A 57,671-nucleotide genomic window follows, 5' to 3' on the forward strand; every position below is an offset into this window, starting at 1 on the left:
TCCGGGGCGGCGAAGGCAGAGAGCCGGTCCGGCGCGTCGGTCTCCACCACGGCAATGACCTTGTTCATGTCAACGTCCAGGTAGGCCTGGCCAATTCGGTCTTCCGGTGCCACGAGCGCGATGGGCTTACGATGCGGCGGCAGCGCAGTGCCGTAGTAGATGTCGTGCATGCCTTCCAGCTGCGCGGATTGCTGCGCGTTGACCTCAAGAATCACGGCGTCGGCCATGTCCAGCCAAGTCTTGTTGTTGCCCACCGAGGTGGAGGGAATCAGCGATCCGTCCTCGCGAATGCCCACCACTTCAACGATCGCAATGTTGATGCCGCCGTAGAAACCGAACCAGGTGTGCTGGGCAACGTGGCTGAGATGGATGTCCATGTAGTCGAGGTCGCCGTCGTTAATACGCTTGCGCAGAGCTGGATCTGACATGTACGGCAGGCGCAGTTCCATGCCGCCCACTTTGGCCAAGACACCGTCCAGTTCAGGGGCGGTGGAGGCGCCGGTGAGGACCTTGATCTTGAAATCAGTTCCGGCGGCGTGCGCGGTTTCCATCTGTGCAGCGAGCGCCTGCGGCACTGCTTTAGGGTAGCCCGCACCGGTAAAGCCACTCATGGCGACGGTCATTCCGGGCTTGATCAGCGCAGCTGCCGCCTCGGCCGACATACGCTTTTCCAACAATCCGGCATGGCGAATACGATCGTGCACAGTGGCCCTCTTTCAAGATTTTTTGCGGGACATCCGTCCAATGTCACCCAGACCACTATAGACGGTGATGCAGAATACACCCAGCCGGGCGGTGCGTCCACAGATTTCATAGAATTGATGTACCACGGCGCTCGTTGGGCGCAGGCTGCGGGTGGCACTTAACGCTGGCCTGTCAATTGTGAACGGGGAGTCTCAGCACAGTCTCAGCTTCACGGAGAGGAAAGCCTTGTTGGTACTTCACGGACACGAAGCGAACGCAAGTTCCGTCGCCAATACTGGTAGAACTAGAACATGACTGAGAACTCCCACCTTGAACCCACGCCAACCGAGCGCGTAAAACAAGAACGCTCCCAGCTCACCGGCACCCTCGTGGCGCTCATCGGCTGGGCTGTGGTGGTGGTGCCGATCATTTTGATGGCGGTCTTCATCCTTGCCGCCGTCCTGGAGCCTTCGCAGAGCATGGCATCGCCAGCCCGCTTGGCCCTGATTTTTGGCGGCGCAGTCCTACTGTTCTGCATGATTGCCGCTCCTCACCTGCTGGGCCAGGCGGTGCGGTTTAAGGAGCGGGCCATGTGGCGGGCAGCACTGATCACCGGAATTCCCACCGTGTGCGTCATTTTGTACTTCGTGTTCCGCTGGCTGAGCAATCTGGGCTGATGGCCTACCTCAGCAACTCCAACCACGCCCCTGAGCCAACCTCTGCTAAGGAGATCCCGGCGCTCAAAGCGAGGGGTAACTTGGGTGGGGCCGTCGCCATCACGGTCATCCGGTGGCTAGTATTTTCTCCGGCTTACCTGGTCTTTGCTGGTTTTTCCCTCATGGCTGCATTGATGAGCTCCGGCAACGGGGATTCTAATAATTCCAATTTCTATGGGCAGTCTTTTTTCGTCGGCGCTTCTGCAGTAGCTTCCCCTTTACTACTCGGGATGGCACTTTACCGGCGCAGCACGGGCTTGTTGATTTTTGGCGCCTTAGCCACCATCCCTGCCATTCTTGGCCTCATTCACGTAGCTACTGGATGACTCTAAGTGAATACAGTCCACACTCAGCACGGCATGCCAAAATAAGCCCATGCCCCGTCCTCACCGCGAGATCCCGTCCCAGCGCCTAGCCACATCACGCGCTGAGCCAGCCACTGCAGCTAGGCCCCAGCGCGGACTCTGGCTGGCCATTGTCATCACCGTTGCCGGCTGGGCGTTGCTGGTTTACCCCGCGTTGTTGCTGGCACTGCTCTCTATCATCGTCATGACGGGAACTCTGGACACAGCGGTCACGGGCCCCGGTATTGCCTTGGGCGTTGTGGGATTTCTGGCCACCTTGGCCATGCTGGCTTTTCCGCTGATGCTGGGCCTTGCGGTGAAAGCACCACGCCGCTCACTCTGGATTGCGGCGTGCTTCACCGGAGTGATTACCATTGCAGCCTGCATTTACGTTGCGGTGGAGTGGCTGGTCCCCTTCGGCTGAGGGTTACTTGGCGCTCTCGTGCTTAATAAAGGTGACCTGCTCCGGGTCCAGGCGTGTGCGCATAACTTCAATGGCTTCGGGGTTTTGATCCACCATGACAAAGCGGCGGCCCAGCTCCAAAGCGGCGGCCCCGGTGGTGCCACTGCCACCAAAGAAATCCAGTACCCAGTCCCCCGGCTCGGTGCTGGCTTGGATAATGCGGCGAAGGACCCCGAGGGGCTTCTGGGTGGGGTACCCAGTTTTTTCGCGGCCCATCGGGGAAACAATGGTGTGCCACCAAGTATCGGTGGGCAGCTTACCCAGTTCCCGCTTTTCGGGTGTGACCAGCCCGGGCGCCATGTAGGGCTCGCGGTCTACTTCGGTGCTGTTGAAGTAATAGGTTTTGGGGTTTTTGACGTAGACAAGGATGTTGTCGTGTTTGGCGGGCCAACGCTTTTTGGAGCGGGCGCCGTAGTCATAGGCCCAGATGATTTCGTTGAGAAAGCACTCGCGGCCAAAGAGGGCATCTAGCAGTACCTTGGCATAGTGGACCTCGCGGTAGTCCAGATGCAAGTAGAGAGTGCCATCATCTTTGAGGAGACGCCAGGCTTCTTCTAGCCGGGGCTCCAAAAATTCCCAGTAGTCGCCGAAGGAATCGTTGTAGCTTAGCGTCAAGCCCTTGATGGTTTCATAGCTGCGGCCTTGAAAACCTACGCGGGAGCCTGTTTCGCTGCGGACGTTGGTCATGTTTTGGCGCGCTTGAACCTTGCCGGTGTTAAAGGGCGGGTCAATGTAGATCAGGCGGAAACTTTCATCCGGCAGTGTGCCTAAAAAGCTGAGGTTGTCCCCTTCTGCAACGAGGTTCCCACTCTCCGAATGCCAAGCTGCTGCCGGCTTTTTAGCCGGGGTAGCACTCAGGGTGGAATCACTCGCGTCGATTGTCATGCTTCAAGGCTAGCCGGGCGGTGGTAGGCCGCGAAATGCAGGGAGTAGGTACAGGCATTGGGCACTAGGACAGCGCCTAGGCAAAATTCACGTTAGGGTCGATAAATGGGATCGTCTCTAAGTACAGCTCTGACCACCACCAGCCCTGAGCACTCAGGATTTGTCCAAGTCCGCGGTGCCCGCGAGAACAATCTGAAAAACGTGGACGTGGATGTCCCCCGCGACTCCATTGTCGCCTTCACCGGCATCTCAGGGAGCGGTAAGTCCTCGCTGGCCTTTGGCACTATTTTCGCTGAAGCCCAACGCCGCTATTTTGAATCCGTGGCTCCCTACGCGCGCCGTCTCATTCAGCAAGGAAACACGCCCCGGGTGGAGTCCATTTCGGGACTTCCACCGGCAGTGGCCATGCAACAGCGCCGCGGAACGCCCAGCACCCGCTCTTCAGTGGGGACAGTAACAACTCTTTCAAACTCAGTACGGATGTTGTTTTCTCGGGCAGGTGATTACCCTAAGGGCGCTGAGATCTTGTACTCGGATTCCTTCTCACCTAACACGGTGGCGGGTGCCTGCCCGGTGTGCCACGGCTTGGGAACAGCCCACACCGTGACCGAAGAATTACTGGTACCGGACCCACACCTCACCATTCGGGAAGGGGCGGTTGCGGCGTGGCCCAGCGCTTGGCAAGGTAAAAACCTCCGCGACATTCTCAGCCATCTGGGCTACAACGTTGACGTTCCGTGGAAGAAGCTGCCTAAAAAAGAACGTGATTGGATCCTCTTTACCGAAGAGCAACCTGTTGTTGAGGTGACCCCACAAAGGGACCGGGTGGCCAAACCCTACAAGGGAAGGTTCTGGAGCGCCCGCAGCCATGTTTTGCACACTCTGGCCAACACCAAGAGTGCACCTATGCGTGAGAACGCCCTGAGATTCATGCATTCAGGGCCCTGCCCAGAATGTGGTGGGAGCGGGCTGAAAGTTGCGGCCATGGCGGTGACGGTGGAGGGTAAAGACATTTCCGCCATGAATGCCCTGCCGCTGACGGAACTCGCTGAGGTACTGCAGAAGATCATGACCGGCCCTGCTGGCGAGGATGGGAGCCGTGAGGCCGTTGCAGGCGCCATTGCCCATGATCTGCACCAGCGCATAACAGTGCTGCTGGATCTGGGATTAGGGTATCTGAGCCTGGGCCGCAGCACGCCCACCCTCTCCCCCGGAGAGATGCAGCGCTTACGCATTGCCACCCAGCTCCGTTCTGGACTTTTCGGGGTCATCTACGTTCTGGATGAACCGTCAGCGGGGCTGCATCCGGCCGACGCCGAGCCTCTGCTGGAGGTCCTCCAACAGCTCAAACGTTCCGGAAATAGCGTCTTCATTGTTGAACACAACATGGACATGGTCCGGCGTGCCGACTGGCTCGTTGATGTAGGTCCCCAGGCAGGTGAAGCCGGTGGCCGGATTGTTTACAGCGGCCCAGTTCCGGGGATTGCCCATGTTCAAGAGTCAGTCACGCGGCCCTTCCTATTGGAAGGGGCTTCCCCGTCTGCGCCCATAGCGCAGGATGCTGAAAGGGCTACCGGCACCTCCGCAGTGCGCAGAGATCCCCAAGGCTGGTTGGAATTGGTAGGTATCAGCTCCCACAATCTTGAGAACGTTGATGCGCAGATCCCTAGGAACGTTCTGACAGCCATTACTGGGGTATCCGGTTCTGGGAAGTCCACGTTATTGCAGGTGCTGAACAGTACTGCTGGCGGCCAGCGCGAAGGCGATGACTGCGCCCCGGAGGACATTGCGGGAACAAGAGGGTTCGGCGGCGTAGACCGTGTGGTTCCCGTGGACCAGCGCCCCATTGGACGGACACCGCGCTCCAACCTGGCTACGTACACAGGAATGTTCGACGCCGTCCGGCGTGAGTTCGCTGCCACACCCGAGGCCCGGGCGAAGGGATTTACCGCGGCCCGGTTTTCTTTCAACGTTGCGGGTGGGCGCTGTGAAACATGCTTGGGTGAAGGCGCCGTGGCGGTGGAACTACTGTTCCTTCCGGGTAGTTACGGCCCCTGCCCCGTCTGCCACGGTTCCCGGTTCAATGATGAGACCTTGGCAGTGCTGTACAAGGGAAAATCAATTGCCGATGTTCTGGCGCTGACGGTGGATGCGGCAGCGCAGGTGCTCGCAGGCATTCCTGCTGCGGCAAGAAGCTTAGCAACCCTGCGTGAAGTGGGGCTGGGCTACCTCCGGCTGGGTCAGCCTGCCACGGAACTCTCAGGTGGTGAAGCGCAGCGGATCAAACTTGCCACCGAATTGCAGCGCCCGCGGCGCGGCCACACCTTGTATCTCCTGGATGAACCCACCACAGGGCTGCACCCTGCTGATGTTCAGTTGTTGATGCATCAGCTCAACCGGTTGGTGGACGCCAACAACACTGTTGTGGTTGTGGAGCACGAGATGGACGTGGTGGCCGCCGCCGATTGGGTCATTGATTTAGGACCCTCGGGAGGATCCGCCGGTGGCCGCATCATGGCAACCGGGTTACCCGAGAACGTAGCCACTGCTGAGGAAAGCCGCACCGCACCTTATTTGGCGGCCGCGTTGGCCAGACGATAGTTGGGAGAGCCCACAGGCAACAGCGCCTTAGCCGCGCAGCACGTCTTTGGTGGCGTGGTTGTAGTGGAAAGTGACCGGTCCACCGGCGTGGGAAAATTCGTGGTTTGCGCCATCTAGCAGACCGAATGCGCCGTAGTTTTCATCCCAGCTTCCGTTGACCACAGCCTTGTAGTTGTACTGTCCGGCGGGGAGGTCGGCTGTCAACTGCCAGAGCCCACCAATGCTATCTAGCGTCATCTGCACGGCGGCATGGCTGGGATCCCAGTTCTTCTCCGCACCCAAGGTGGTGCCGAAATCTCCCACCAAAGCCACTGAAGCTGGCTGCTCCCCCAGTACGACGCCGGAGTCCCCCGCCTGCTCTTTCGCGGCCGCGGGGGCTGTGGCTGCCTTGACGGACGGCTGCTTGGCTGGTGCGGTCTTTGCTGCTGGTGTGCCGGCAGGTTTTTCTGGCAGTTCAGTACCGGCAGGAATGAGTGTGCCGTTGCTGAGTGCATCGCTGAGCTTCTCAACAGTGTTGAAGGCCACGGTGGCGCGAAGCCCGTTGTCCGTGATGGCCCAGCCACCACGGCCCTTGGTCATCCATCCGGCCTTGACCAGATCTGCCGTGGCCTTAGTGAGGTTCTTGTGACCGCGAGGGATGCCGCCGCTGAGGAGTTCGGACTCTTCCTTGGTGAACGGAATCCGTGCCACCGCTTCGGCCAGGACTTCACCGCCGTTGGGCTTGTCATCCTGCCACGATCCGGCGGCCATGATGTCAAGGACTTCTTTGAGCCTGCGGTTGGTGTTGTCTCGAACGCTCATGGTGGTCCTCCTATAGCAATGGGTATCGTTCCACTGTTGCACGAAGAATAGATACTGCGCAGTAGGTGACGATTGATTCCGGATTCAACGCGATCCAGCCCATCACGCCCGGGTTATGGGTTCATTGCGCCACTGCAGCAGCATCTGCAAATACATCCGCCGGCATGGCACGCTGCAGCTTCCAGGTGATGGCGGTGGGCTTCTCACCCTTGTGCTGGACATAGTCAACTTGGCCAAGGCATGTGTAAGGCATGGTCAATCCAGTCTCATCCTCCGCAGCTTCCCGGGTGAACAGCACAATCTTGGAGCCGTGGGACTTACGATCCAGATATCGCTTTCCTGTGGGGCTTGTGGGCGAGGTTGCATTCTGCGATTCCCAATGGAAGAGCTCTGGACTGATGGCGTAGTCCTTGTACATGGTGGTAGCTGAGTGGTTTGCTTCATCTTTATTGAGTGTCACGAAGAAGGCGTCCGTCTTTGTTTCAGGGCACCAGGCCACACCCTCCCTATGGCTAACATTTTTGCCCTTGGCGAGTGAACCAAACTCCAAGGCCGCAAGGATTTCTTCACGCCTGTACGTGGCATGCGAAAGCAACGGCACGCCAGCGAGCTCCATACCTAAACTTTTGCCGGCTCGCTTGGAAGCCCCTGCTCCCAAAGCTACGAGTTGGTGAATTTCCTGACACACATAGGGGTAACTTCGCAGATATTGGAATCCTGCATCATAGGAGGCAAATCCCCCGGCATCGTCCCACAAGGTGTAAAAGAGCATTCGGGCGAAGACCTGCTCACGTGTGGTTAAATCCGCGTAAGGAGGTGCATTTTCGGAAACGAGCATCGAGTAGGCTTCGGCACGTTCCCTGTCATCGATGTGAATGAGGGCGGCCATTCTGGATAACAGTTTGCCCTCCGCCGCATGAGAAAGTTCTTCAAGTTTTCCCTGAATCGCGGCTTCAGCCGGTGAGAATCCTTGAATAAGATTGGCTTTTCTCAGGTAGCCGGTCCAGGAGTCTTTGGTGCTGCGGTAAATGGTTTTCAGGTCGTGGCCGGACTTGTCCAAATATTTCGCCAGAAATAGTTCTGCATACGATCTGATGTCCTTGACCAGATTCGGCCGGTTCAGGTTCAGCTGTGCCTTGATGCTGCCTAGCACAACGTCCTTGGCAACTCTGTCCAGCACTATCTGTGATCCTGACGGCAGGAACGGGAAGTCCTCTTCCACGGCTTTGCTCAGCTGCTTGCGGCCATATCCGGTCAATGCCCGGAAGCGCACATCAAACCGGAATTCGCGGTGTTGCTGGCCGATGAAATCCAGAACAGTGAGCACTGCCTTGTCTGGGGCCCGCCTGAGTCCGCGCCCCAGCTGCTGAATAAATATTGTGGAACTTTGAGTCGGTCGAAGCAGCAGAATTGTATCTACTTGTGGCAGGTCCAAACCCTCATTGAATAGGTCAACGGCGAATATGCAATTGATTTCGCGTTCACGCAGGCGCCGCAGCGCAAGGGCGCGTTCGCCGTCGTCCGTTTGCCCCGACACCGCAACAGAGGTGATCCCGGCCCGGTTGAAGACCTCTGCCATGAAAATTGCATGCTGCACGGAGACGCAAAAGCCGATGGCGCGCATGTCCGCCGTGCTGGTGACCTTGTCCCGCAGCTCGCGAATGACCTTCGCCGCACGCGCATCATTGCCTGTGTAGAGCGTGCTCAGCTGTTGCACATCATAGGAACCGCGTTTCCATTCCAGATGGCTCAGATCCACGTCATCCGAGACGCCGAAATAGTGGAACGGCACCAACAGGTCAGCATCGAGAGCATCCCACAGCCGCAGTTCGCTGGCCGTGCGCCCCTCAAAGAACTCATCTGCAACGTGGATACCGTCACCGCGTTCAGGCGTCGCTGTCAGCCCCAGCAGTTCCTGCGGCTTGAGGTGCCCAATCACTTCCCTGTAGGTGGGTGCCGCTGAATGATGGAACTCATCAATGACAACCACGTCGAAACGGTCCGCAGCTAATTGCGCAACTCCCATGGCTGAGAGCGACTGGACGCTGGCAAATACCTGCTTCCACTGTCTCGGTTTGTGCTCTCCAACGTAGAGCTCACCGAACGCGCCATCTTGCACGACGTTGCGGTATGTGGTCAGGGACTGCTGCAGAATTTCCCCGCGGTGAGCTATGAACAATAGCGAGAGCCTTCGCCCAGCGGCTTCGCAAAGACGCTGGTAGTCAAGGGCGGCAATGACAGTTTTGCCTGTTCCCGTAGCTGCGACGAGTAAATTGCGGTGGAAACCCTTGGCACGTTCCGCTTCGAGGTCTTCGAGCATCTCCTCTTGGTGAAGATACGGCTGAACTTCAAGACCTGTCAGTCCGCTGGGCGCCGCCGTGAACTTTCCACCGTTGCGGGCCAGCGCGGCATCGAGTTTGTCGGCGTCGTTATCAGGGTCATAGCTTTGGAAGGCACGTTGCTCCCAATAGCTGTCAAAAGTGATGGCAAACTTCTGCAGCAGAGCCGGAGTTCCGACGTTTGAGAGCTTGACGTTCCATTCAAGTCCGTCCACCATGGCCGCCTGGCTCAGGTTTGAACTTCCAACATAGGCGGTGTCGAATCCGGTATTGCGGCGGAACATCCACGCCTTGGCATGGAGCCTGGTGGAGTGGGTTTCGTAACTTATCTTGACTTCTGCACCGTACTCATTGACCAAGTGGTCAATTGCCCGGCGTTCCGTTGCACCCATGTAGGTGGTGGTGATGACGCGTAGTTTTCCGCCCCGTTCCTTCAATTCAAGAAGGGCACTATCCAGAAGCCGGATGCCAGTCCATCGGATGAAGGCACACAGTAGATCCACTGAATCTGCCGACTCAATTTCAGCTCTGATTTCAGCGGCAAGGTTCGGATCGTCCTTGCCATTGGTCAGGAGCGCACTGTCGCTGAGTTGCGTTGACGGGCGGCGCAGCTGGCGACGCTTCAAGGCGTCAGGGCGATGAAGAGACTGTAGCTGTCGCGGCCCCGTACTGACACGGTTCCCAGGGTCAATGACGCTCAGGATCTGGTTAGTTTTGGCAACACGGTCCTCGGCTTTGGTTCCGGTGAGCAATTCGCGGACAGCATCACCAACGTGGCGGGCGAGGACTTCCGGAGACAGTTCTGTCTGGACTTGAACCAGCTCTGGCTGAAAATCAGGGACCAATTGCAGCCGCTGCCCCAAATTGTCCGTATGCAGCAGCTCGTACAGTCCCTCGGCCAGCAAATTAGCTGACTCTCCCCCATCAAAAGTGTTCACTTCGCCAGGGTATTTGATGGGTGCGACAAAAACGAAAAAAGAACGCTAACGACAACGCTCCTCAGATGTAGCAAAACAGTTGAAACTCACAGTTCGTCGTACTACTAGGTACTATCTGGAACATGGCAAACCTGAGCGGCATCACATACGAAGCATTTAAACTCGCGATTGATGAAGCGAGTTCGATGACTCGAACAGAATTTCGCACAAAATATGGTTTCGGAAAATCAAAAAACTACACTGCAACCATTGGCGACGTAGAAGCCGACCCGAAGGCGTTGCTTGCTTCGGCACACCACCATCAATATCCGAACGATCCTCTGCTTACGCCTAAATCATTTGTAAGTTCCACCACGAACCGCTCAATATTGGAAAAATTTGGCTGCACCATCAAAGGCACCAAAGAATCATCAAGTGTGACTCCCGCAGTACCCACTCATCAGGTCAGCCAACTTCCGCTAGCAGTCCCAACTGCGATTTGGTGGGCAAACCAGTCAGAAAATTTTGATCTTGTTTTTGAACGTGGCACGCTCTGGGTTCCTCTCACCGATGCACGCGGGTCAGTTCCTGGCCATTGGGGCGTTATCCATAGATTTTCGCCGGGAGATTTGGTTCTCCACCGGCATGGCGGACGCATCCGTGGAATAAGTACCGTCATCTCTTCCCCGTCGATTCAGCCCATGCCTTTTGGTTACACGAGCGACGGAGCAGGCACCGGCTACCTGCTGCATCTAAACCCGATCAGGTACTTGGATCTGCCCGAGAGTCTGTTGCTGAATAAAGTTGTCCCCGGGACTGGCCCATTGAATACACGGGGGAAATTGGCCCGAAAGTACCTCGCCCCCCTGCCAATCGAACCCACCATTCAGCTTCTGAAGGACGCAGGCTTAATTTTTGGCGAAAACGCGGATTCCCTAAACCTCGATTCTAATATTTCTGGGTTATTCCAGAATCTCGGACCAACGGATCGACTCACCCTTGCACAATCCCGCGTTGAACAACAGTATCTTCGGGCACAGCTGCTGGCTACTGATGGAACCGCATGCGCGGTTTGCGGGATCCACCTGCCACAAGAATTGTTGGTCGCGGGTCACATAAAGAAACGTTCTGCCATGTCTGAAGGGGAGAGGCTGCATTTCGGCCACAACGCGATGCTGGTGTGCGTTTTGGGCTGCGATTCTCTGTACGAAAAGGGGTACATTTCTGTGGATGACCAAGGATTTGTTCGAACGTCTGCCAAAGCCTTGGGCCCGCTGAGTGACATCATCAAGAAGTTTGAGGGCCTGTCGTGTACGAAATTCAGCACTCAATCAGCTGGCTATTTCGATTGGCATTGGCAGAACATGTTCCAACCTGCGAATTGATTTTCGCCCCACCCCTCCACCTCAACTGCCCACCTAACCTCGTTGAAAGGAACTTCAATGCGTTGCATACCTCCGGATCCCCACTTCACTGACGGCCAGTCCGCCGAGAAGGTTATTTGGAACCAGCTCAAAGCCACATTGCCCGACAACGTGGTGGTGGCGCATTCAGTTCAGGTGCGGCATGGGAGGGCTGAGCACGAGATTGACATACTTGTCCTGTGGCCCGGCGTTGGACTTGCCGCAATTGAGGTCAAGGGCGGGCAAATCAGCAATGAGCAAGGCCAATGGTTTCAGTCCGGCGGCAAAGATGGCAAGCACAAACTGCAGGATCCTTTGGCGCAATCGCAGGGCGCTGCGCATGCCTTCAAAAACTGGCTGGCTGATCAGATTGGATCCCAGCTGGCCAGCCGGTTTGTCTATATGGCTGCCTTTCCGTACTCAGTAGTGTCTCCTGAGTGGGTGAAGTCCGGCAATCCGCGGGCACTCTTCCTAGACCAGAATGACCTCAAGAGTCCGGCCGAGGCCATCAGACGAGCGATCGAGACTGAAGGTGGCGGCACCGTGCCGCTTGCTACGCGCTTCTTGGAGAGAATTCTCCCCCGCCTTGAGGGAAGCTTTGACCAGCCCGAAACCAGTGCAGCCGGTTATGAAGAAGACGAAGACAGGCAGGACCATTTGACCGAACGTCAGGCCGTTCTGCTGACTGCCACCCGCTCCCTGCCGCGCATCAGATTCACCGGCGGTGCCGGCAGCGGCAAAACCTGGCTCGCAGTGGAGAAGGCCCGTGAACTCTGCCGTTCGGGCAAGCGGGTGGGCTTATTTTGTTACAACAAGGGCCTTGGCATGTACCTGACGGATCAGGTCGGGAGGTGGAAATCTGCCAAGCCGGCCTTTACCGGCGAGTTTCACGAGTATGTTCGTTCATTGGGTGTGCCGCACGGCGAGGGACAAGACTACTTCGACGTTGAGATGCCCACCTTGCTCCTAGTGAGTGCTCATGGCCTACCTGAGCATGAAAAGTTCGACGCCGTCATCGTTGACGAAGCGCAGGACTTTGCCCCGTTGTGGTGGGAGGGGTTGCGGGCGTGCTTGAAAGACCCTGAGACCTCGGAAATGTATGCGTTCATGGATGACGGCCAAGACGTCTACAAACGCTGGGACAGCGCCGCAGCCATATCGGATTTACTGCCCATCCATGTCGACGACAATCTGCGCAATACCAAAAAGATCGCCGAAACCTTCAAGAGCTTTGCCGGGGCAAACTTCACTCCACGCGGTAGCACCGGACTGGCAGTGCGCCGCGTGGAGTGCACCGAGGACGAGGCGCTCGATGTTGCCAGTAATTGCATCGACACACTCATTGAGGACGGCTGGGCCAATAACCAGATTGCCTTGTTGACCACCAAATCCCGCCACCCCATTCACCAAGACTATTTTTCTACAGACACCATCCCCGCATACTGGCGTGAATTCCACGCCAACGAGAGCGAGTTCTACGGCCACGTCCTGGGATTCAAGGGGCTTGAGCGGTCAGTGGTGATTCTGTGCGTTAACGGCTTCAAGGATATGGAACGGGCAGCTGAGCTGTTGTACGTTGGGTTGTCCCGGGCACGGACCTTGTTGGTTGTGGTGGGAGATACTGAACAACTGCGCGAAGCCGGCGGCAACCAGCTGGATCTGGCCTTGTCCCGGGCACAAAAGTGGAGTCCTGCCGCTTCTTGAGACGGATCAACTCACAGAACGTTCGCGACTCAACGGCGTCTGTAGAATCGCAGAAAGCACTCCTTCAGGCATAGTGCACAGTAGCAATCAAGATCTCGCGGGCACTCAGACCCTGACACCAGCTGCTATTGCCGGGTCCCAAAGGGGACCTTCTTGGGCGCCAGCACAGCGCTCAACTGATAGCTCAACAACAACCGTGGTGACACTCAGCCGACGGGCAAACCGGCCCACGCCGTCGAAGTTTGGTTGGCGTGAATCGGGCTGGATCGACGTAGCGTTACCCATCACATGCGAAATGGCACCGCCACTCAAAAGCTTGCCAAGAGGTGCTCGCTATGCGCCAGAGCTCGCCAGACCAGCAGAATTACGAATTTCTTTGGTTTCGCCAGTGATCGGTCCTGTTGCCCATCATCTCGTCTCCATCGATCAACAATGGCCGCTGATTAACTATTGGGGAGCCTTCCTGCTGAGCTCGTTGCTCCACTTTTCCTTGGACACGCTCCACAGTCGATTCCGTTTGACTCGGATTCAATTCACCTGACCCAACTTCGTGCTGTAACGCCTGGGCTCGGAACCACGGACCATACGGTGTATCTCCACGCCACCGCGGGTCTTGCCATTTGGTGTACATAATAGCTGTTGACCTAACACTTTCGTATCGCATGCCTATAAACGGCCTATGCCCTGCATTCTGCTTACGATTCAAATCGTCAAACTCACGGATCCAAACGATTCGGGCAACGCGTTTGTCCTGTTCGGTAAGCCAGCTTTCACATTTCAGCCAGTGCGCCCACGAGTAGAGAAGTTCTACAAGAGCCTCTCCCGATACGTTTGATTCGAGGCCGTAGGCTCTGTCGAACGCTTCAAGGAAAGCAACATAACAAATCAGCTCATTTGGAAATCTTGGTGCGCGAAGTCCCCATAACGCTAGGTCACAGTTAGTACCATTGATCTCTCACACGGCCCCGCCACGTTCGTGCAGGCTGCTATCTGGCTGACGAAATATTGGTCACTGTATACGCAGGGAGAGACCCGGATTCGACATCGACCCCACGTGGTTCACGTTTCTAGAATGGGTCAAGGACTGCAGCTAAACGCAGAGTCAGGATTACTTCAGCTCGGATTTCCTAGTAAATGACTGGAGTGCTTCCCAGAAAACCACAGGCCGGTAACTCTGGACTTACGAAATTCCCCGATATACCCGTAGTCCTTGGAAGTGACGTCAAGGCTTAACGCGGATTGCTCGCGTACTGCCCAACGCCCGTCCCAATGCCGCGTTCATGGACGTGCTGCAGGGAACTGCCTAGCGCTCAGGCGCAGCATCACACCATCTGAACTTCCAGCTCAACATCAGCGGCACCTTGGGACTTCTTCGTTGCGGCTAGCTGCTTTCCATGCATCCACAGGACAACATCCATGATGCGCAGTGCAGATGCGTCAGGGGCTACACCGGACAGTTCATGAATAGCCTTCAAACGCTCCGGTAGCCCGGTCCCATCGGCCAGCACGCCATGCCACGTCATCCACTGGGTATCTGAATTCTTCAAACCCATCAGCGGTGCCACCACAGAGTCATAGATGGGGATCAACAGCGGGCGCTTCCGTGCCATGATCTTGCTCGCAATTGTTTGCCCCACTCCCCAACGCTGAGCGTTGGACTGACGCAAGATTTTCCAGAGCTTGACGGCCGCGCTGTCCGCACCCAGAATCGCCGCGAATTCTTCGGTAGAGACATTGGCGAGTTCCAGATTGGCGGGAATCTGCTCAAGAAGGGTAGAAATCTCCTCCCTATGTGTTTCCAGAATCCCTATGGCAGCGGGTCCTGGGACATCAACGGACAGGAAGGTCACGGCAATCAAGTCATCTGCCGTGATCGCGTTGGCATAGCCAGGGTCATCGCCACCGCCAGCCCACGTTTCAAAGCGGGCACCTGTCCTTATTTCGTTGCGTTTGTTCGTGTGGGTGTAATAGCGCTTCACCAGCTCAAGGGCTTGGTGGACCTGGTCAGAATCAAGGACCTCGGGTAGCTTCATGCTCCCAATGAATCACAGGGGTCCAACATCGCACGATTGTTACGGCACTGGGCCCACCGCCCAGTATTCAGCTAACAATGCCGGTGTTTACGTTTAGGCTCACACTTGATATCCACATCAACCACTCAAGGAGTGTCAGCGGGACATCAGCAGTGCATCGGGGCGCTGCATCTGGGTTGTTGTGCGGTCCCAGGACCGGACGTTGTGGACATCCGCATCAGCTCTAAGTTGGTGCTCAAACGCAAGGATCAAGGAGGTGCACAGTTCGTGAAAGTTTTGTCCTCATCGAGTCGCTCCAGCCGAGCACAGACGTCTCTGTGTATACGAGCACGTAGAGCGATTCATTAGAAGCAGTTGGCGCCCCTATCCGCCTATTATTCCTGCCGGCCTCAGCCACTGCTGGCCTTAGTAAGGCAATTTCTGAACACATCGAATCGTGGCTCACCAATCTTGTCAGCGCCACTGATGCGCCCGGAAGAACCGTTGATGACAGCACGCTGACAGGTGACCTCACCAGCGCCTGGCAGCCTTAGCTCAGCTTCCCGCCCAGGCGTTGACGCATCTTGGCACTGGCCTCATTCAGACCCACAATTTCCACGTCTTTACCCAGCCGCTGGTACTTATCCGTAATAGCGTCCAATGCCGCAATGGTGGAGGCATCCCACAGATGGGACGCGTGCATGTCAATAACCACATGAGCTGGATCCAGTACGTAGCTGAACTGGGTGTACAGGTCATTGGAGGAGGCAAAGAACAGTTCCCCATTGACTACATACGTGACGCTTTCCTCCCCTGTGGCCATGATCCGTTGCACGGTGACAAAGTGGGCCACGCGCCGGGCGAACATCACCATGGCCGTGACAGTGCCTACACCCACCCCAATGGCCAGGTTTTCCGTGGCAACAGTGGCCACCACGGTCACCACCATGACGAACGTTTCGCTCTTGGGCATGGTCCGCAAGGTACTCAGCCGGATGCTGTGCCAATCAAAGGTGGCCCAACAAACAAAAATCATGACAGCCACCAGTGCTGCCATGGGAATAATTGACACAACATCGCCCAGAACCACCACCAGCAATAGCAAGAACACTCCTGCGAAGAAGGTGGAGATGCGGGTGCGGGCGCCCGAGGCTTTGACGTTGATCATGGTCTGGCCGATCATCGCGCAACCACCCATCCCACCAAAACATCCGGTAACAATGTTGGCCACGCCCTGCCCCCACGCCTCACGGGTCTTACTGGAACGAGTATCTGTGATGTCATCCACCAGCTTTGCGGTCAGTAGGGATTCCAACAGCCCCACAAAGGCCATGGCCAGTGCGAACGGGAAAATAACCTGCAAGGTCTCCCACGTGAAAGGCACCTGCGGCAGGTGCAAGAACGGGACGGAATCAGGCAGCTCGCCCTTATCTCCCACTGTAGGAACCACTAGGGTGGCAACCACCGCGATCACCGTCACCACCACAATGGCCACCAACGGGGCAGGCACGGCCTGCGTGAATCGGGGCAACACAAACATGATGATCAGCGCCAGCGCCACCAGCGGGTACACCAGCCACGGGACACCAAGGAGTTCCGGCAGCTGGGCCATGAACACCAAAATGGCCAAGGAATTCACAAACCCCACCATGACAGAGCGCGGAATGAACCGCATCAACTTCGCCACCCCGGAGATACCCAATAGGACTTGGATGACGCCGGCCAAAATCACTGCGGCAATCAGATAATCAACTCCGTGTGACTTCACCAACGGGGCAATCACCAGCGCTACGGCGCCGGTGGCTGCAGAAATCATGGCGGGACGCCCGCCCACAAAGGCAATGGTGACAGCCATGGTGAAGGCCGCAAAAAGCCCCACTCGAGGATCAACCCCGGCAATGACTGAGAAGGCAATGGCTTCCGGGATCAACGCCAGCCCCACCACCAACCCGGCCAGTACTTCAGTCTTCAGCCGGTGGGGTGAGCGCAAGGTTCCCCACACTGATTGGCGTTGCTCCGGGGTGAGGGTTGAGGCGGGCTCTACTTTTACGGTTGGCACTACTGGTTCCATTCATGATGAGAAAAAGCCCAGTCAGCGCTGCGCCCGTTAAACCCTACCTTAACGTAATGGTAGGGTTTGTCGCAGAATGAGGAGTGAACCACCCATGACTGAACGTGAGGCCATCACCATGCACATCGGCGAACTGGCGGAGCGCACCGGCTTGTCCCTGCGAACCATAAGGCATTACGACGACGTAGGCCTCCTCCCAGCGACCGCGCGGACCGAGGGCGGCTTCCGCCTGTATACCGAGGCCGACCACGAACGGCTCTTAACGATTATGGCTATGAAACCCCTGGGGTTCTCTTTGGAGGAAATGGCGGAGATGCTCTCTCTTCTTCCCGCCCTCACCGACAACCTAGGCAATGACTGTGCCGCAACAACAGAACGCTTGGAATTCTTCCGCAACCGAGCCACCCACCAGCGCGAAAAGATGATTCGTAACCTGGCCGCTGCCGATCAATTCATTGCATCATTCGGCGGCTGATCTCCGCCTACAACCCAGGCACCGGCTTCAAGGCTCCCGAATTTTCTGGGTTGGCGCGTAACTGTAGGATCAACGCCATAGCTAAAGGCATACGCACAGCAAAAATCTGAAGGGGATGGCACCATGAGCGCACCAACAATCCGAAGATCCAGTGATCTAACGCGGCAACTTGTGGTGGCCACCAGCGCCGTCATTGCTGTTGTAGGTTCCTTCATTGGATCCGGCGCAGCAGGTGGCACCCCCATTCAGAATGCCTCCAACGGGGCCTTGGCTGCCGATGCCACACTCATCGCCCCAGGCGGCTCCGCCTTCTCCATCTGGAGCGTGATCTACCTTGGATTAATGGCGTACGCGGTGTGGCAGTTCCTGCCCGCCCAAAAAACCTCAGAACGCCACCGCCTTCTGGGCTACTGGGCCGCGGCCTCCCTCATCCTGAACGCGGCTTGGATCCTCAGCATCCAATTTGATCAGCTCGGGCTCAGTGTCCCCATCATCATCGTTTTACTTGCCGTGCTCTCACGAATTTTTGTCCTCCTGTTACACAACAAACCACGCAACACCCTCGATGCTGTGCTCACTGACGGCACCATGGGCTTGTACTTGGGTTGGGTGTGCGTGGCCACAGCCGCCAATATTTCCGCCGTCCTGGTGGCAGCCGGATTTGCTGGCTGGGGTCTAGCTGCAAACGCCTGGGCCGTGATTGTCCTTGCCGTTGCTGCCGCAGTTGGTATTGCCCTGGCCCTCTACGGCCGCGGCCGGCTCTCCCCCTCCGCTTCTTTGTGCTGGGGTTTGGCCTGGGTAGCCATAGCACGGACCAACGGGGACCTCGTGTCCACGCCAGCTGCGGTGACAGCCGCCGTCGGGGTGGTAGCGGTACTAGCCGTCACTATTATTACGCGCATCAAGGCCATCCGGGGCTAGCATAGGGGGCATGTGCGCAGCCTGTGATTCAACGCCGAAACCCCCTCAGCTCAAGTCCACGGCCCCGCCGGCACCATCTTCAGCGCCAAGCGGTGGAATGCCTGGCGCTGCAATGCCAACCACAGATGCGTTGAACCCCGCCTACTGGCAGGATGAACACGGCGACGCCGAGATGCTCATCAGCGGTGGTCCCATCATCACCATGGACTCGAACCGTCCTGACGCCGAGGCCGTTGCCATCCGTGAAGGCCGGATCCTTGCGGTGGGCACTATGGAAGAGCTGCGTGGGCTCACCGGCCCCGGGACAGAACGGGTGAACCTTGATGGGCGCACGCTGCTGCCCGGGCTCATCGATCCGCACATGCATTCCTCCATGGTCCAGCTCAATGACTGGGTCAATATCAGTCCCATGAACACGCCCACCGCTGATAAGGTCTTTACCGCGCTTGGCAACGCCCCTGCTACATCAACGGGATGGGTGCTGGCTCAACAGTTTGATCCGAGCATCACCGAAGGCCACCCCGTCTTGACCTTGGAGGTCCTTGACAGGCTGGTTCCAGACCGGCCGCTTTTGGTGTTGGAAAGCAATGGACACATTGCTTATGTGAACTCGGCAGCTTTGGCCCGGGCAGGGGTGGATAAGAACTCTGTTGACCCGCCGGCTGGCCGCTACACCCGTGATGACCGCGGCGAGCTCACAGGCCGCCTCGAAGAGTCTTCAGCCTTGGCTGCCTTTTCCCAAGGCCTGCCGTTTGTCACGGGGGATGCTGCCACGGCTCGCATCCGTGACCTGCTGTGGCATGCCGCTAGCAAAGGTGTCACGCTCCTGCACGATTGTGGGATCGGATCCATTGCTGGCACCGCGGATCTAGCTGGGCTTGAGCAGGTGCTCGACGCCGATTCGCCCGTACGTTACCGGGGCATGCTCGTCTCTACGGCCTACGATGCGTGGATGAGAATGGGGCTTCGGCCAGGATTCGGCACTGACCTCTTCAGGGTGGATGGCATCAAGGCCTGGTCCGACGGCTCAAATCAAGCAGGCACCGGATTCCAGCGCGAACCTTATCTGGGCCAAAAGAGCCGCGGTTCCTTGAACTATTCTCCGGAGGAACTGGCCGGGGTGGTTCAGCGCGCCCACACGGATGGGTGGCAGCTTGGAGTACACGCCAACGGCGACGCCGCCATTGACGTCACCATCGACGCTTTTGAACAAGCCTTGAAAGCCCATCCCCGTGCCAATCACCGCCACCGGATTGAGCACTGCAGCGTGATGCGTCCGGAACACATTCAAAGGATGGTTGGGCTGGGGCTCTCGCCATCGTTTCTGATTGGCCATGTCCGTTGGTGGGGCAAAGCCTTCCAGGAACGGCTTCTAGGCCCGGAACGGACCGCCTTCTACGATCCGTGCGCTTCGGCGCTCAGCGCCGGTCTGCGCATCTCCTTGCACAGTGACTGGAATGTGACCCCGCTGGAACCCTTGCGCTATGTCCAAGACGCTGCCACCAGAATCATGTCTGAAGGTGGGGAGGTCCTGAACGCCAGTGAACGCATCAGTGTGGAGGCGGCGCTGCGGGCTGTCACCCTTGACGCCGCCTGGCAGTGCGGCGCGGACACCATCACTGGCTCCTTGGAGCGAGGCAAGTACGCCGATCTGCTGATACTGGAGGAGAACCCGTTGGAAGTAGCTCCCACCCTCATTGAGAGCATTGCCATCTCCCAAACGTTCCTGGCCGGCAAGGCCTGTATCCGCTAGCCGTTTCCCTCACCATGAGGAAATTGGGATGCAGACACCCTTGGCAAGTAGCCTCTTTTCATGACTGCTGACAAAGCCCCGGACACTAACCCAACGTCCGCCCCCACACCCTTGGCTCCTGGTGAGGGGAAACGCACGTCAACTGGAGAATTCGCGCCGGTGGCGGCAGTGGGGTTCGTGTTCTTGATTCTGCGGATTTTTGCCGTCTCAGGGTATGACTGGAACACGGCGTTTGCCGTCAGCACCACCTTGAGCTTGAGCGATGGGCTGGCCTTGGTTTTTGGCTCACTCATGGCAGGGCATGTCCTGGTGCAAATCTTGCTGATCATTGTTCTGCCGTTGCTTATTGCCACATTTTTATGGTCCTCGAGCGGACACCGAGCCACGGTCTTATTAGCCACCACACTGAGCAGTGTCACTCTGATCGCTTTGACAGTCAGCTTCAAAATTTGGTGGTTGCCGCTGGCAACCGCAGCTGTTTTTGGAGTCTTTGCGCTCACCCGCGCCCTCCCGGTGAAGCACTGGCTACGGCGCATGTTTGGAGTGGCCATGGCTGGCGTTGGTGGGGTCACCGCAGTTGCAGTGCTGATAGTTGCCGCCTTCGTCCAGACCCCGTGGGTACCGCATGAGGCCATCGAGACAACCCATGGCCCCGTCAGTGGCTACGTTCTAAGCGTGGATTCGGGATATCTCAACGTGTTGACTGATGAACACGAGTTTGTCATTTTGAATAGCTCAGATGTGATTTCACGCAAATAGCGCAGCACACTCAGGACGGACCAAGGTAGCCAGGGTCAACTGTAGGTAATCCCAAGTGGTGCGCCTATCCTAGGCAAACAGGCAACGCCTGTATCCCTTGCACCCAGGACCGCCACCGAAGGAGCACCCGTGACCACCACCCTCACTTACCGCCACCTCTTTGGCCCTGGCCCCAGCAATTGTTATCCGGAGGCGATCTCCGCTCTGGGTAATCCGGTGCTGGGGCACCTTGATCCGCTCTTCCTGGAAATCATGGACAGCGCCTGCCAAGGCCTGCGTCAGGTCTGGGGAACCACCAACAGCCGCACCCTACCTCTCAGTGGTACCGGTTCTGCCGGCATGGAAGCGGCGTTCGTGAACGCGGTAGGTCCGGGGGACGTTGCGGTGGTTGCCGTCAACGGCATGTTCGGTGCCCGCATGTGCGAGGTTGCCCGGCGCACTGGTGCACAAGTGGTGCGTGTGGAACATCCTTGGGGCACGCCCATTGACCCGGAACGCGTGGCCGCAGCCCATCCGAGTCCCAAGGTCATTGCTGCGGTCCACGCAGAAACCTCCACCGGGGTGCTCTCTGACATTGCCGCTCTGGGTCAGCTCAAGGGCGATGCCCTCCTGATCGCCGACGCCGTCACCTCCATCGGAGGCCTGGAACTGTACGCCGATAAGTGGGGTATTGACGTTGGCTATGCTGGCACACAAAAGTGCCTTGGCGTGCCGCCGGGCTTGTCACCCTTCACCATTTCCGATGCCGCCTTTGAACTGCGCATCAAGGACCCGCAATCCTGGTATTTGGACCTGGGCCTGCTAGGTGGCTATGTGGGCAGTGCCAGCGGTAGCCGCCGCACCTATCATCACACCGCGCCGGTCACCATGATTGCCAGCCTTGAGGCTGGCGTAAACCGAGTCCTTCAAGAGGGGCTCGGCACAGTTCAGGCCCGTCATGTGGCCGCCGGCCTGGCACTTCAGGACGGTTTGGAAGAGATGGGCTTGGATCTGTTTGCCGCAGCAGGGAGCAGGCTCCCGAGCCTGACCACGGTCAAGGTGCCCGACGGCGTGGACTCGGCTGCCGTACGCGCCTACCTGCTGGAGCGATTCAACATTGAGATTGGTGCGGGGGTGGGTGAGTTCGCCTCCTCCGTGTGGCGAATTGGCATGATGGGGCCCAACGCCAACCCCGCATCCGTGACGCTGGTTCTTGGTGCTCTGAAGGAAGCCCTCGCCAAAGCAGGGCGCTGAGAAGGAAAATGGCTGTGGCCCCCCACCATTTTGTGGGTGCCACAGCCATTTTTAGTACCTATTTCTTGTTCTAGTGACTACGTCGCTGCCTGCTGCGGTTCCGTGTAACCACCACCCCCAGTCCGGCTAGCAGCATCAGGCCTGCGAAGGCTGCCAAGACTTGCAGCCTTGAATCGAGCCCCGCGCTGGCCAAATCATCCACGCCGGCACCTGACGGGGTACTCGAAGCTGGAGCACTCGAGGCCTGCGATCCGCCGGCGGCGGGCGTTGCGGCACCAGTGGTTGGACTACCGCCCGGAGTGGTGGCAGGAGACCGGTGACCATGCCATTGGCGTCTACGGAGGCAACAGGCTCTTCACCGGCCACGGCTTGAACCTCCCATGTGGCTTCCACAGCAGCAAACGCGGCCGGGCTACCTGTAGCAGCCAGCTGAACCGTATCTCCCGGATGAGCAATATTGTTCGCTGACCGCTGCAGCATTCCGGTCTCTTGAGTCACGTCCACAGCCGCTAGCCGCTGCGGCAATGGCGCATTCGCACCCAGGACACGCAGCTCAGAGATGGCATGGCAACCCAGAGTGTCGTTCGCCAGCCTGCCAGCGCTCATGACGAACCTGACCTTTTTGGTAGTCACTGCACCGAATTGCACCACATTCTTTCCTTGTGCCGGCTGGGCCGGTGTTGCTGTTGCAGCAGGAACGTCCTTCCAAGTGGCACCATCCAAGTACTGAACCTTCACCGCCGCAGGTGCTGCAGCCCCGGAATCAACGAACGCGTAAAACTCTGCGGCAGAGACTCTCCTTGCTGCGCCAAAGTCAACCGTGATGGTGTCCTCGGCACGTGGGGCTGCAATCCAGTTGGTCCAGAGGTTCTTTGTCTCTCCGCTGCTGGCGTTGGCAATGATGCCGTCATTGACCTTGCTGAGCGAGTCTCCGCCGCCTGCGTTGGAATACGTTGCCGTAACAATGGTCTTCGGGTTCGCCGAGGCCAAGGCTAAGTTGCGGTTTAGTTCGCCGGCGTAGCCGGCCACGTTTTCCAGCCCGGCAAACTCTTCAGTACCCACACCGGTGAACTTCACCCGGATGTGACGTGCGGACACGGTGGAGCTGAACGTCAACGAACCGGTGGAGCTGGCAGTCGCAGGAACAGCATTCCAAGCAGTTCCATCCAAGGAGGTTTCAACCTGGAAATTCGGGGCTGAATCCTTCGCCAACGTCACGTCAATGCCGTTGAGGTCAAACACGGCACCAAGATCTGCACTCCACATGGGTGCGCTCTCCCCCTTAGCCGAATGCCAGGCAGTAGCTTCTGCGGTGTCATTGCCCAAGGCTGCAGCGGCCCCGTCTGCTGATGAGGTTGCTGTGCTGGACTTGCGTGCCACCACGTCAGACACGGGGAAGCCAAGTGTCTCGAAGTTGTACATGCCCACGGGTGATTCATCGGTTGAACCGCCCACAATGGAAATGCGCACATACCGGGCCACTGCACTGAATGCGTCCTGGCTCTCATTCCCCGCCACAGTATTGGAGCTCTTGTCCGCGACCGTGTAGTAATTTTCCCCGTCATTGGAAACTTCAATGGTGTATTGGTAAGCCTTGCTGCCATCGAGCCATGTCACCAAGGTAGAAGTGAGCTGGTGGCGGGCACCCAAGTCCACTGACCACCAGGTGTTCCCTCCACGGCCGCCTTGCCAGTATTGCGCCGGGTTGCCATTACTAGCCACGGCCGGCTCATGTCCTGGTGCAAAGTTGGAGGCCATCACACCGAGCTTTTCCTGGACAATGTCCAAGGACGCAGGGGCAGAACTTTCCGATCCCAACAGTTTGAACTCGGCCACCCCGGCCACACCGCTGGCAGCATTTTCCGGGAACACCACACGTACGTAGCATCCGGACCGCAGCCAGTTATCAATCACCTTCTCGGCAGCGTCATGGTTCCCGGATTTATCCAGTGCCGTGTCCCAGACAATGCCGTCTTCGGAATACTGGATCAGGTATGGGTAGGCTCCCGTTTAGTCCCAGACCAGCGTGGAGCCGGTCAGATCATGGCGCTTCTTCAAATCAAGTATCAGCCAGGAGGTTCCTTCCGCCGGACCGGACTTCCAAGAGGTGCCAAGGTTCTGATCCACGGCAGCCCCAGCGGTGGTTCCTGCTGCGGAGCTCGAAGCGGTTGCGGTTGAGCCGATGGCCACGTTGGTTCCGGAGGCCCGCCTCCGATATTTACACCTCCTGGCGTCCAGGGGTCTTCCCCAACAAGGATTGGACCGTACCGGCAGCCCAGAAGGCCCAGACGTACCCCGAACCCAGCCCGGACTGGATCACGGGATCCTCCTTTGCTATTTGGAGCGATGCACCGGCACGGCAAACTGAAGAACAAGTCACTGCTGGTATTCGGCTTCCCCTGCGTGCCATGGCTGAGCGTGTCTGGAACCCGAGCGGCTCCACCGCCAGCTACGCGGATTGGTTGGCACGGGTTGAAGCCATAGGCACCCAGCCTGCTGCTGCCGACTTGTCCACAGCACCGGCTCTGGAATTGACCAAGACAGCAACCGCCACCCGCGCAGGATCTTCCGTTACTGGCGACCTTGAGGAAGGAGATGAGATTTCTTGGCAGGTACTGGCCACTAATACCGGTTCCACCGCCGTAAAGGCCACAGTCAGCGATGACCTTAGCGATGTCCTGGATGAAGTGAGCCTGACAGTGGCACCCACCGTGGCGATCACTGATGCGGACGGCACCGTGGTGCGTGAGCCCGGTATCAACGCGGCGTTCAAAAGGTCCGTGACCGCTTCCGGGCAAGAGGTAGCCAATCAGTGGGGGCCTGCTCTCGCTGTGGATGGCATCACGAGCGGACCATCCGGCGCCCAAGGTTCGCGTTGGTCTTCCAACGGAGCGGATGATGCGTGGCTCGCCGTGGAATTGGCTGAGCCCACCATGGTTGATCACGTGAGTATTTATTGGGAAGAGGCTTGTGCAGCCAAGTACCGCATCGATGTCTCAACGGACGGCGTCGTGTGGGTCCCGGCCACGGCAGAGATCACACCGGTCTGCGGCAGCGTGGACCGGCAATCCCTGACAGTGACCGAGCGGGTCTCCTTTGTCCGCATGCAGGGCCTGGACCGTACTCCTATTGGCGGCAAGAAATACGGGATGTCCCTGTGGGAAATGCAGGTCTGGACCGGTCCTGAGCGCGGCGCCATCACCAACCCGGCACTCCTCGATGAGGCTCTGTTGACCTGGGCGGGTCTGTTGGAGCCCGGACACACAGCAACCTTGGAATACCGTGGCGTGGTCACTGACGCGGGCAATGGCAGCATCCTCAAATAGGGCAACTCTGAGCTCTCCGTACTACCCCGGTTTCAGTGTCAAAGCCAGCACAGAGAATGTTTTGGCAGTTGATGAGCCCACAGTCGAGCCAACAGTGGAGTCCTCCAATAAGCCGACAGTGGAGCCGACTATGCTCCCCAGTGACGAGTCCACCGATAAGCCCACGGTGGAGCCCAGCGATAAGCCGAGCGAAACAGCGGTAGCCAGCGCCACGCCGTCGTCCTCGGTGACCACAGGCACGTCCCCGGCACCTGAGACGAGCCAGGCGGCCTCGGAAGGCGATGGCCTCGCCAGCACGGGCGCCAACGCGGGCACATTGTTCGGCGCAGCCCTATTCCTGATGGGTGTTGGAGTACTCTTCATCCTCCGGCGCAGGAAAGCCAGCCATAACTAGCAGGCAGGCGCAGAACTAGACGCTATTGGCGGCTGTCCCATCCGGGACGGCCGCCAACAGTGTCTAAGCGTCAATATTGTTTACGGACGGGATTCGAGCATCGTCTGGACGGTTTCCTTGGCAGCGCATTCCATGGACCGCTTGCCAGTGTGGCCGGCAATAATGTTGAACTCTTCCGGCAGCGTCCCTGATTCATTGCATAGAGTCACTCGGATCACAGTTCGGAGAGGTTTGCGGTAACTGCCCCGGAGCGGAATCCGGCGGCGCACCACGGACAACTGCTCAATGTTCTTCCAAGGCAATTGCCACACAGACGTAATGCCCGGAACACGGCACCAAAAGCTCATTCCGGAGCTGTCAGTGGAAATGGCCACGCCGGGGCGGGCCTGCGTGTCATCAGGGACCAGAGAAACGCCTAGTGCCGGGATTGGTGTGTGGGGAGAAAAGAAGGTGCCCGCAGAGCCGTAGACGCAAGTATTTGGAGCCAGCGCTTGAACGTCGCTGCAGAGCCGGGAAAGATCCTTCTTCGCACGGGCGTTGATGGCCATCCAAGAAGCACCGCCAGCAACAATGATCGTTACGGCCAGCAGAATCAACGCCTTAGCCGCAAGATGTTCGCGCTGGCCGGACCCCACAAGTATCACGAGAATGGCAGCACCCACGGCTACAGTGACGGCAGCGCTCACTACCGCTCTCAAAATGGTGCGTAGCCAATCAGCCCGCCTCGCCTTGCCAATACTGCGTTGTTGCTCAACCATTCCCAGCCTACCGTCAAACATTGCTCTCATCTTCGCCACGTCACCGCGTGGCGAGTGCCGCTCCAGTGTAACGGGAACCAACAGCGCTCACCGGACGTGGTTGGATGGGCTTTATGGAGATTTCCACATGAGCGATCATTCAAGCGCCGGCGCCAGCATCATCATTGCCGACTTCGTCAACATCGACGCGGCCGGAAAGGTCAATATCATTGGTGGCGGGATCCAATTCCTAGGCTTTGACCCCGACACCGGAATGAGCGCACCGTTCTCACTCTTTGTGAGCGTCACCGTCAGTATTCCCGCCTTCGATTCAACCCAAGCCGTGGTGGAGGTGGCACTTGTGGACACTGACGGCCGTCCCGTCTCAGTACCGGCAAGCGAGGGCCCCAACGTGTTGCACTTCAAACAGCAAGTGGACTTCCGGCACACCATGGCTCCTAACATGCAGCCGCCACCCATGGGCTTCCCGGGCTGCTCCAACGTGGTGCTGAACTTCCCGGGCGGGTTGCCGTTGCCCACGGGCTCCACCTATGAATGGGTTGTGATGCTCGACGGCGCACGGCTCTCCTCCAGCACCTTCTTCGTGCCGGGGATTGCTGACGGCCAATAGCGCCTCAGTGCTATTGGGCGCGGACGGGCCCGGCATTGCTTGCCGTAACCTGCGGATCCGCTGGCGGTGTCCAGTCCCCGGCAGGCCTAGCCCTGGCCGCGCGGCAGGCGTTAGTGTGAAGCATGAGCAAGCATCCAGATTTTGATGACAGCGAACTAATTCACGAGCCTACAACGCCGGACCGGCTGGCTGAGGTTTATTCCGAGATGGTGACCCCGGACATCGCAGAGATGAACGATCACGCAGCCACCCTGGAGGAAGAAGCCAAGAGAGAGCCGGATCGGCTCTAGCAAGATCCTGACCCGGCTGGCATTCTTCTTCTGAGCCTCTGAGCACTGAGCCTCTGAGCACTGGCTCGGGTGGCAGCAGCATGAGTGAACCTTTCACGGCTTGCAGTGTTACGGCCCAGCTAGTAAGGACTCGATGGGGGGACTGCTTTGATGGGTCTGCTCGCGTAGTGTTATTGGATGCGACCCAACCATGGAATGTTCAGCTGGAAAACGACGCGCTTGCTCTTCTCCATTGGGAGTTTCGTTGCCATGGCTGGAATTCTCCGACTCGTGACTGCGGGCTCGTGGGTGTACATCTTGTTCGTCCTGCTCGGGCTTGCTCTCGTGGCCCTGTCCACCCGCGGTCCATGGGATAGCGAAGCCAGCGGGCGCAATCGTTCCGCTGTGGGATTTCGGGTCCGTCAGTAGCAAGGCAGCCTCAACGGACGCACGTCATTGCGCCAAGAGAAAAGAACTTTAGGGTTTTATTCGCCTTCTGGGAACGAGGGCGAACGGGCATGGCAGCGGAGGTGTCAGTGGCCCCCTTGAGGTGCACTCCCGCAGTTTAGGCGGACCACCGGAAAATCCTGCGCCATCATTGACTGGCTCATGGAACACGACTGGCTGGGGCGTGGGGATGCCATGGCCTTGGTGCAGGTGATCAAGAACGGTCCCTCGATCAGTGAGAAGCACGTTGGCACGGGCGGAGTTCGCCCAGACCAGATGAGCGAACTCTAGCTGGATGGGAAAAATAGCCGGGCGCTCTCACCGGCTCCTATCCTTCCCCTGTGCCGGGGTCAGCGATGTGAGGACGCAAACGGCCCCGGCCCACCGTTGACGGGTCCACCGCAGAACACCTGGCCGCATTGTGCCTTTGAGTATCTGCTTCCCACACCTTGCCCACCACCTCTGGCATTCTTGAAGTACCATGGCAGCTACTCCGCGCACTCCACAAACACTCATCTACTCCACACCAACCCGGGTTCTAGGTGCGGTGACGTGGACCTTGTGCATCTTTTTGTCAGTGAATCTGATCCTGACCGGAACGGTGCAAGCCATCTGGGGATTTTTGCCATGGCTGCTGCTGGTTGGCTGGACCATCTACATTCTGTTGTGGCGCCCCTGCCTACAAATCACCTCCGACAGCATTCTGGTCCGCAATATTCTGCGCGAGCACACCATCCCCTTCAGCGAGCTCACCGCCGTCCGCGTCCTGCAAACCACCAGCTTTGACACCACCGCGGGAAGGATCCCTAGTTGGGGAGCCCCCAGCACCGGAAAACTGGGCCCCCGCGCCCTCACCGTCCCGCACACCAAGGTTGTCATTCAGGCGGCGTGGGACGCCTGGGAACTTCGGCAACCAGAGATGGACGACGGCGCGGCCGCCTCCGCGCCCCACCGCCCAACCGCTCAGCCCCACCCACCAACAGCGGTGACCCGGCGCTGGAACGTGGTCCCCGTCGTCGTAGGTGTCTTGAGCGTAGGGCTGGTTCTTGCCAGTGTGCTGAGTTAAGCCAAAAGCCCGGCCCAACCATGAAGGGTGAGGCCGGGCCTTTGTTGAGCTTGAAGCGGGTTGGGTTAGCTCTTGAATCCGATGCTGGTCCAATCCATGGATTCGAACTGGGCGGCACCGTAGTTGACCAGTCCTGTCTTGACGCCCAAGGTGTTCGGAGTGGGTGTCAGCGGGATGACGGGGGTGTAGGCGAAGATTGTCTTGTCAATCTCGTTGGCCAGTTCAATGCGCTTGGCGGGATCCAGTTCCGCATTGGCAGCGGCCCACATCTCACCGAGTTTGTCATCGGTAATTCCGGTGAAGTTCTGCCCGGCATCGGCAGGGTAGAAGATCGATTCGGCGGCGGCCACCGGGAAAGCGGTCCCGGACCAGGCGAAGCCGGTCAGCTGGAAGTTGGACTTGAGCACGTAGTCGGCAAAGAACTTATCGGCAGGTACCGTGTCATTTTTGAGCGAGATACCAACAACTTGCAGGTTGGCCTGGATCTGCTTGAAGATCTGTTCAGAAACAGGGTTGTTGGCGTCCAAGGTGTAAATAAGTTCCAGCTTGGCACCATCTTTTTCCATCACCCCGTCGGAGCCCTTGGTGTACCCGGCTTCCTTGAGCAGTGCCTCCGATTTGGCGGTGTCATAGCCAATGACGGCTGTTGCATCGTCCTCGTAGCCCTTCTGACCAGGCATGAAGATGTAGCTGTTTTGATTGGCCACGGGGGCGCCGATAGGAGCTAGGCGGCTGGCGGAAATAGTGTCCCTGTCAATGGCGCGTGCCACGGCCTGGCGGACCTTAACATCTGCCAGCGGACCCTTGGAACCGTTCATTGTCACATGGTTCCAGGTCAAACCACCGGACTGCTGAATGGCGCCGTCTGCGCGTTTCTTGGCGGTGTCATAGTTGTCCTTGTTGGTGCCAATGCTGACAGCATCAAGTTCCTTGTTGGCGTAAGCCTGGGCGAGGGCATCGCGGGAGATGACCTTCATGATGATCTTCTCCAACTTGGGCTTTTGCCCCCACCACTTGTCATTGGGGACCAGGGTGACCACTTGTCCGGTGGTGTCCACCGTACCCACCTTGAACGGGCCCGTGGAGGGCAGCGGCTTGGACTTGTAGCCCTCGTTGAAAGCCTTCACATCGGAGGCAACGGCTGCGGGCAGCACTGCTGCGGTGGCGGTCCCTGCCGTGCTGCTGCCCAGAATGGAGGCCCAATCAGCATTCTTGTTCTTGAAGGTGATCTTAAAGTTGAAGTCGGTGTCCTCCTTGGTGACAGTATCAATGTCTTTGAAGACGTTGTCTCCCACAATTTGGTAGTCCTTGTTGGTGCCATTATTGGCCTTGATGGTAGCCGCGTAGTCCTTGTACGTGATGGGTGTGCCGTCTTCCCACACTGCCTTGGGGTTCAGCTTCACTTCCACAACCTGCGGGTCCTCGCTGAGCAGCTTCACCTCGGTTGCGTAGTCAGGGTCCACTGCCCAACCGCCGTCCACCGTGGTGCGGACCGGGGCGCCCATAGTGGGATCCAGAATCTCGCCTCCGGCCTTGACGTTGCCATCAATCTGGAGTGTGTTCCAGTTATCCGGCAACTGGTCAACAGCCAGAGTCAAGGTGCCACCGTCCTTAACGGAAGCATAATCAGCGCTTACCCATGCGGTGGTGGGCAGGGTGGCGGTCTCAGCAGCGCCCTTGCTGCTGTCCACGGTGGGCTTGTTATCGCCTCCGCCGCCAGCGCTACAACCTGTCATGGCCAGGGCAACCGCCAAAACGCCGGCTCCCACCATCTTGTTAATATTTTTCATTTCTTCCTCCCATTGAATGGTCCCCGGTGGGTCATTGTTCTTCTCCCGCGGGGTTCGGTGGCTACGGTAAGTTCTTGGGGGTGTTCACGAAGGCGCTCAGGGATCATGGCATCCCGGCCGCCAGCAAGCCGATTCGCTCAGCGTGGTGGCAGGCCACCACACTGTTTTGCACGGCTCGGGGTTGTGGATCCTGGGTCCGGCACTGTTCCTTTCCTGGAGCGTCCATGAGTTTGTACAGAGGGCAGCGGGTGCGGAAGTTACAGCCCGTGATGTCCTCGGTGGGGCTCGGTAGGTCCCCCTCGAGGAGGATCCGGGTGCGGCTGCGCTCCACGGTAGGGTCTGGGACGGGCACGGCCGAGAGCAGAGCCTTGGTATAGGGGTGTTGCGGGTTCTCGAAGATCGCTTCCGCGGGCCCGCTTTCCACGATCCTGCCCAGATACATGACGGCAACGTTGTCAGAAATTTGCCGCACTACCGCCAAGTCATGGGCCACGAACAAGTAGGAGAGCCCCAATTTCTCCTGCAGGTCCTGCAACAGATTGATCACCCCGGCCTGGATGGAGACATCTAGGGCGGAAACGGGCTCATCCAACACCACAATCTTCGGGTCAGTCACCAAGGCCCGGGCAATGCCGATGCGTTGGCGCTGCCCTCCAGAGAACTCGTGCGGATACCGTGAGGCCATTGACGGGTCCAGCCCCACCAGATCCAGAACGGCCCGGACCTTTTCCAGCCGGTCCTTGGCAGGGACACCGTGAACGGTGAGTGGTTCCGCCACGAGATCCTGCACGGGTAGCCGCGGGTCAAGGGAGGCCATGGGGTCTTGGAAAACCACCTGTATTTCCTTGCGCAGAGCCTTCCGTTCCCTGGCAGTGAGCGTGGCCACATCCCGCCCGTTGATACTGACCTGCCCGGCTTGAGGCTTGGTGAGTTCCAAGATCTCCATGACAGTGGTGGACTTCCCACAGCCGGATTCACCCACCAGTCCCAAAGTTTGCCCTGTCCGCAGGTCAAAGCTGACACCGTCCACGGCCCGCACGGTACCTATAGTGCGTTTGAACACCGAGCCCCTGGACAAGGGGAAATGGCGCTCCAACCCCGCCACATCCAGCACTGTTTCAGGGGCCACTAAGGCCCGTTCCGCAGTGGCGACAGGTTCAGGCACAGGGTACAGCTTGGTACGGTCCAGCTGGCCTGAGGCTATTTCGGCTACACGCAGGCAGGCGGCAGAGTTCAACGGGTCCTCCCCGATGACTGTCAAGGGCGGCTCGGTGGAACGGCAGGCCTCAATGACTACCGGGCACCGGGGCGCAAAGGGGCACCCTGGCGCCAGGTTGCTCAATTGGGGCGGACGGCCCTCCAGCGGCACCAGCCGGGTATGCCCGGCCGTGGCCAGGTTCGGCATGGAACGCAACAACCCCACGGTGTACGGCATGGACGGTGCGTGGAACACTTGATCCACGGTCCCGGTCTCCACAATCCGCCCCGCGTACATGACGGCGAGCCTGTCCGCATTCCCTGCCACCACACCCAGATCATGGGTGATCAGCACCACGGCTGCACCTGTCATGTCCTTCGCCTTCTGCAGCACTTCCAGGATCTGCGCCTGGATGGTCACATCAAGGGCAGTGGTTGGTTCATCGGCGATGATGAGCCGCGGATTGTTTGCAATGGCAATGGCAATCATGGCGCGTTGGCGCATACCGCCGGAAAATTCGTGCGGGAAAGCTTGGGCGCGGCGCTCCGGATTGGGGATGCCCACCACCTTGAGCAGTTCCACGGCGCGTGCGTTGGCGGCAGCTTTGGAGAGCTTGCGGTCATGCAATCGCAGAGCCTCAGAAATTTGCGCCCCAATGGTGTAAACGGGGGTCAGCGCCGAAAGCGGGTCCTGGAAAATGATGGAGATGCCCTCGCCGCGCAGCTTGGACATTTCCTTATCGCTGCGACCCAGCAGTGATTTGCCTTCAAAGAGGATATCTCCACTGATTTTTGCGTTCGAGGGCAGCAGGCCCATGACGGCCAGCGAGGAGACAGACTTTCCGGATCCGGATTCACCCACAATCCCCAGAAACTCACCCTGGTCCACATGGTAGCTAACTCCCCGCACGGCTGTGACTGCCCCGCCCGGCTGAGGGAAGGTGACATGGAGGTCGCGGACTTCCAGCAGGTGATTTGACGGATTCGGCTGTGTGGGGCCGGGGCGTACTGACGGGCTGGTTTCATTGCTTGCTGCGGGGTCGATCAGGTTTTCAGTCACGGTTGACTCCCGAGGTCGGGTCTACGGCATCTCGGAGCGCATCGCCAACAAGGCTGGCTGAGAGGACTGTGAAGACAAGGATGGCTGCGGGGAAAATGAAAAGCCAAGGGCGGGTGGCGGCTGCACTCTGGCCTGCCGCCAAGAGGGTGCCCAAGGAAACGTCAGGGGCTTGGATGCCGAAGCCGAAGAAGCTCAGGGTGGTCTCACTGAGGATTGCAGCACCTACGCCAAGCGTCGCGTCGATGATCAGCAGCGAAGAGACGTTGGGCAGCACATGCCTACGGATGATGGTCCAGGTATCCACACCCATGAAGCGGGCGGCCTTGATGAAGTCGCGTTCGCGCAGCGAGCGGGTTTGGGCCCGGATGACCCTGGCCATGATCATCCAGCCAAAGCCTGCCAGGAGGAAGATCAGCGCCACCCAGGACAGTTGCTTGAAAATTGGGCTAAGCAAGATGAACAGGAACAAGCTCGGCAGCACCAATAGTAGATCGATGACCCAGACAATAACCCTGTCCCACCAACCGCCAAGGTAGCCTGCCACGGCACCCACCACACCGGCCACAATGGCGGCCAAGGGGCCCACCAAGAGGCCAATGATCAGTGACTTGCGCAGGCCCACAATAGTTTGGGCGTAAATGTCTTCGCCAATGTCACTGGTGCCAAACCAATGGAGCCGGCTGGGGCTTGATCCCATGTTGTAAATATCCAGATCCGTGTAGTTCCAGGCGTTGGGAACAAGACCAAAGATGGCCCACAGGATGATGGCGCCCAGGCCAATGATGCCCACCCAGAACCGCGGTGTGCTGCGCAGCCGGGCCATGACCAGACGCAGACGGGAAACAGGCTTTGCCGAATGCACCACGTCTGTAATGACCGCAGTAGCATCGGGTGCCGGCATTTCATCAAGCATGGACATGGCTACACCCGCACTCTCGGGTCAAGGGCCGCATACACAACATCGGCCAATGTTCCGGCGATCAGGATCAGGATGGCGTTGAAAAAGATGGCCCCCGTAAAGGCATTAATATCGCTTTGTGAAATCGATTGAACCAGCAATTCGCCCATACCGTGCCAGCTGAACACAAGTTCGGTGACGGCGGCACCGGCCAAAACCGTGGCGAAGGAGTAGGCAAAGTAGGTGGACATGGGGATCAGGGCTACCCGGACGCCGTGACGGACAAGCGCCGAACCACGAGTTCGCCCCTTGGAACGTGCGGTCCGGATGTAGTCCGCAGCCAGTACATCCAGCATGGCGCTGCGCTGGTATCTGGAATATCCGGCAGCCCCCATGAGGGCCAGCGAGATGGTTGGCAGCAACAGGTGCCCTGCTCGATCCCCGAATTGGACCCACCAGCCGCCATCGAGCCCTGGGGTGTATTCGCCCGTGAAGCTGATCAGCTGAACACCTAGGAAGTTATTGAGCAACGTGGCAACAATCATCAACAAGATGCCTAGGACAAATGCTGGTGTGGCAAGAATGGTGAAGGAGGCTACGGAAATGGCTTGATCACTGAATCTATACTGACGCACCGCACCCCACACGCCCAGTGCCACACCTACAATCGCAGCAATGACGGTACCTAAAATCAGCAGCCGCAGACTGGTTCCGGCGCGGGCCGCGATCTCACTGAACACTGAAGTGTTATGAATGGTGTCGCCCAAGGACCCTTCGGTCACGAGCCGCACAATCCAGGCCCACAGCCGCTCCACCCAGGGGGTGTTCGGGTTGACGCCCAAGCCATCCAGGATGGAGTTGATGGTGGCATCACTGGGGCGCGGATTACGGCCTAGGTAGCGCGCAGCCGGGTTCAAGATGATGCTGGCCAAGACATAGGCGCTGAGCGTGGCGATGGCTGAAAGGATCGCGTAATTAATGAAGCGCTTGGCAATGAACCCGATCATTGCGCGGGCCTTACTTCAGCCTTGAGGAGGATTGCACCGGGGCTGACCGGGGCCCGCCATGATGCCGAAAGTAAGAGCATGTAACCGTCCTTGACCTGATCCGCCGGCCCCGCCATGGATGGTGGCAGAGGCTTGCGTGAGCCTATATTTCCTTGGGTGAAAGACGGGAATGTAACCCGGCTCACACTCATTGATGCAAACCTACCCCAGTGAACTTTCACTACGGCCAAGCAAATTGCCCAGCCCCGGCAGGACTGTCCGATCGGATCAATTCGATCCGATGGCACCCCTAAGCCATCAGCTTTCAGCAAAACCCTTTTAGCAGCATTCATCCAAACGAATAGGAATAATGTGGCTCAAACGTTACTCGCAGACTCAAATGAGATGATCCAAAAGGGCGTAACCTGCCACCCCTGAGCCATTGGCAGCATGGGCGCGCTGTAAGGTATGTCACTACGACGATCCGGCGCAAACGATGGAAGGAGCCGCATGCCTGCACAGAAAAACAGGAAGCGGCTCCCGGCACCAGAGCCCCTCAGCTACCCCGCCCCAGCACAGCCTGCCGTGGAACACGCTGCCGTGGAACAAATCAGTGGCAAAGCGCTGGCCGCGCTCCTGATGGATCCACAGCGCAACGTCACGGTACTAGTCATCTCCCACATCCCGGAACAACAATTTCGTATTGATCCGCATGTGCTGGCCGCCCGGCTGGGTCAAGAAGCCCGGACCTTCATGGTGGTCAATGGGGATGAAACCCACCAGCTGGAAAAGGGTCTGCCCTCGCGCCTCCACATTTACGGCACAGGAGCCCGGGTCTATCCACACGGCGAGCGATGGCTGGAGAGAGTTTCCCGTCCTCATCTTTTGCACCGGAGCACCGCATTGCCACAGCTGTACGACACCCTTGAGCATGAGGTTCTAGCGGCCCAACGCTTCAACCCATCACGGCCCCACACGGCGTCCCTGCCCGTGATTTCGCCAGCGGTAGTCAAGGGCTTCCCGGGCGAGGACAGGGCCCTGGTGGAGCTACTTCCTGGCGGCGAAACGGCCCTCATCCGTAGCGAGGATCTGCTACCCGGCATTCCGCTGGATTGGCTGGTGGCAAAGGGCCAAGAGCTCACGGGAGTACTCAACCCGGACACCCACGTCCTGGACATCAAGGCGCTCCTGCTGCCCCACCCCTCCCCCGTCACCGTCTACCAACAAGGCGATGTGGCACTGGGCCGTGTCAAGTCCGTCAGTCCCCGCCACGCCTGGGTGCAACTTTGGCCTGGCAGTGATTTCCGCATCGGTGTGGAGCGGATCTCCTCCAATGACCTGGATTCCGCCGAAGATCTACTGACCGAGGGCGAGGTGGTCCGGGTCCGTGTTTTGTATGAGAACGGTGCGGTCCGGCTCTCCATGCTGGACGTGGACGACGACGAACCAGCCGTCCGCGCCCCTGCTCTCCTGCGCGGGGGCCCGCCCTGGCTGGAGGCGAACCGGCCCTACGCTTCCATCTTCACCACCGGCACGGCCGTTGCCTCCCCTTCCCCCCAGGCCCCCCTCGATAGCGGCGCGGTGGGTTTGTCCGGCGTCGACCTTTCCCAACAGGAATCCCTACTCAGCCCAACCCAACGACGCTCCGCGTTGCAAAGCACACAAATGCAGCTGGAGGCCGCCCGGCACACCATTGCCGAGTTGCTGGCAGCGGCCAAGCGGCAGGGCGCTACGGATCAGGTGGCCCGGGCGCTGCAGGATCAGCTCAAGGAGGAGCGCCGCGGCTCCGGTGAGCTTGCCCGAGAACTGCATTTGGCCGAGCATCAAGTGGAGGTCCTCAAAACGGATCTGGCCAAAACGCGCGAGGCACTGGTGCAGGTCCGCAGACAGCGCCGTTCCGCCACGTCCAGGACTGAAAGTACGCCTGAAAAACTGTTTCTGGATCCGGAGGAGCAGTTCAATTTTGATCTGCTTGCGCTCTGGGCTCGGATGGTTCCTGCGGCCGAAAAGCGTCTCCATCCGCTGGGAAATTTCAGCAGCAGCCCACAGTTCCTGGAGTCGTGGGCGGCGCTGACGGAGCAACAACGCAACAAGACTTTGCGTGCCGTGGTGGATCTGGTGGCAGACCGGCAGGGTCCGCTGCGTAAACGCGAACCTCATGTTCTGCGGCTCAATGACGGTGCCCATGCCGCCCCCACTCTTCGAGGCGAGGACGTGTGTTGGCGCCTCTATGTGGAGCAGGGAACGGCGGGGGCGCTGCGGCTGCACTACTGGAAGCTGCAGACGGGGGGCTATGAACTCCATGCCGTAGTACCGCATGACGTGGTGAAACCGTAGCCGGTGACGCCCGTAAACTGGACAGTCATCGAGTCCTCAATGAGTCCTGGCATTCTTTAGGTACAAATATTTCCATGACGCGCAGCATGAGATTTTCCAGCAGTCGTTTTCTGGCCGCAATGGGGCTCACCGCCGCGATGGTTTTCGGCACCACCGCCTGCAGCGGGGACACCACAGACTTCCTGCGCGAGTTGCTTTCCGTGGATGCCAAGATCAAGTTGATGTATGACGTTGAACGGACGGACAAGGACGCCCGCATACTGGCTGCCGTTTTCACCTCAAGTGACGCATTTGTCAGCGCTGAGATCGCCAGGGTGGGACTTGGCTCAGCCGTAACCGTGGGCAAGAACTCAACGTTCCTCCCGCCTGTCCACGATGCGCAAATTTCTGCAGCCACACAATCCTTGGATACTGCAGCCCGGCCACAGCGGGCTCCACAACAGCAGCAACGGCCGCTGTGATCACAGTGGCCGCCCAGGCTGCCGACGCTGAACGGATCCGCAACCTTCCACCCGTCTACGTTCCGCCAGCTCCGGCACCTTACGTTCCGCCTGCCTACCAGCCCCCGGCGCAAGACTCCGGCGGCGATTACCCCGGATACACTGGACCCCGGTGCTATGCGCCCGGAGGAAAGACGTACAGGCCGTGCTAGAACTGCTGCGAACGGAAGGAACTGGTCCCATCATGGGTCAAAACATTGAGCTGGTCAGGTTGTTAGATGACAGCGGGGCTGAGATTGGCAGCGCGGACAAGTCGCTGATCCACACGGCACAAACGCCCCTGCATCTGGCCTTCTCCTGCCATCTTTTCGATTCCCAGGGCCGCACCTTGCTGACCCGCCGCGCGCTCTCGAAGCTGACGTGGCCTGGTGTGTGGACAAATTCCTTCTGCGGCCACCCGGCCCCTGGCGAATCTTTCGAAGAAGCGATCATTCGCCGCGCCGCCGTGGAATTGAACATCACCGTGACCAACATTCAGCCGGCACTTCCGGACTTCAGGTACCAGGCTACGGATGCTTCAGGGATTGTGGAGAATGAAATCTGCCCCGTCTTTACCGCCGTGTACGAAAGCGACGCCCCCCTCACACCGAACGCCGAGGAAGTGTGTGACTGGGCCTGGACCGACGTGGTGGACGTTGAAGAAGCAGTCACGGCCACGCCGTTCGCCTTCAGCCCCTGGCTGGTGGAGCAACTAGCCGAAGGTGTCTACACCGGCGGGCGCCTACTCTCCTAAGCACTGCTCTAGTGGATACTGCTTTTCCGGTCACTGTTGCTTGGTCACTGGATCATGGCTGCACTATGTTCCCAGAGTTGGAGCGCCAGCGCCGGATCTTGGGCTTGGCGGCTCGGCTCGGTCAGCTTGCGCCGCACGTAATACTCCCCCGGAGTCCAATCAGTACCCGGTTCCGTGGTGGCGAGCCACACCAAGGTGTCGGCGCCCTCGGCTGATGTGAGCAGGAACCGTTTGGCCACGGAGCTGTAGGCAAGTTTGATGGGGCCCACCGACTCTGCTGAAAAGTTGCTAGCTACTACCCCTGGGTGAAAAGCAACAGCATTGACGCCGTGATCGCCGTAGCGGCGCTGCAGCTCCTTCGTAAAAAGGATGTTTGCCAGCTTCGCGTTACCGTACGCGGCGTTGGTGCGGTAGCGCTTCACTGCGTCGAGGTCATCAATGTCGAACTTAGCCATCACCTTGTGCGCTGCGCTGGAGGTGTTGATGACAGTTGCGCGGTCAGCCACAAGCTTCTCAATCAGCAAGGTGGTCAGCAGGAACGGTGCCAAGTGGTTGACCTGAAAAGTTTTCTCATGCCCGTCAACTGTGACCTCACGGTGGCCCATGACACCTCCGGCGTTGTTGGCCAGCACGTCGATGCGCGGATATTTCTTAGACAATTCAGCGGCCAGCGTCCGCACCTGTTTCAATTCCGTGAAGTCGGCGAGAAAGTACTCACATTCCAGCTCGTCGGCAATGGCCTTGGTCTTCTCCGGGGAGCGGCCCACCAGCACCAGGGTATCCCCCGGATTAGCCAACATTTTTGCTGCGGCAGCGCCAATACCGTCACTGGCGCCTGTAATAACTGTTGTACGTTGCATTGCGCATCCTTAGAACGGTTTTCAGCATACATCCCCTAGATTGAGGACAGCTGCCAACGTTCTGAAGGCAAATTCCGGCGCTGCTCACCTTGGACTTTCTCTATGCGCCTTGCTGGACGCTAGAGCTGGTGCTTATCCTCTCAAGTGCCTGGCTAACCCAGCTGAGCATGAGTTCAGGGCGCTGAAAAAGTATTGCGGAGAAAAATACGCAGACACGGCAAGCACTCAATCATCATCAGGTTGTTCCGGACCAAATCATCAGCCCAGCCTATGGGGTTGTCATGATAGGCGGCGCCGTCGGCCGCTGACTCTATGAACCACGCACCCTGGAAGGGGACGCCCATGAGCTGATGCCACAGGGGGGCGGATCGGCTTTTCCAGAACCCACATCCCCAATTGCGCGGCTTAGCTGAAACACGTCCGCTTCGCCTGATGTTGAGCAAGCCGGACATCCAATGGGTCTGCTCCAGGTAGTCCAGAGTAACCCCGCGCCGGCTTCGGACCAGGCCATGCGCATACCTAACGTGGCATCCAGGCTCGTGGCATTCTAGGCGGAGCCAGCAGAAGGCCGGCTCAGGTGTGAGTGGACGTGCCGGGGCCCTCGATCATCCGTGCCACCTGCTGCTCGAGGGAAGCTAAGGTAACGTCGGGAAGCACAATCACGCCATCGAGCTCACGCCGGACCCGCTTGATGGCCGTTTGGCGTTCTGCCGCAGTGGCAGCCTCGTTTTCAGCGATGTTGATGAGTTTGCGGGCCGTCCCCAGCCGTTGGCGTTCATCAGTGCTAAAGCCGGAGTCCTTGATGCGGCGGGCTTCCTTTTCAGCCACATCAAACGCCACAGCGAAGGCGTTGACGGCGTTGCGGTAATCGTCCCATCTGCTCTTGGATGGGATCTCAGCGACCTTGAGCGGACGCAAGCCATCGGCGTCGCGCTTGGCCCGAAGAAAGGCAACGGTCAGGGGTTCGCGGACGTCACTCATCATGGGGAAGTCAATAAGTTTGGCAATATCAAGCTCGTAGCGGAGCCAGCGCCGGTTGACTTCATCGTGATCGGCCATGACCTTCTCCACGTCCGCGGTGGTGACATCCGGATGAACAGGCGGGGCCTTTTCATCCGCGGTGTGATGGATGGAAACGTCAAGCCCCGCAACTTCGGGATGTTTAAGCTTGTACATTTCGATCTTGCGCTCATGGGCACGATCTCGGGAGGAAAGCAGCGCTTTGAAGGCACCTACCCCCATGCCCCCGAGAGGGAAAAGTAACCACCAGTACGCGGCAAATAGTTGTGGAAATGACATAGCACCATCCTGTCACCTTGATCACAAGCTACCTAAGGTTATGTGTGGCAACATGTGCTCACAGGCCTGACAAACGCTAAAACGGCGCGGCGGCCAGCTTGCGAATACCGGCCGAGGCATTGAAGACCAGTTGGTAGGAGACCTCAACGATCCGTTCCACGTTAACAGCAGCGCCCTCGAGCACCGCGTCAAGGAGCATGTTGTTAACTCCGCCCACCATGGAGACGGCAGTGAGCCTGGCAAAGTCCAGCACAGTGGCCGGCGCGGCTTTTTCACTGCGACGTTCTAGGGCGGTTCCAGCGCCCGCAACAGCGCCCGCCGGCCGTTCTACAGTCCCTTCCGGGGAAACCCCAGCCAACAGCAAGAGCATGGCCATCGATTGGCCAGCAAATTCTTTCAAAATCTCGTGACGCTTCACTTCAAGCTCAGCAGAAACGCCAACCACTTCCACCAACATGATCCGGGCATGGCGAGGATCCGCCAACATAAATCTAACAACTGCGCCCAGACTGGCTCGGATGGCTTCGTGCAGCGTCGCCTCAGGATCCTGCAGAGCGGACTTTACGTGTTTCATCAACTTAATCGACAACTGGGCGTAAACAACAGTGAGTAGATGCTCACGAGATTCAAAGGACTCATAAAAATAGCGTTCACTCAGACCCGCGCCCTGGCACAACGTCTTAACCTTGGCAGCGGAGTAGCCCACAGTGCCAAAGACTCCCGTCCCCGATTCAATGAACTTCTGGTACCGCTCTTGGGTCCGCTCGGATGGCTCCAAACCCGAATACCGGCGCCCACTTGCGCCCCCGGCACAGGGTGTCTGCGGGAGGTCAGCGCTGGGAACAAATGAGTGCTCATTCACGAGGCTGATTCTACCGGGCGTGGTCAACGAGCCCGCAGACAGGCCGTGATCTGTGACCGGCGAAGCGTGACACAATGGCTGTGACTTAATATGACAGCAAGCACAGCCCCTAACAACGAACAGCAACGGGACCACGAGCCGGAACGGCCCGAGCGTCCTGCTAAGCCTGCGCACCAGATACCCGATGTACCGCGACGGCTGTTCTTTCTCAGCATGGGCGCAGGCGCCCTCACCACGGCTTTTCAAGCCAACATTGCCTTGGATGCCCGGTTCACTGAGCGCAGCCAGTACCGCATCACCACCCCGGACAATGACGAGAACAAGGTAGCAGCCGCCCGTTTCCCAGGAAAGACCTGGTACTTGCTCGGTGGATTCCGGGTCAGCTACCGCGATGCCGGGCGCAAACTTCAAGCGCTGCAACCGGCCATGAACCAGCGAGCCTCAGCATCCTTTATTGGCTATTCCAACGAGGGCATTGACATAGCCTCGCTCTTCATCGCCATCCAGCGCGATGTTTTTGCACGCAAAATAGACACCGTGTATTTCTACGGAGACAGCTTTGGCGGGATGGCCGCCGTGGTGCTGGCCTCTTTGTTGACCCAGATTGGGGTCAAGGTGCGGGTTATTGTGATGGGCTCCAGCCCCAGTGATGTGGCCGATACCTTGGATCCCGGCAAGGAATACATCTCGATTGCCGGCAAAGTGGTGCCGTATCTGGGCCTGGTAGGGCGCTTGGCCGCGGGGCTTTGGGGCGGGCTCGCTAATCCCAACGGTCAGGGCATGTATGAAGCAGCACGCAGCGGTGTGGCCCGATCCTTTGACCCAAACAACAATTCGCTCATTCTCAGCACCACCCAGGCCACGTTTCTGCAGGCCTTTCCCCGCCAGTACGACGGCGATGTACCCACCAGTACGGGGATCGGGCTGATTTACGATCCTGAGGATTTCATTGTCAACGCCGCCCAAGCAATCCGCGGCTGGGAATCACTGCTGCCGAGCAACCCGCACTTTGTCTATAACGTCCCGCACACGGGCCATGCCAGCCCTGAAATCCATCCCGAGATTTACCGCACTGCACTCATGGTGGTCCTTGACACGCTGGATCCGCCACCACTGACGGTAAAACCCGAGCAACCCATTTTCTAGCTGTGAGCGGGCCCGCAAGTTAGCACTTAGCTGCCTTGCACATCAGCACTTAGCGGCGTTGTGTCTGGGCAAGCAGTTCCTCAAACGGCAGGGATGAAGCCTCGCTCATCTGCCGCTGCGCCCTTTTGGCCTTGTGATCGGGATTCCCGGCACGGTGCTCCTCACCGAGCAGGACGGCAACCAGCTCGGCAGCCCCCCGCCCGATTCGCTGCTCGAGTGGGTCAGTGCCGGATCCGCCCCAGTCCTCTGGGGAGGCATAAATGGCGGTGGGCATGGTGTTGGCACGCAAGTAACTAAACAGCGGACGAATAGCCATGTCAAGAACCAGGGAGTGGCGGGAGGATCCACCAGTTGCACCGAAGAGAACAGGCATGCCTTCAAGAAGTTTCGGATCCAGAATGTCAAAAAAGGACTTGAACAGCCCCGAGTATGAGGCACTGAACGTGGGCGTTACAGCGATCATGGCATCGGCCGCTTCCACACGCGCAATGACCTCTGCCAAAGTAGGCCCGGCGTAACCGGTGACCATGTTGTTGGCAATGTCAGTGGCGTAGTCGCGAAGGTCAATAACATCAATGACCGGCTCGGCTCCTGCAGCAGAAACGCGCGAACGCACCTCGGCAGCTAGTTGATCTGCAAGCATCCGTGTACTTGACGGAACGCCCAGACCGGCTGAAATAACAACTACGGTACGCTGCACATCTACTCCTTGTTTCATGCGTTTGCATCTACCGGAGTCAACGGCTGTGCTGCCCGGGTTATTCCCGTCCAGCACAGCCAGATTCGCCGGCGCACGGCGCTACGCCAGCGCTACTCTCCGCAACAACTCAGGAGCTACTTACTTCAGGAATTCGCGCCCGGGCCAGCGGGACACCGCAGAAGAGCGCGTCATGAACGTGTCATAGTCCATTCCGGGCACCACACCGCGCCACATCTTCTGGGCCAGCAACCCGAAGGCAGGCTCCATCATGGCGTGCATGACGTGCTCGTCATAGTCCTTGAGAACAAGATCATTCCACAGTGCGCTGGCTGCCCCGAGCAACTGGGGGTGCTGCGGGTAGAGGTTCTTGCCTTCACCAAAAACGTGCGGCTCCCACGTATCGAAGAGCAGCTGCCCGTCCAGCGCACCACCGTGGTAGTAATCGGCAAACGGAACAATGTACAACAGATCATCATTGGTGTTGATGATGTTGTAGCCGTCAGCCACGGCGGCTTGGCCGCTGTACCAGTCATTGTTCCAGGAACAGATTGTCACGTCGCGGCTATACCCGCTCTCGGGGTGGCCGGCGCCGTTGGCCATGGTGCTCAGGCTCCCCCAGGCCATGGGTGCCTTGCCCAAGGACCGGAGGTGGGCGCTGATGCCATTGAAGAACTGGCGGTACTCGGGTTCGTGGTCCTTGGCGTATTCATCGGCGCCAAAGTGCACCACGGGGCTTCTAAACCACGGCACAAATTCACTGAACAATTCCTTGACCAGCTCTGTGGCTTCCGGGCGGGACAAATCCAGCATGTCCGAATCCCCACCGTTGAGCCCCAACTCCGGCTTCCACTTGATGAGCGAGCGGGCGTGGGCGGGGACATCGATCTCGGGGATCAGGTTCACGTGGTGAGCTGCCGCAAGGTCCTCCAGTGCATCCCACTGCGCCCGGGTGTAGCTGCCATCCGTGGCCGCCAGCCCGGCAAACTGCGGGTTCTCGGACTCGAGCCGGAACGCCGCCTGGGCCACATCCCAGCTGCGCTTGGTGTCCTTGGCAATCTCATTATCGTTGAGGTGCACCATGAACGTGTTGAGCTTGAACCAGCCCATGTACCGCACCATGTCCGAAAGGAACGCTGTCTGCGAGAACCGCCGCCCAACATCCAGCATGAATCCGCGTACCGGGTAGTTGGGCCAGTCCACGGCCGTGCCGCACGGCAGTTCGCGGGAGGCAAGCAGCATCTGCAGCAGTGAGCGGGTGCCCCAAAAGATGCCTGTCAGCGTCCGTGCTTCAAGCACGACGCCGTTGCCCACCCTGAGCACATAACCTTCCTGATCCGCTGTGGCGTGGTCTGTGCCAAAGTCAACCGCCGGATTCAAGGACAGAACAATGTTCACCCCGGCGCCCAGTTCACCGAGCGCCGCCGGCCCGGCCTGCCCGGCAATGTTCTGCCCTGAAACGGTGGCGCTAATGCCAGCCACTTCAGCAATCTCCTCCACCAGCTGATGTGCCAGCTCAGCCAGGGAATCATGGTTCCAGTGCACCTGGCAGCCATCGGCCACAGCCACGGTGCCATCACCGGCACTCCAGCGCTGAAGGGCGGGGACCACCACGGGCCCGTGTGTGCTCGGGGCTGCTGTCTCATTCATGGGTGCATCCGTTTCCGTCTGGGGGTTAACAACTGTGGATTAGACTCTGTGGGCTAAATTCCGTGGCTTAAATAAGGTGCGCCGGCCCCAATTTAAGGGACCGGCGGTGGCAGAAGGAGTTCCTCTGCCGGCAGTGCTTAGGCGGTGCTGGCCGTTGCCGCCATTGCCAGCCGCTCCTGCCGGCGCTGGCGCTGGCGGACGGGATCGGCAATGGGAGATGCCATCAGCAGGCGCCGGGTGTAATCGTTCTTCGGGTTTTCCGTCACCTCGGCGGCGTCCCCCATTTCCATGACTTCTCCACGGTAGAGCACACAAACCCTGTGGCTCAAGTGCCGAACCACGGCCAGATCATGCGAGATGAACAGGTAGGCCACGCCGGTCTGTTCCTGGATTTCCAAAAACAAGTCAAGGACCCGTGCCTGGGTGCTCAGATCCAACGCAGAGACAGGTTCGTCGCAGACAATCAGCTTAGGTTCCATGGCCAGGGCCCGGGCAATGGCCACGCGTTGGCGCTGGCCGCCGGAAAATTCCCGTGGCAGGCGCGTCCCTGCATCTGCGGGCAGATGCACCCGTTCCAGCAGTCCGGCAACTTTGGCCCGGGCTTCTGCTTTTCCTTTGCCCTGGACAATGAGCGGCTCGGAGAGGATGTCCGCAATGGTCATGGCCGGGTTAAGAGAGGTGTATGGATCCTGAAAAACCACCTGAATATCGCGGCTGACCTGACGGCGTGCCGCCCCACTGAGGTGAGAGATGTCCTGCCCGTTGAAGGTGATACTGCCTTCGCTCACAGGCGCCAAGCCCAGGACAGCACGGCCAATGGTGGTTTTACCGGAACCCGACTCCCCCACCAGGCCCACGGTCTCGCCGGCTTTGACGTCCAGGTTGATGCCCTTCAGGACACGCACGGGGGGCTTGCGCCAGCCTTTGACGGGGTATTCGGTGACCAGGTTACTTACCTGGAGCAATGGAGCACTCACAGTGCAGCCTCCTGAAGTGGTTCATCTACGGGCCGCAGCAGCCGGGTGCGGGGCGTCTTGTCTTCCAGCCCGGCCTCAAGGAGCATGCGCGTATACGGGTGTTGCGGGTTAGCAAAGAGCACCTCAACGGTATTCTGTTCCACGATCTGGCCCAGTTTCATGACGGCAACGCGGTCACAAAGATCGGCCACCACACCAAAGTTGTGAGTCACCATGACCACTGCCATGTCTTTTTCCTTCTGCAGTTCGCGCAGCAGATCAAGAACTTCGGCTTGAACAGTCACATCCAGCGCAGTAGTGGGTTCATCGGCGATCAGAACATCCGGATCACACGCCACAGCGCCGGCAATGAGCACACGTTGTGCCATGCCGCCGGAGATCTGGTGCGGGTAGGAGTCAAAAGTACGCTGCGGATCGGCAATGCCCACCCGATCCAACATGGCCAGCGCCTTGGCCTTGGCGTCCTTGGCGGACAGGCCCAACTGCTTGCGCAATGGCTCCACCAGCTGGAAGCCAATCTTGAACGAAGGGTCCAGATTGGACATGGGCTCCTGCGGAATATAGGCCACTTTTTTGCCCAACATGGAGCGCATGGCGCCCTTGGACAATCCGGGTAGCGATTGACCGGCGATCTCAATTGTGCCGCTGGTGACCCGTCCCCCGGAAGGCAGCAGGCCCAAAATTGCCCACGCGGTCTGAGTTTTTCCGGAGCCGGATTCACCCACTAGACCAAGGATTTCACCCCGCCGCACACCCAGGGATACGCCGTTGACAACGTCCTTGATCCCATCCGCGCTAGGGTATCCAACCCGGAGCCCACGCACAGCCAGAACGCTGCCGTCCGGGACCTCATCAAAGCCGGGAACAGGGCTCTGCCCCCCAGCGAAAGCCGCGGATTCCGGCGCTGCGGGCGTGACGGCGTCGTTCTTCTGGGCGGACTGCTTGGCTGAAGAGGTACTGCGACGGCGTACCCGCGGCCGGTCTTCCAAGGCGTCCCGAAGGCTGTTGCCGAAGATGATCAGTGCGGCGTTGACAACGCCCAAGGCGATGCCGGGCCACAGCATCAGGCCGGGGGCAATGTAAAGGTTGACGAGGGCTTCGTTGAGCATGGTTCCCCAACTGGGAACAGTGACGTCTCCCAAGCCCAGGAAGTCCAGACCGGATTGCACGCCAATGACTACCACGCCGGCCAGGGCCGCGTAAATGATGATGGGTGCTCGGATAGCCACCAGAACGTGACGGCCCAGGATGCGGGTCAGCGACAGCCCGGATACCCGGGCAGCATCAACATAAAGTTCGTTGCGCACGCCGCTGACAATGGCGCGGACCAGCCGGTGGAAGCCGGGGGCCATCAGTACGCCAAACACGGTCATGCTCAGCCACACGTTGGAGCCCCAGGCGGCACGGACGGCCAGCAGGATCATGATGTTGGGAAGGGCAATGAGCAAGTTGGAGACCCAGTCAACGCTGGAATCCAGTGCGCCGCCAAAGTAGCCGGCAAACAAGCCCGTGGTCACGCCAATGGCCATGGCCACAATCAGAGCCAAGGCGGCGCCGCCTAAGGTAATACGGCCGCCGTAAACAATGCGGGAAAAGACGTCACGGCCCGCGCTATCCGTGCCAAGCCAATGCTCGGGGCTGGGGCCCAGCAGGGCCTGGCCAATATCCGAGACGGAGGGGTCAAAGCGGGTCAGCAGCGGTGCCAGGATGACGGCCAGGACTATGAAGGCCAGCACGCCCAGGGAAATTGCCGCCATGGGAGAGGAGGCAATGCGGGAGCCAAGGCCCTGCCGCTGAGCGGATGCGCTCTTGGGTGCCGCGGTTGCGGGTTCTAGGGCTTGGGTCATGACAACCGCACTTTCGGATTCAGCCACCCATTGATCAGGTCAATGAGCAGGTTGACAATGACAACAATGACAACGGAGATCACCACGGCGCCTACAACGATCGGAATGTCTCCAACACCCGTGGCGTCCACGGCGATGCTACCGAGTCCGGGAAGGGCAAAGACGCGCTCAATCATGACAGCCCCTGACATCAGGGCAATGAAGTTCAAGGACATGACCGTCAGTGTGGGGGGTGCGGCATTGCGCAGGACGTGACGGAACAGCACGCTTGCCTCGGACAGGCCACGGCTACGCAAAGTGCGCACGTAGTCCATCTCCAGTACCGCGATGGTGGCACTGCGCACTTGTTGGGACAGGCCCGCAACAGCGCCGATGGCCAGTGAGAAGACAGGAAGCGTCAGGCTTAGTAGCCAGCCACTGAGCGATTCGCCGAAGGGTGTGTACCCGGTGGCTGGTACCAGGCCCCAGTCAATGGACACCTTGACCACCAGAACAAGCGCCAGCCAGAAGCCTGGAAAGACCAGGCCCGCCACTGAAACCACTTGCAGCAGTTTGTCCAGCCAGCCCCTGTACAGTGCCGCAACTATGCCCACCACAACGGAGATGACGGTGGAGATGATGACAGTGCCCACGGCAATGGAAAGTGTCACAGGGACGCGGGTTGCCAGCAGGTAGCTGACCGATTCGGCATTGAACCAGGACTGACCCAGATCGCCTTGAACCGCACCAAGGAGCCAGTGCAGATATTGGAGAATCATGGGATCATTCAGGCCCAGTTCAGCCTGCTTGGCTGCCAGCTGTTCTACTGAGGCCTGGTCACCGAGAATATTGCGCGCCACGTGCTCGCTGTTGGCAAGCATCAAGGCAAACACAATGAAGGAGGCAGCTGCCACCAATGCAATGCCCGACCCGATGCGCCGGAAGATGTAGGAAATCAAGGGCCAATCCTTGGAAGGTTAGGGTGGCGGCGGCCGGGTATCCGGCCGCCGCCGTCTGTGGTGCGGGTTTTTACTTCGCCGGGGCGAAGTTGTAGATCGACGGAACCGGCTGGCCGTTCTGGACAGTCACGGTGACGTTCTTGGAGATGAAGTACGGCTGATCAATGCGGTACCAGGGTGCAAACCAGGCATTGTCCACCAAGTACTTGTTCAGTTCCGCCAACTTGGCGCCGGCAGCATCCTCATCACTGGCGAGAACATCTGCAATCAGCGTCTTGGTCTCCGGAGTGCTGGAGTGGAAAACGTTCCACGGCGCATTTTCAGTCACCATGGAGTTCACTGCAGACCAAGCAACTACCGGCTGGCCGAACGCTGTGAAGGCGGCAGCGTACGTGCCTGACTGCTGCTCCGGCTGGTACTGGGCCGAGGGGATGTCCACCCAGTCAACAGTGATGCCCACCTTGGCGAGCTGATCCTTGATAGCCGGTGCCAGTGCGGGGTCCATGTCAGAGGACGTGGGCATCTTCAAGGTGAATCCGTTGGCGAGGCCAGCTTCCTTGAGCAGGGCCTTGGCCTTGTCAACGTCGTAGCTGTAGGCGCCGTCCAGAGATTCAACAAACGCCGATGAGGACGGTCCGAACACCTGGCTGGTGGTTTTGCCAAAGCCTTGGGCAACATTTTTCAATATTGCGTCCTTGTCAATGGCGTAGTTGATGGCCTGGCGGACTTCAACCTTGCCGAGCTCAGGGGACAGCTTGCCGGCGCGGTCCAGCAGCGTCAAGCCCTGCCAGTCACCCGGAACCATCTTGACCGTGACGCCAGCTGACTCGGCAGCCTTAACCGTCTTGGCTGTGGCGATCATGCCGTCAGCCTGGCCGGAACGGACAGCGTTGAAGCGCGCGTTTTCATCCTTGATCGGCTTGATGACGATCTTGGCAAACTTCACCAGGTCCTTGTCCCAGTAATCCTCGTTCTTCACGAACGTGTACTGCGAACCGGGGGTGGTTGCGGAGCGATCCAGCTCATAGGGGCCCGAGCCAACCGGCTGGGTGTCCACTGTGGCGGCATCGAAGTTGGCCGGTGACTGGATGTAGCCGCTGGGCCCGCCCAGCGCGTACGGCAGTGCCGGGTCAGGGGTGGAGAGGTTCAGCTTCACTGTCGCAGGATCCAGGACATCAACGCTCTCCACGGCACCCAGGGCGCCAGCCAACGGTCCACCAGCTGCCTTAAACCGGTCAAGGTTACCCTTGACGGCCTCTGCGGTGACGTCACCGCCATCGGTGAACTTCACTCCTTCGCGCAGAGTCAACGTGAGAGCCTTGCCGTCTTTGGCAATGTCCCACTTGGTGGCCAGCATGGGCTGGAGGTCACCGTTGGAATCGCGGCGAATGAGCGTGTCAAAAACCGGTTGGAAGTACTGTACAAACTGGGCTTCACGCGACATTGCGGGATCCAGTGACTGCGGCTCCACACCGGAGGCCAGGGTCAGAACGGCATCTTCTGACGGGTTTGCCGCCGGTTTATCATTGGCGCCGCCGCAACCGGATAGAAAAATTGCGGCCGTAGCTGCCAGGGCTAAGACCCGGTAGGCCCGCTTAGGTGCCTTCATGGAAACTCCTTTGTTTTACATCTGCATGGGTGACGCTGGAGGCACTAACATCCGAACTAGGTACATTCTCATGTACAAAGTTGAACGTATTGCCTGACTCTTTGCGAGCCGTTCATTAGACAGCTATGATTCTAAGCACATAGTAGGAGGAGAGGCAACACGGTGCTTAACAAGCTTGAGTGCATTATTTTGGGCCATTTGGTGCGAACACCCATGGCAGGCTATGACCTGCACAAGTGGCTCAATCAAGAAGGTCCCTTCTTCGGCTACACCCCCCAGCCGTCCCAGATCTACCGGCAACTGACTAAATGCCTTGACAAGGGCTGGGTGAATCTGGTGATCGATCACCGCAACACGGGGCCCGACGCGAAGGTGTACCGGCTGACCGATGCCGGTGTTGCAACGTTTAAAGAGTGGGCTTTGTCCCCCCATGTGCCCACGGTGCGTCCGCTCGACTCCGATTTCCAGATGCGGTTTTTACTCACCGGCATTTTGGGCCCGGAAGTAGCGCTGAAGATCTTGAGCACTGAGCTGGACTACCGCCGCGATCAACAGCGGGTGAAGGCCTATAGCGATGATTTGGACCCTGAGGATGCCGCCATTGAGGTAGACGCCACCTGGCACAAGGAACTGGTACGGCTGGGCCGCGAACGCTCCTACCTATTGGGCACCACCTACCTGACCTGGCTGGAGCTGACCCACGCCCGGCTGACTGAACAAATTGCTGACTACGCTGCCACTGCCGGCGGCCCCGTCACGGGCCACGTCTAAAGAGGAACCCATGAAGATTATCTATGTCGACGTCGACACTCTCCGACCCGACCACACCGGGCCCTACGGCTACCAGCGTCCCATCACCCCGAATTTGGATGTCTTTGCCAAGGACGCGGCCCGTTTTGACCGCTACTATGCCTCAGACTCCCCCTGCATGCCGTCACGGACGGCCCTGACAAGCGGCCAGTTCGGCATCACCAACGGCGTGATCGGCCACCACGGTGAGGCGGCACGTTTCCGGGCAGACTCCGGACACGGCCTGGTTGAAGGGCGCCCGCTCCTGGGCCAGCACCTGGGCGCACACGGCTACCTGACGGCAGCAGTCTCCTCCTTCGCCGAACGGCACCGGGCCTGGTACTTTTTGGGCAACTTCCGGGAAAGCATCCGCGCCACCCCGGATGTTGGCGACGAGCCGGCGGACATTGTCACGGACACTGCCCTGGAATGGATTGCACGGAACAAGGACACCGATGACTGGTACCTGCACCTGACGTATTGGGATCCGCACATGGATTACCTCCAAGAGCAGGAATGGACGGACAAAGCAGCCGCTTCCGGCCCTGCTCCGGCGTGGCCAGATCAAGAAGCCATTGACGGGCATGGCGAAATTTACGGCCCGCGCTCTGCCCTTGATTTCATGTACTCAGACGGTTTATTTGAACGGCGAGTGCCCTATAACTTCCCCCAAGAAATCCGCACCCGTGCGGACTACGAAAAACTCATCAACGGCTACGACGGCGCCATTCACTTCTGGGACAGCCAGTTCGGCCGCCTATTGGAGGGCCTGGTGGCTCTAGGTCTGGATGAAGAAGTAGCAATAGTAGTCAGCGCCGATCATGGCGAGGCCTTCGGGGAACAAGGCTCCTATGCGGAGCACGGCCTAGCCAGCGAACCCACCCACCACCTCCCCATGCTGGTGAAATGGCCCGGATTGACCGAAGAAGCTGGTAGCCGAGCCGGCTGCGATGCCTTGCTCTACAACATTGATTACGCTCCCACCATCTGCGATCTGCTGGGCCTGCCCATCCCGGAAAAGTGGCAGGGCGAGTCCTTCGCTGACGCTGTGCGCGGAGAATCCATTGATTCACGCGACTACCTGGTGCTGGGGCACGGCGCCCATACCTACCAACGCGCCGTACGCACCCGGGATCACCTGTACATCCGCACCTACCATCCTGGGGCTTTCCGCGCCGAATGGGAATCACTGTTCAACGTCACGGAAGATCCCTACCTGGTCAAAAACCTGCTCACGGAGGAGCCGGATCTAGTAGATCAGATGCGTTCCAAACTGGCCGTCTGGTGGAACACTTATGCTGGCATGCCCGGATCCCTGCCGGACCCCATGCAGACCACCTTGCAAAATGGTCCCGCACTTTACAATGACCCGGTGTTGTACATGGAACATCTGCGCCGCACCGGACGGGAGCACTTGGCTGATGACCTGTACGCCCGGCTCAATCCGGGCACGGGTGCCGTCAACGTTTCCTGGCAGGCCCCCGTGGACCCGGACAACTCTGGGCGCATCAACGGCCCCGTTGTGAAGAAGATCTTGCCGGACACCGGCGCGCACTTGTTCGGGGCAAGTCTGGAACCGGCCGTGTCCCACTAGAACTCACGGTCCTCTCAAGAAAAGCAGATGTAAAGAGGGCGGCAACCACTGTTCCGTGGTTGCCGCCCTCTTTGTGCCTGCTAGGAGGCTGCGCTGATTCTGCGCTGCAATTCGCTGCCGAAGCGCTGGTCTGCCAGCTGACTAGCCGCGGCCTGGACCACGGCATCTAATGGTTGTACCCCGTTGTCCTTCCGCGAGAGACATTCAAGCTGGGCAAAACTGCCATCAGGGCGTTGAACCGTTGCAAGTTCACCTTGCCCCAGATCAAGCGCGGCGGAGATCAGAGCGTCGTCCCCTTCTTGGAGCATGCGCACGTTCGTCTCATCAATCACCACCTCACGGGTTGACAGCGCCCGGCCGCCCTGCCAATCAGTGACCTTGAGCGTGATGAGCTCTTGCCGCTTGAACGCCTCCGGGTGCTGTTCGTAGTATTCACGCACCTCATCCATGCTCAAGGCCTCGCGAATCTCAGGCTTGAGCAATTGCACACGCCGCTCCACTTGTTCCAGATAGAAGTCCCACAGCGTCATGGTCCGGGCACCGTAGACACCGGTTCCCGTCGCCTTGCCGGCAGCTTGAGAGGACACCGCATCCGTATAGTCCTGCTCCAGCTCGCTGTAGGAGGGCACGCCAGCAAGACCACTCTCAACAGCCCATTCAAAGACCGCAAGATCGTAGGCCTTCCGTTGCGCAAGCTCGCCGTCGTGAATTCCCTCAGCGTGCACATAGACCGCATCGATGACCGCACCAGCCCCTGGGGGCGGGGCGGTGCACCCGGTCAGCCAAGCCATCAAGATAATTCCGATGACAACACTGACCGAGCGCACCTCCCACCCCAAAGTAGTTGTCTTGCGGCTGCGCACTAGGCCCGTGTCCGGATCCGGCGCAGTGCAACACCTAGAACGAGCATCATGAGTGCTACCGCTATGGCGGCGCCCCCAAAGAAGCCGCTCACACCGGTGGAGGCCAACGGCCCGCTAGCGGAAGAACCAGCGGGTGCCTGCTGCGTAGCCGTTGCCGACTCCTCAGGAGTGGGGGTCTCCCCAGGAGCGGGCGCCTCTCCCGGAGCGGGCGTCTCTTCCGGTGCGGGCGTTACATCCGGTGCGGGCGTCTCTTCCGGCTCCGGTTCAACGGCGGGCTCATCAACCACGAATTGGATGGCACCAACGGTGATTCCCTCGGTGTTCTGTGCATCCCGCGCTGGCAGCGTGCCTGGCAGCGTGGTGCCGAGGAAGTCGGTACCGTAGCGGACTCCGTCAATAGCAGGCATGTTGGGGCCTGCCACGAAATCGATGCTCTTACCCTGCAGTGCCAAGGCGTGGATTTGGGTGGGGCTCATGGCCCTGCGGTCAGTCACCGTTCCGCCATAATGCGCCACCACCTCGTCGATGCTCAGCCCTGAATTTCTTAGTGCCGAAGATTCCTGGGGCATGTAGCCGGCAAAGTGCCCGCCCACGTTGGTGCCCGTCAGCGGCAGGCTAGCCCCGTCTTCAGGTGCGGTGCCAACGCCAGGCAGGCCGAGCTCGCCGGTGATGGCGTGCTCTTCCGCAGCAGGAGGTGTAATTCCGCCGGCGTAGGCGTTGTTGAGCAGCATCGCCTTGGTCTTCATGGTTTCGGCTTCCCCCACGTAGAAGGTTTGCCCCTCCGGGTAGTGGAAAACATTGTTGAAGATGAACACCTCGCGGTTGCCCGTTCCTGCACCTGAGTTGGCAAGGTCGAGCACGCCGCCACGCGGCCCCCGAAGGGTGGAATCGGAGTAGATGGTGTTGTTGTAGATCATGGTTCCGGCGGCGGTCCCTCGGGCGAACTCGAAGGTTTTATCGGCGTCGTTCTGGCTGATGTTGTACCGGATGGTGGGAGCCGTGTGCGGGAAGCCGTTCATGATGAGCATGAAGCCTCCCTCGTTGTTGTGCGAGTAGTTGTATTGCATGACCGAGTACGAGGACACGTGGTCGGTGTCCAGGCCTTGACCATCCTGTACGCCGTGGGTGTTGGAGACCTCGTTGTACTGGATCACAGTGTTGGTGGCCTGGAAGGGCCAGATCCCGGCGTTGTATCCGGTGTTTTGGTAGCGGGAGTGCCGCACCAGGTTGTGTTCTATCAGTGCCCCGTCGGTGTCGCGGACGGTGATGGCGTCACCGCCCATGTAGCGGAACTGGTTGTCACGGACCACAACATTCGTTGACGGGTACCAGTTCAGCGGTGTCCCGGGCGAGTTCGCCAGCGACTGGTTGGACCAGGCGGAGCTCACGAGCTTGATGCCCGAACGGTCCACCCTTTCGAGTTTGTTGCCGGCGATCAGCACGTCATCAAACTTTGTTGGCACACCGAGCAGTTCGCCGTTGTCCACCGTGGCGCCGACGTCGAAGAAGATGCCACCGTTCCACTTGGCGTTGAGGTTACCGTTGATGTCGTGGATGTACAGGTCGGTGAGGGAAATGCCGTTCACAATGCCGAAGTCGCGGGCGGAGACGTTGACGCCGCGCAGATTCTTCACTGTGTTGGTGCTCGTGTTCAGGCCGAAACTGGTGTTGTAGCGTGCATCCAGGTTGGTGATTTCCAGGCCGGAAATCTCCACGTATTCCTGGTTGTGCAGCGTCACCACATTCTCAACCGCTCCGGCACCGTTGAGAACGGGCCGTTCGCCGTCGCCGTAAGCCCCAACACGGATGGGCTGTGCGGCCGTTCCCGAGCCGGTGAAGGACAGAGCCGCACCGGCGCTCTCGAAGCTGCTGCCGCGCTTGAGCAGGATCGCATCGCCCGGGTTCAGTGCTCGGTTGGCCTTGGCCAGGGTGCGCCAGGACTGTGCGTCCGAGTTGCCCGTGCGGGCGTCGTCGCCAGCCACGGAATCAATGTAGTACGTGGTGGCTGAGGCGGTCTGCGCCTCGAACAGGGCCACGAGCGTGATGTCGTTTGTGGTGCCGGCGGGAACGGTGAACGCCTCCCCCGTCACCGGCACACCGTTGTACGAAAGCCCGGCGAACGTGTAACCGCCCTTGGGGTAGCTCTGCCACGTGATGGTGTCCCCGGCGGATGTCGAATACTTGGAAAGCACGACGGCGCCACTTGCCTGATCGAGGTCCGGCACCCCTGCGTTACTCACCTCAACTGAGGCCTTGACGTAGACCGGGGTCGCCGCCACTTTGACGTTATCGAACGCCACAGGGGCTCCAGGGGTCATGTTGATCAGCGCGAACCCGGGGGTAACACCTGACCAGTCCGCGCTGTCCTTCGCGCCGTCGTCCTTGTTCATGTAGGACAGCAGCGGGGCGCCGCCGGCTGAGACGGAGACGGTGTCGCCGGAGACGTCGATCAGGACCGAACTGCGGGCCTGGTTGAAGTCGTACATGGTGCTGGCCAGTTCAACATTCCCACCTGCTGCGTCAAAGCGGCGCAGCATGGCCTTGGAACCGTTCAGGACCAGGGCGTAGCGGTCGGTGAAGCCGGCCATGCGGAAGGCCACCTGCATGGTGCCGGGGGTGCCGTTGGCCTTGTGCGCATCAAATTCAATACGGTAGTTGACCAGTTCGGCCAACACTGCACTGCTGAGCTGCACTGATGCCGGGCCTTTGGCAGGTGAGAGGACCAATTCGCCGTCGACAATGGCCGCATCCTCCGGCGTGGGGATGCTGTACTGCCCATGGGCGTTCAGTGCCGTGTCGAAGTAGTCCTTGAACAACACATTCGGGTCGTGGGGTTCGTCGGTAAACTTTGCAATGACCAGCACGCTGCCGGTCTTGTCATTGAAAGCAAAACGGTTGTCGGTGATGGTTAGCAAACCGTCAGTGCTGGTGTTGGTGTCCAGACGCCTGGATTCCCAGCCGTTGAACACGTAGCCGGGCTTGAGCGTGTAGGAGAGTGTCACAACGTCGCCGGGGTCTCCAGAGCTGCGGTTGGCCGAGACCGTGCCACCAGCCGTTGCCGGGTCCGTGTCCAGGACCTTGTTGGTCTCGGTGGCTAGTTCCACCGTGTATTCACCGGCCTTCTCGGCCTCTGTGGTGCTTACCTGGACGTTGTCCACACTGAAGTCTTGGTTCGGGAACTGGCTGGCGAACATGATCCGGCCCTGCACGGCGGAGGCCGTACCGGCGTCGGGAACGTCCAGCATGGCCGTGCCACCCACGAGGGCGCGCACCTGGTCACCTGCCACCTCGATGCTGATTTGGTGTGGCTCGCCGTCGGTGTTCACGGGCAGGTCAATGTTGGCCGGGGCGCCAAGGACCGTCACGGTGGGTCCCTCGGCTTTTTCGAGCCGCAGGACCTTCCTCGGCCCGTCGTAGGTGAGCTGGTAGCGCGAGGCTGCGCCTTCTGATGCGAAGAAGCCCATCTTCACGGCACTGTTGGTGTTGCCAGCGTTGATGAACAAGTCCAGATCAAGGGTGAAGTTGTTGGACAGGATTTCGGCCTTGGACAGGATCCGGTTTTCCGGACCGCCGCCCTTGATGCTCGCCATGCCGCCGGTGAAGGTGATTTCTGCGGTTGCATTGGCTTTGGCTTCTAGCCACTTCGCGCCGTCGTTGGTCTGGAAATCATCGCTAAAAAGAACGCGCGGTTCGGCCAGCAGGGTGGCCTCGGTGCCCAGCGTTGTAGCCGCTCCGGTTCCGGTCTGGGCTGTTGCTGAGACGCTGCTGAGCGGAAGGGCACTAAGACACATTGTCACTAGGGCCGATAATGCAATTGACGTGATAATTCTTGGCTTCATTCGCCATCACCACCATTGTTGAAGGGAAAAGGATTGCCCAAACCCCGCAGTGGGGCCTGAAATTTGCGCCCAATACTCAACTTTTTGTGACCATTTCACTGCAGGAGACAGAAATGGGGACAGAGTTGAGCTGGGTATCTTAGATCACATTGCCCTCTTAGCTGCCGCAGTGTCAAACCAAGGCAGACTATGACACTTTGCATATACTAGGTGCGTGCTCTTCACCCTTCTCTGACCTGCAAAGGAACC

General features: G+C 59.1%; 48 protein-coding genes (1 of these 48 running past the window's edge). 24 read left to right on the plus strand and 24 right to left on the minus strand.

Annotation, left to right across the window (positions count from 1 at the left end; genetic code table 11):
• A protein-coding gene (locus tag RY113_RS08705) for an acetyl-CoA hydrolase/transferase family protein (protein WP_211315077.1) crosses the window boundary here: on the minus strand, positions 1 to 704 show its 5' portion. It extends 808 nt beyond the left edge of the window; the window shows 704 of its 1,512 coding nt (coding positions 1–704); it begins with the start codon at positions 702 to 704; the stop codon falls past the left edge of the window.
• A gap of 291 nt (positions 705 to 995) precedes the next feature.
• Here RY113_RS08705 and RY113_RS08710 point away from each other — a divergent pair, with 291 nt between their 5' ends.
• From RY113_RS08710 to RY113_RS08720, 3 genes are read left to right on the plus strand one after another with little or no spacing between them, the layout of a single operon-like run.
• Positions 996 to 1,361 (plus strand): hypothetical protein, encoded by a 366-nt coding sequence (locus RY113_RS08710; protein WP_315914247.1) that lies wholly within the window; start codon positions 996 to 998, stop codon positions 1,359 to 1,361.
• Positions 1,361 to 1,726: a hypothetical protein gene (locus RY113_RS08715; protein ID WP_315914248.1), complete on the plus strand. Its 366-nt coding sequence runs from the start codon at positions 1,361 to 1,363 to the stop codon at positions 1,724 to 1,726. The genes RY113_RS08710 and RY113_RS08715 overlap by 1 nt, the downstream gene beginning before the upstream one ends.
• A gap of 49 nt (positions 1,727 to 1,775) precedes the next feature.
• Positions 1,776 to 2,168, plus strand: a complete 393-nt coding sequence (locus RY113_RS08720) for a hypothetical protein (protein WP_315914249.1) — start codon at positions 1,776 to 1,778, stop codon at positions 2,166 to 2,168.
• 3 nt (positions 2,169 to 2,171) lie between these two features.
• Here the strand turns inward: RY113_RS08720 and RY113_RS08725 are convergent, their stop codons facing one another.
• Positions 2,172 to 3,092 (minus strand): site-specific DNA-methyltransferase, encoded by a 921-nt coding sequence (locus RY113_RS08725; protein WP_315914250.1) that lies wholly within the window; start codon positions 3,090 to 3,092, stop codon positions 2,172 to 2,174.
• Positions 3,093 to 3,197: 105 nt separating this feature from the next.
• On the opposite strand from RY113_RS08725, the gene RY113_RS08730 reads away from it, so the two are divergent.
• On the plus strand, positions 3,198 to 5,693 hold the full coding sequence (locus tag RY113_RS08730) for an excinuclease ABC subunit UvrA (RefSeq protein ID WP_315914251.1): 2,496 nt from the start codon (positions 3,198 to 3,200) through the stop codon (positions 5,691 to 5,693).
• Positions 5,694 to 5,720: 27 nt separating this feature from the next.
• Here the strand turns inward: RY113_RS08730 and RY113_RS08735 are convergent, their stop codons facing one another.
• Both RY113_RS08735 and RY113_RS08740 read right to left on the minus strand, forming a co-directional pair.
• Positions 5,721 to 6,494, minus strand: coding sequence for a glycosidase (locus RY113_RS08735; protein WP_315914252.1), 774 nt, complete (start codon positions 6,492 to 6,494; stop codon positions 5,721 to 5,723).
• A 121-nt stretch (positions 6,495 to 6,615) separates the two neighbouring features.
• Positions 6,616 to 9,771 (minus strand): DUF3427 domain-containing protein, encoded by a 3,156-nt coding sequence (locus tag RY113_RS08740; protein ID WP_315914253.1) that lies wholly within the window; start codon positions 9,769 to 9,771, stop codon positions 6,616 to 6,618.
• A gap of 122 nt (positions 9,772 to 9,893) precedes the next feature.
• On the opposite strand from RY113_RS08740, the gene RY113_RS08745 reads away from it, so the two are divergent.
• Positions 9,894 to 11,135: a hypothetical protein gene (locus tag RY113_RS08745; protein ID WP_315914254.1), complete on the plus strand. Its 1,242-nt coding sequence runs from the start codon at positions 9,894 to 9,896 to the stop codon at positions 11,133 to 11,135.
• A gap of 57 nt (positions 11,136 to 11,192) precedes the next feature.
• Positions 11,193 to 12,857 (plus strand): NERD domain-containing protein, encoded by a 1,665-nt coding sequence (locus RY113_RS08750; RefSeq protein WP_315914255.1) that lies wholly within the window; start codon positions 11,193 to 11,195, stop codon positions 12,855 to 12,857.
• Positions 12,858 to 14,179: 1,322 nt separating this feature from the next.
• Here RY113_RS08750 and RY113_RS08755 read toward each other — a convergent pair.
• Both RY113_RS08755 and RY113_RS08760 read right to left on the minus strand, forming a co-directional pair.
• Positions 14,180 to 14,890, minus strand: a complete 711-nt coding sequence (locus tag RY113_RS08755) for a DUF6308 family protein (protein ID WP_315914256.1) — start codon at positions 14,888 to 14,890, stop codon at positions 14,180 to 14,182.
• A gap of 529 nt (positions 14,891 to 15,419) precedes the next feature.
• Positions 15,420 to 16,928, minus strand: a complete 1,509-nt coding sequence (locus RY113_RS08760) for a SulP family inorganic anion transporter (protein ID WP_315914257.1) — start codon at positions 16,926 to 16,928, stop codon at positions 15,420 to 15,422.
• A gap of 106 nt (positions 16,929 to 17,034) precedes the next feature.
• Between RY113_RS08760 and RY113_RS08765 the strand changes: the two genes are divergently transcribed.
• The 5 genes from RY113_RS08765 to RY113_RS08785 all read left to right on the plus strand — a co-directional run bounded on the left by RY113_RS08765 (position 17,035) and on the right by RY113_RS08785 (position 22,081).
• Positions 17,035 to 17,415 carry a MerR family transcriptional regulator gene (locus RY113_RS08765; protein ID WP_245932017.1) on the plus strand — a complete coding sequence of 127 codons (381 nt, stop codon included), beginning with the start codon at positions 17,035 to 17,037 and terminating at the stop codon, positions 17,413 to 17,415.
• Positions 17,416 to 17,538: 123 nt separating this feature from the next.
• Entirely contained in the window at positions 17,539 to 18,336 is a 798-nt protein-coding gene (locus tag RY113_RS08770; RefSeq protein ID WP_315914258.1) for a TspO/MBR family protein, read from the plus strand.
• A 112-nt stretch (positions 18,337 to 18,448) separates the two neighbouring features.
• Positions 18,449 to 20,089: an amidohydrolase gene (locus RY113_RS08775; protein WP_315914259.1), complete on the plus strand. Its 1,641-nt coding sequence runs from the start codon at positions 18,449 to 18,451 to the stop codon at positions 20,087 to 20,089.
• 60 nt (positions 20,090 to 20,149) lie between these two features.
• Positions 20,150 to 20,848, plus strand: a complete 699-nt coding sequence (locus RY113_RS08780; RefSeq protein WP_315914260.1) for a hypothetical protein — start codon at positions 20,150 to 20,152, stop codon at positions 20,846 to 20,848.
• Between the two features lie 129 nt (positions 20,849 to 20,977).
• Complete coding sequence (locus RY113_RS08785; protein WP_110104752.1) at positions 20,978 to 22,081, plus strand: alanine--glyoxylate aminotransferase family protein; 1,104 nt, start codon at positions 20,978 to 20,980, stop codon at positions 22,079 to 22,081.
• Positions 22,082 to 22,216: 135 nt separating this feature from the next.
• Here RY113_RS08785 and RY113_RS08790 read toward each other — a convergent pair whose 3' ends face one another.
• Together RY113_RS08790 and RY113_RS08795 are read right to left on the minus strand one after the other, a co-directional pair.
• Positions 22,217 to 23,995, minus strand: a complete 1,779-nt coding sequence (locus RY113_RS08790; protein ID WP_315914261.1) for a discoidin domain-containing protein — start codon at positions 23,993 to 23,995, stop codon at positions 22,217 to 22,219.
• 96 nt (positions 23,996 to 24,091) lie between these two features.
• Positions 24,092 to 24,271 carry a discoidin domain-containing protein gene (locus tag RY113_RS08795; RefSeq protein WP_170120873.1) on the minus strand — a complete coding sequence of 60 codons (180 nt, stop codon included), beginning with the start codon at positions 24,269 to 24,271 and terminating at the stop codon, positions 24,092 to 24,094.
• On the opposite strand from RY113_RS08795, the gene RY113_RS08800 reads away from it, so the two are divergent.
• Together RY113_RS08800 and RY113_RS08805 are read left to right on the plus strand one after the other, a co-directional pair.
• Positions 24,256 to 25,407, plus strand: coding sequence for a discoidin domain-containing protein (locus RY113_RS08800; protein WP_110104755.1), 1,152 nt, complete (start codon positions 24,256 to 24,258; stop codon positions 25,405 to 25,407). The two genes, RY113_RS08795 and RY113_RS08800, sit on opposite strands and share 16 nt — an antisense overlap.
• Positions 25,388 to 25,801 (plus strand): PT domain-containing protein, encoded by a 414-nt coding sequence (locus tag RY113_RS08805; RefSeq protein ID WP_110104756.1) that lies wholly within the window; start codon positions 25,388 to 25,390, stop codon positions 25,799 to 25,801. The genes RY113_RS08800 and RY113_RS08805 overlap by 20 nt, the downstream gene beginning before the upstream one ends.
• Positions 25,802 to 25,881: 80 nt before the next feature.
• Here the strand turns inward: RY113_RS08805 and RY113_RS08810 are convergent, their stop codons facing one another.
• Positions 25,882 to 26,559 carry a hypothetical protein gene (locus RY113_RS08810; protein WP_146212974.1) on the minus strand — a complete coding sequence of 226 codons (678 nt, stop codon included), beginning with the start codon at positions 26,557 to 26,559 and terminating at the stop codon, positions 25,882 to 25,884.
• Positions 26,560 to 26,686: 127 nt separating this feature from the next.
• Here RY113_RS08810 and RY113_RS08815 point away from each other — a divergent pair, with 127 nt between their 5' ends.
• From RY113_RS08815 to RY113_RS08835, 5 genes are all read left to right on the plus strand, one after another.
• Positions 26,687 to 27,169: a DUF6941 family protein gene (locus tag RY113_RS08815; protein WP_110104758.1), complete on the plus strand. Its 483-nt coding sequence runs from the start codon at positions 26,687 to 26,689 to the stop codon at positions 27,167 to 27,169.
• Between the two features lie 122 nt (positions 27,170 to 27,291).
• Positions 27,292 to 27,459 (plus strand): hypothetical protein, encoded by a 168-nt coding sequence (locus tag RY113_RS08820; protein ID WP_170120874.1) that lies wholly within the window; start codon positions 27,292 to 27,294, stop codon positions 27,457 to 27,459.
• 177 nt (positions 27,460 to 27,636) lie between these two features.
• Complete coding sequence (locus RY113_RS08825) at positions 27,637 to 27,867, plus strand: hypothetical protein (RefSeq protein WP_315914262.1); 231 nt, start codon at positions 27,637 to 27,639, stop codon at positions 27,865 to 27,867.
• A gap of 180 nt (positions 27,868 to 28,047) precedes the next feature.
• Entirely contained in the window at positions 28,048 to 28,176 is a 129-nt protein-coding gene (locus RY113_RS08830; protein ID WP_257032404.1) for a hypothetical protein, read from the plus strand.
• Between the two features lie 190 nt (positions 28,177 to 28,366).
• Complete coding sequence (locus RY113_RS08835; protein WP_315914263.1) at positions 28,367 to 28,951, plus strand: hypothetical protein; 585 nt, start codon at positions 28,367 to 28,369, stop codon at positions 28,949 to 28,951.
• 65 nt (positions 28,952 to 29,016) lie between these two features.
• Here the strand turns inward: RY113_RS08835 and RY113_RS08840 are convergent, their stop codons facing one another.
• The 4 genes from RY113_RS08840 to RY113_RS08855 form a co-directional block, all read right to left on the minus strand.
• Positions 29,017 to 30,741 (minus strand): ABC transporter family substrate-binding protein, encoded by a 1,725-nt coding sequence (locus tag RY113_RS08840; RefSeq protein ID WP_315914264.1) that lies wholly within the window; start codon positions 30,739 to 30,741, stop codon positions 29,017 to 29,019.
• A 103-nt stretch (positions 30,742 to 30,844) separates the two neighbouring features.
• Positions 30,845 to 32,908 (minus strand): dipeptide ABC transporter ATP-binding protein, encoded by a 2,064-nt coding sequence (locus RY113_RS08845; RefSeq protein WP_315914378.1) that lies wholly within the window; start codon positions 32,906 to 32,908, stop codon positions 30,845 to 30,847.
• A gap of 82 nt (positions 32,909 to 32,990) precedes the next feature.
• Positions 32,991 to 33,917, minus strand: a complete 927-nt coding sequence (locus RY113_RS08850; RefSeq protein ID WP_245932018.1) for an ABC transporter permease — start codon at positions 33,915 to 33,917, stop codon at positions 32,991 to 32,993.
• Between the two features lie 2 nt (positions 33,918 to 33,919).
• Positions 33,920 to 34,903 (minus strand): ABC transporter permease, encoded by a 984-nt coding sequence (locus RY113_RS08855; protein WP_315914265.1) that lies wholly within the window; start codon positions 34,901 to 34,903, stop codon positions 33,920 to 33,922.
• 489 nt (positions 34,904 to 35,392) lie between these two features.
• Between RY113_RS08855 and RY113_RS08860 the strand changes: the two genes are divergently transcribed.
• The 3 genes from RY113_RS08860 (at position 35,393) to idi (ending at position 38,452) form a co-directional block, all read left to right on the plus strand.
• A complete protein-coding gene (locus RY113_RS08860) occupies positions 35,393 to 37,219 on the plus strand; it encodes a hypothetical protein (RefSeq protein ID WP_315914266.1) in 1,827 nt (608 codons plus the stop codon).
• 74 nt (positions 37,220 to 37,293) lie between these two features.
• Positions 37,294 to 37,680, plus strand: coding sequence for a hypothetical protein (locus RY113_RS08865; protein WP_315914267.1), 387 nt, complete (start codon positions 37,294 to 37,296; stop codon positions 37,678 to 37,680).
• Between the two features lie 223 nt (positions 37,681 to 37,903).
• Entirely contained in the window at positions 37,904 to 38,452 is a 549-nt protein-coding gene (gene idi, locus RY113_RS08870) for an isopentenyl-diphosphate Delta-isomerase (protein ID WP_315914268.1), read from the plus strand.
• A 44-nt stretch (positions 38,453 to 38,496) separates the two neighbouring features.
• Here idi and RY113_RS08875 read toward each other — a convergent pair whose 3' ends face one another.
• The 3 genes from RY113_RS08875 to RY113_RS08885 form a co-directional block, all read right to left on the minus strand.
• Complete coding sequence (locus RY113_RS08875) at positions 38,497 to 39,312, minus strand: SDR family NAD(P)-dependent oxidoreductase (protein ID WP_315914269.1); 816 nt, start codon at positions 39,310 to 39,312, stop codon at positions 38,497 to 38,499.
• Between the two features lie 573 nt (positions 39,313 to 39,885).
• A complete protein-coding gene (locus RY113_RS08880) occupies positions 39,886 to 40,611 on the minus strand; it encodes a hypothetical protein (protein WP_315914270.1) in 726 nt (241 codons plus the stop codon).
• A gap of 76 nt (positions 40,612 to 40,687) precedes the next feature.
• The gene (locus RY113_RS08885) at positions 40,688 to 41,473 is read right to left on the minus strand and encodes a TetR/AcrR family transcriptional regulator (protein WP_315914271.1); all 786 of its coding nucleotides are present in this window, start codon (positions 41,471 to 41,473) and stop codon (positions 40,688 to 40,690) included.
• A 90-nt stretch (positions 41,474 to 41,563) separates the two neighbouring features.
• On the opposite strand from RY113_RS08885, the gene RY113_RS08890 reads away from it, so the two are divergent.
• Positions 41,564 to 42,619 carry an alpha/beta hydrolase gene (locus tag RY113_RS08890; RefSeq protein ID WP_315914272.1) on the plus strand — a complete coding sequence of 352 codons (1,056 nt, stop codon included), beginning with the start codon at positions 41,564 to 41,566 and terminating at the stop codon, positions 42,617 to 42,619.
• Between the two features lie 49 nt (positions 42,620 to 42,668).
• Here the strand turns inward: RY113_RS08890 and RY113_RS08895 are convergent, their stop codons facing one another.
• The 6 genes from RY113_RS08895 to RY113_RS08920 all read right to left on the minus strand — a co-directional run bounded on the left by RY113_RS08895 (position 42,669) and on the right by RY113_RS08920 (position 50,337).
• Positions 42,669 to 43,337: an FMN reductase gene (locus RY113_RS08895; protein ID WP_315914273.1), complete on the minus strand. Its 669-nt coding sequence runs from the start codon at positions 43,335 to 43,337 to the stop codon at positions 42,669 to 42,671.
• A 120-nt stretch (positions 43,338 to 43,457) separates the two neighbouring features.
• Positions 43,458 to 44,966, minus strand: coding sequence for a family 20 glycosylhydrolase (locus tag RY113_RS08900; protein ID WP_315914274.1), 1,509 nt, complete (start codon positions 44,964 to 44,966; stop codon positions 43,458 to 43,460).
• A gap of 137 nt (positions 44,967 to 45,103) precedes the next feature.
• On the minus strand, positions 45,104 to 45,943 hold the full coding sequence (locus tag RY113_RS08905; protein WP_110104771.1) for an ATP-binding cassette domain-containing protein: 840 nt from the start codon (positions 45,941 to 45,943) through the stop codon (positions 45,104 to 45,106).
• Positions 45,940 to 47,817 (minus strand): dipeptide/oligopeptide/nickel ABC transporter permease/ATP-binding protein, encoded by a 1,878-nt coding sequence (locus tag RY113_RS08910; RefSeq protein WP_315914275.1) that lies wholly within the window; start codon positions 47,815 to 47,817, stop codon positions 45,940 to 45,942. The genes RY113_RS08905 and RY113_RS08910 overlap by 4 nt, the downstream gene beginning before the upstream one ends.
• Positions 47,787 to 48,728: an ABC transporter permease gene (locus RY113_RS08915; protein ID WP_110104772.1), complete on the minus strand. Its 942-nt coding sequence runs from the start codon at positions 48,726 to 48,728 to the stop codon at positions 47,787 to 47,789. The genes RY113_RS08910 and RY113_RS08915 overlap by 31 nt, the downstream gene beginning before the upstream one ends.
• Positions 48,729 to 48,798: 70 nt before the next feature.
• On the minus strand, positions 48,799 to 50,337 hold the full coding sequence (locus RY113_RS08920) for an ABC transporter substrate-binding protein (protein WP_110104773.1): 1,539 nt from the start codon (positions 50,335 to 50,337) through the stop codon (positions 48,799 to 48,801).
• A gap of 162 nt (positions 50,338 to 50,499) precedes the next feature.
• On the opposite strand from RY113_RS08920, the gene RY113_RS08925 reads away from it, so the two are divergent.
• Both RY113_RS08925 and RY113_RS08930 read left to right on the plus strand, forming a co-directional pair.
• On the plus strand, positions 50,500 to 51,108 hold the full coding sequence (locus RY113_RS08925; RefSeq protein ID WP_315914276.1) for a PadR family transcriptional regulator: 609 nt from the start codon (positions 50,500 to 50,502) through the stop codon (positions 51,106 to 51,108).
• A gap of 10 nt (positions 51,109 to 51,118) precedes the next feature.
• Entirely contained in the window at positions 51,119 to 52,720 is a 1,602-nt protein-coding gene (locus RY113_RS08930; RefSeq protein ID WP_110104775.1) for a sulfatase, read from the plus strand.
• An 80-nt stretch (positions 52,721 to 52,800) separates the two neighbouring features.
• On the opposite strand, the gene RY113_RS08935 is transcribed toward RY113_RS08930, so the two are convergent.
• Together RY113_RS08935 and RY113_RS08940 are read right to left on the minus strand one after the other, a co-directional pair.
• Positions 52,801 to 53,583 carry a peptidylprolyl isomerase gene (locus RY113_RS08935; RefSeq protein WP_315914277.1) on the minus strand — a complete coding sequence of 261 codons (783 nt, stop codon included), beginning with the start codon at positions 53,581 to 53,583 and terminating at the stop codon, positions 52,801 to 52,803.
• Entirely contained in the window at positions 53,583 to 57,374 is a 3,792-nt protein-coding gene (locus RY113_RS08940) for a right-handed parallel beta-helix repeat-containing protein (protein ID WP_315914379.1), read from the minus strand. The genes RY113_RS08935 and RY113_RS08940 overlap by 1 nt, the downstream gene beginning before the upstream one ends.
• Between the last annotated feature and the right edge of the window lie 297 nt (positions 57,375 to 57,671).

The sequence above is a fragment of the Arthrobacter sp. lap29 genome (genome assembly GCF_032458965.1).
Taxonomy (GTDB): Bacteria; Actinomycetota; Actinomycetes; order Actinomycetales; family Micrococcaceae; genus Specibacter; species Specibacter psychrochitiniphilus.

Excerpts from the sequence above, each read along its gene's own strand:
- RY113_RS08710 (WP_315914247.1), top strand. The coding sequence starts at position 996 with ATGACTGAGAACTCCCACCTTGAACCCACGCCAACCGAGCGCGTAAAA.
- RY113_RS08715 (WP_315914248.1), top strand. The coding sequence starts at position 1,361 with ATGGCCTACCTCAGCAACTCCAACCACGCCCCTGAGCCAACCTCTGCT.
- RY113_RS08720 (WP_315914249.1), top strand. The coding sequence starts at position 1,776 with ATGCCCCGTCCTCACCGCGAGATCCCGTCCCAGCGCCTAGCCACATCA.
- RY113_RS08725 (WP_315914250.1), bottom strand. The coding sequence starts at position 3,092 with ATGACAATCGACGCGAGTGATTCCACCCTGAGTGCTACCCCGGCTAAA.
- RY113_RS08730 (WP_315914251.1), top strand. The coding sequence starts at position 3,198 with ATGGGATCGTCTCTAAGTACAGCTCTGACCACCACCAGCCCTGAGCAC.
- RY113_RS08735 (WP_315914252.1), bottom strand. The coding sequence starts at position 6,494 with ATGAGCGTTCGAGACAACACCAACCGCAGGCTCAAAGAAGTCCTTGAC.
- RY113_RS08745 (WP_315914254.1), top strand. The coding sequence starts at position 9,894 with ATGGCAAACCTGAGCGGCATCACATACGAAGCATTTAAACTCGCGATT.
- RY113_RS08750 (WP_315914255.1), top strand. The coding sequence starts at position 11,193 with ATGCGTTGCATACCTCCGGATCCCCACTTCACTGACGGCCAGTCCGCC.
- RY113_RS08755 (WP_315914256.1), bottom strand. The coding sequence starts at position 14,890 with ATGAAGCTACCCGAGGTCCTTGATTCTGACCAGGTCCACCAAGCCCTT.
- RY113_RS08765 (WP_245932017.1), top strand. The coding sequence starts at position 17,035 with ATGACTGAACGTGAGGCCATCACCATGCACATCGGCGAACTGGCGGAG.
- RY113_RS08770 (WP_315914258.1), top strand. The coding sequence starts at position 17,539 with ATGAGCGCACCAACAATCCGAAGATCCAGTGATCTAACGCGGCAACTT.
- RY113_RS08775 (WP_315914259.1), top strand. The coding sequence starts at position 18,449 with ATGCCAACCACAGATGCGTTGAACCCCGCCTACTGGCAGGATGAACAC.
- RY113_RS08780 (WP_315914260.1), top strand. The coding sequence starts at position 20,150 with ATGACTGCTGACAAAGCCCCGGACACTAACCCAACGTCCGCCCCCACA.
- RY113_RS08805 (WP_110104756.1), top strand. The coding sequence starts at position 25,388 with ATGGCAGCATCCTCAAATAGGGCAACTCTGAGCTCTCCGTACTACCCC.
- RY113_RS08810 (WP_146212974.1), bottom strand. The coding sequence starts at position 26,559 with ATGGTTGAGCAACAACGCAGTATTGGCAAGGCGAGGCGGGCTGATTGG.
- RY113_RS08815 (WP_110104758.1), top strand. The coding sequence starts at position 26,687 with ATGAGCGATCATTCAAGCGCCGGCGCCAGCATCATCATTGCCGACTTC.
- RY113_RS08820 (WP_170120874.1), top strand. The coding sequence starts at position 27,292 with ATGAGCAAGCATCCAGATTTTGATGACAGCGAACTAATTCACGAGCCT.
- RY113_RS08825 (WP_315914262.1), top strand. The coding sequence starts at position 27,637 with ATGCGACCCAACCATGGAATGTTCAGCTGGAAAACGACGCGCTTGCTC.
- RY113_RS08830 (WP_257032404.1), top strand. The coding sequence starts at position 28,048 with ATGGAACACGACTGGCTGGGGCGTGGGGATGCCATGGCCTTGGTGCAG.
- RY113_RS08835 (WP_315914263.1), top strand. The coding sequence starts at position 28,367 with ATGGCAGCTACTCCGCGCACTCCACAAACACTCATCTACTCCACACCA.
- RY113_RS08840 (WP_315914264.1), bottom strand. The coding sequence starts at position 30,741 with ATGAAAAATATTAACAAGATGGTGGGAGCCGGCGTTTTGGCGGTTGCC.
- RY113_RS08850 (WP_245932018.1), bottom strand. The coding sequence starts at position 33,917 with ATGTCCATGCTTGATGAAATGCCGGCACCCGATGCTACTGCGGTCATT.
- RY113_RS08855 (WP_315914265.1), bottom strand. The coding sequence starts at position 34,903 with ATGATCGGGTTCATTGCCAAGCGCTTCATTAATTACGCGATCCTTTCA.
- RY113_RS08860 (WP_315914266.1), top strand. The coding sequence starts at position 35,393 with ATGCCTGCACAGAAAAACAGGAAGCGGCTCCCGGCACCAGAGCCCCTC.
- RY113_RS08865 (WP_315914267.1), top strand. The coding sequence starts at position 37,294 with ATGACGCGCAGCATGAGATTTTCCAGCAGTCGTTTTCTGGCCGCAATG.
- idi (WP_315914268.1), top strand. The coding sequence starts at position 37,904 with ATGGGTCAAAACATTGAGCTGGTCAGGTTGTTAGATGACAGCGGGGCT.
- RY113_RS08875 (WP_315914269.1), bottom strand. The coding sequence starts at position 39,312 with ATGCAACGTACAACAGTTATTACAGGCGCCAGTGACGGTATTGGCGCT.
- RY113_RS08880 (WP_315914270.1), bottom strand. The coding sequence starts at position 40,611 with ATGTCATTTCCACAACTATTTGCCGCGTACTGGTGGTTACTTTTCCCT.
- RY113_RS08890 (WP_315914272.1), top strand. The coding sequence starts at position 41,564 with ATGACAGCAAGCACAGCCCCTAACAACGAACAGCAACGGGACCACGAG.
- RY113_RS08895 (WP_315914273.1), bottom strand. The coding sequence starts at position 43,337 with ATGAAACAAGGAGTAGATGTGCAGCGTACCGTAGTTGTTATTTCAGCC.
- RY113_RS08900 (WP_315914274.1), bottom strand. The coding sequence starts at position 44,966 with ATGAATGAGACAGCAGCCCCGAGCACACACGGGCCCGTGGTGGTCCCC.
- RY113_RS08920 (WP_110104773.1), bottom strand. The coding sequence starts at position 50,337 with ATGAAGGCACCTAAGCGGGCCTACCGGGTCTTAGCCCTGGCAGCTACG.
- RY113_RS08930 (WP_110104775.1), top strand. The coding sequence starts at position 51,119 with ATGAAGATTATCTATGTCGACGTCGACACTCTCCGACCCGACCACACC.
- RY113_RS08940 (WP_315914379.1), bottom strand. The coding sequence starts at position 57,374 with ATGTGTCTTAGTGCCCTTCCGCTCAGCAGCGTCTCAGCAACAGCCCAG.